The sequence below is a fragment of the Pseudoalteromonas luteoviolacea CPMOR-1 genome (assembly GCF_001625685.1).
Taxonomy (GTDB): domain Bacteria; phylum Pseudomonadota; class Gammaproteobacteria; order Enterobacterales; family Alteromonadaceae; genus Pseudoalteromonas; species Pseudoalteromonas luteoviolacea_K.
This window is the reverse complement of sequence record NZ_AUYC01000021.1, coordinates 57672-115342: the sequence shown is the minus strand read 5'-3', so window position 1 is coordinate 115342 and position 57671 is coordinate 57672. Positions and strand designations below refer to the sequence as shown.

Below are 57671 nucleotides of genomic sequence, written 5' to 3'. Positions count from 1 at the left end.
CAAGTGGGGCAGTTAGTGTTTGATCTAGCTCGAAGTGGGCTTTTAAATTTTTACGTTGACCACGTGGGATCGTAATAGGTGTATCTTGTGTAATACCTAAAGAAACCGTTTCTTTATTACCCATCCAGATACGCTGATCAGCGAAGCTGTCACCCGCTTTGTAAGGCGTGATTGTTTCGAAGAATCTAAAACCATAGTTTAATAGTTTTTTACTTTCGACTTTTCTCGCACGTTCGCTTTCAGTGCCCATCACAACCGCGATCAGTCTCATATCACCTTTTGTGGCAGACGTCACTAAGCTGTAGCCAGCTTCCGCAGTATGGCCTGTTTTAATACCGTCGACATCTAGGCTAGCATCCCATAACAGCGAGTTACGGTTGTACTGTTTGATGCCATTAAAGGTAAATGACTTTTGCTTGTACAGCGCGTACTCTTCTGGCACGTCGCGAATAAGCGCTGCACCTAAAGTTGCCATGTCTCTTGGAGTGGTGAATTGTTCAGGGGCATCTAAACCATGGCTATTGATAAAGAAGCTGTTGGTCATACCTAGCTTTTCAGCATGAGCATTCATTAAATCTGCGAATGCACTTTCGCTGCCAGCGATGTGTTCAGCCATGGCAACACATGCATCATTACCAGATTGAATGATAATACCGTGGTTTAAATCATCAACACTGACTTTTTTACCGACTTCGATGAACATTTTTGATGATTCAGGAAAGTTTTTTGCCCAAGCATTTTCACTAATAGTGACCATGTCAGTAGGTGCGATGTTACCTGCCAAAATTTCTGTACCAATAACGTAGCTGGTCATCATTTTTGTCAAACTCGCAGGCAAGAGCTTGGTATCTGGTTCACCTTCAGCAATGACTTTACCTGTTGTGAAGTCAACTAGGAAGTAGCCTTTTGCACTCATTTGTGGTGGAGAAGGAATGATTTGTGCGCTTGCCGAAAATAATGACAAAGAACACACGACACCAAGGATTTTTTTAACTACTTTTGGTTTAAATACTGTCATCATGCTCGCTTTTCAATTTAGTTTGGACGATGGCTTGTTTTTGCAGCGCCCAATTGGTTTTATTTTTGTCCAACATACCGAGCAGTATACTTACATGCTGGTGTTAAGTCGCGGAACAAAAATTACGTAATTCAGATTTTGAATATTTTAAAGTTCATATTCGCTATAAAGCAAGAAAGCTTTGTTAAATTCACCTTCTTGTAAGGTTTGTAGCACTTTTTGTGCTGTTTGGTCATCCAAAATCGGTCCAAGTCGCAATTTGTAGAGATTATCTTCAAACGCGATAGGAGTACCTAATTCAAACTTATTCGAAAGCTGTGTTGCCAGTGCTTGTACATTTTCCATGTTGCTGCCAGCCGCAACTTGGACATAAGTTAATCTTGGGCTTTTGCGATCAATGGTAATCGCTTCTATCTTAACCTCAGCTGTACCTTGTAAGTGATATCCGAGTTTATAGGCGGCGGCGTATGAGAGGTCGATTATTCTATCATCATGAAAAGGACCTCGGTCGTTAACTCGGACAATTGCACTCACATTATTTGCCAAGTTAGTCACTTTGACAAAACTCGGCAGTGGCAGTGTTTTGTGCGCTGCCGTCATATCAAACATGTTGAAGGTTTCACCATTTGAGGTGTAGTAGCCATGAAATTTTCGCCCATACCAAGATGCGGTGCCAGTTTGAGTAAAGCCTTTTTCATCAGACATAGGGGTATAGCTTTTCCCTAATACTGTGTAAGGGCGACCTGCACTGACACTTTTTGGTTCATTGGTCACTTTGGCATCTTGCATTTCAAGTTGCGTTGGCGCCCGCAAGGGGGCTTTATCTTGGCTTGTGTGATATCGACCACTACAGGCACTTAATAATAAAATGGCGCTTAACGGGAGCAGTAGAGTTTTGTTCATAAATTATTTTAGTAGCATTTTTTTATCTGTTGCTATTGCCATAATGATACCGAAACCGGCCATCAGTGTAACCATCGATGTACCGCCATAGCTAATCAAAGGCAATGGAACGCCAACGACAGGTAATAACCCTGAGACCATACCTATGTTGACAAAAATATAGACGAAAAATGTGAGTGTTAAGGCACCTGCAAGTAGTTTGCTAAATGCTTCTTGTGCCTTGACAGCGATGTAAAGGCCTCGGCCTATAATGAATAGATAAACACTCAATAGCATGACGACGCCAAGTAGGCCAAACTCTTCACTGAGGACAGAGAAAATGAAGTCAGTGTGGCGCTCAGGTAAAAACTCGAGTTGAGATTGGGTACCATGCAACCAGCCTTTGCCTTCTATGCCACCAGAGCCAATGGCAATTTTTGATTGGATAATATGGTATCCAGCGCCAAGCGGATCGCTTTCTGGATCCAATAAGGTTAACACCCGTTGCTTTTGGTACTCATGCATAACAAAATGCCACATGGCAAAAGCGCCTGGGATCGCAAGCAGCACACTGGTGCCAATTAACCGCCAGCTGAGACCTGACAAAAATAAGACAAATATCCCAGAGCTTGCAATGAGCAAAGAAGTACCTAGGTCCGGTTGTTTTTGAATTAAGATTGTTGGCACAAGTACAATTGCAAATCCAATAATGATATGCAGTATTTTTGGGGGTAATTGTTGGCGTCCTATATACCAAGCAACCATCATTGGTACGCCTAATTTCATGATTTCCGAGGGTTGGAATCGAGTGATCCCAATATCTAACCAGCGCTTAGCACCATTGATGGTGATGCCAAAAAAGAATACGCATATCAGCATGATTAGACCAACCGTATATAACGGGAAAACAAGTCTTTTTAGTGTGTTAGGCGAAATTTGAGCCATGACAACCAGTGCAATAACAGCACCTAACATACGTGTTGCATGGCGAGCCATCATATCCATATTTTGGCCGCTTGCGCTGTAAACTACAGCCAAACTGCCTGCCATCATGATCAACAAGGCGGCAAATAGAGGAAAGTCGATATGAATACGCTGCCAAAAAGAGCGACGCTGTCTTAATTGATTCATTTACCCTCCGTATGGCTTGGGTAAGTTTCGAAATAATAGTCCATCAGCTTTCGTGCAATTGGTGCGGCAATGGTTGATCCACCGCCTTGGTTTTCTACAATAACGGTCACCACGATGCGAGGGTCGTTGTAAGGTGCAAATCCGACATAAATACCGTTATCCCGATGCTTTTCTTTGAGGCTTTCAGCATCGTATTTCTCGCCTTGAGCAATACTCACAATTTGGGCTGTGCCTGTTTTTCCGGCAGGGTCGTAAGTGGCACCTAAAAATGCCTTATGTGCAGTACCTCGGGCTTTTTTTACCGTGTTATGCATGGCATCTAAAGCGATTTTCCAATGATGTGGGTTCTTTAACACCACAGGTGGTTTTTCTTCGGTGTACATTTGTTCTACATCATTGTCTTGCTTTGCGACTTGCACGAGGTGGGGAGGACGATGTATTCCTTTATTGACTAAAATAGAAACTGCATTAGTAATTTGCATTGGCGTCGCTGTCCAATAACCTTGGCCAATGCCTACAGAAATCGTGTCTCCAGGCCACCACGATTCTTTAAATCGCTGGCGCTTCCACTCGGTTGTCGGCATGATTGCTGGTGTTTCTTCATGGATATCAATGCCTGAAAGATCACCAAAGCCGAATTGGCTCATAAAGTTACTAATTTTTGTGATCCCGAGTTTGTAAGCGGTTTCGTAAAAATAGGTGTCACAAGATTGCTCAATTGCTTCATACACATCTACGTGTCCGTGTCCCCACCGGAGCCAGTCACGCCACCGGTGTTCGACATTTGGAATTTGAAAAAAACCGGGATCCCATATTTTAGTGTCTTCTTTAACAACCCCTTCTTCTAAAGCCAAAATTGCAAGGTGAGGCTTAACCGTTGATGCAGGTGCATATCGCCCCTGAGTTGCTCGGTTTATTAATGGCCTATCGGGGTTAAGTAATGCTCGATAATCTTTACTACTGATCCCATGTACAAACAAATTAGGGTCGTAGCTGGGGTTTGAATAAAGGGCTAATATCCCGCCGTCTTTCGGGTCCATAACGACAATAGCACCACGGACTCCTTCGAGTACTTCTTGTGCAATTTTTTGTAAGCCAATATCTAAAGTGAGTACCAGATCCTCACCAGGTTTAGGGTGCTCAATACTGAGTGAGCGAATGATCCGCCCGCGGTTGTTCACCTCTACACGTTGCGATCCCACTTGACCGTGTAAGCGTTGTTCATAGAATTTTTCAATCCCCAACTTGCCAAAGTCATGTGTAGCGCGATAGTTTTTAGCTTGTCCTTGAGATTCAAGTTCACTGAGTTCTTTTTTGTTAAGGCGAGAGACGTATCCTAAAGCGTGAGTGAGTGCATCGCCATAGGGGTAATGTCTAGCAAGCCTTGCTTCCACACTGAAACCAGGGAATCGGTGTTGGTTGACTGAGAAAATAGCAACCTCTTGCTCATTCAGCCGGGCTTTAAGCACTTGGCTTTTAAAGCGCCTTGAACGACGATTACTCTTTTTGACGGTATTTTTTTGTGCATCAGTAACGCTGATTATTTCACTTATTAATTCAAGCGACTTGTCGAGGTCATCCACCTGCTCGGGGATCACCTCAAGATTATAAACTGGCCTATTCTCGGCTAGTAGCACCCCGTTTCTGTCGTAAATTAGCCCCCGATTGGGCGCAATTGGAATAACTTTGATACGATTATCATTCGAACGAGTTTGATACGTTTCGTGTTTCTCAACCTGTAACGTGTAGATATTGTTGAGCAGTACACCAATGAGAATGACGACAAAAACAAAGCCAACAAACGCGCGGCGCGCAAACAAATTGGCTTCAGCGCTGTGGTCGCGGATCGTTGGCCGGTTTTTTATCATGGAATAATTATTCTCTGTGGTAAGGGTGGTTGTTGTTTAAGCTCCAGCCGCGATATAGGCTTTCAGCTACGACAATTCTGACCAGCGGGTGCGGCAAAGTGAGGTTTGACAATGACCACTTTTGCTCTGATGCGGCGATGCATTCTGGTGCAAGGCCCTCAGGTCCACCGATAAGTAAGCTGACATCACGGCCATCAAGTTGCCATTTTTCCATGTTACTTGCTAATTGGTGCGTATCCCAAGGCTTACCTGTTACTTCAAGCGTCACGATTCGGTTTCCCTTGGGAATTGCGGCGAGGGTTTTTTCACCCTCTTGTTGCAAGATCCGCTTGATATCAGCATTTTTACCGCGCTTACCCGCGGTAATTTCGATCAGCTCTAATGGCATATCTTTGGGGAAACGTCTTTGGTATTCTTTAAACCCAGTTTCTACCCAAGCTGGCATTTTTGTACCAACCGCAATTAACTGAATTTTCACGTTAGCCCCAAAGCTTTTCTAAATCGTAAAAGTCGCGAGTTTGATCTTGCATCACGTGTACAACCACATCTCCTAAATCGACCAGTACCCATTCACCAGCATCTTGACCTTCGTGTCCTAGAGGTGTTTCGCCTGCGTGGCGTGCTTCTTTTGCAACATGATCAGCAATAGATTGTACATGACGCTTAGAATTACCAGAGCAAATGACTAGATAGTCTGTGATTGATGATGTTTCACGTACATCCAATTTAACAATGTCACGCGCTTTCATATCGTCGACTTTATCTAACGCAAAGTCTAAAAGTTGTTTTGAATCCAAATCAGAATCTCTTTACTGTGTACACTTCAATTAGGGACGCAATTCTAACATGATTTTGTGCAGAATTCCCAAGCCGATTAGCGACAGCTAAAGTGCGTACAACTTATTGTTATTGATATAGGCTAAGACTGGTTTTGGCAGCCAAGGTTCAACGGTTTTACCAGATTTTATGGCTTGGCGAATTTGGCTTGACGCTGCACAAAAAGCTCTGCCTGTCAAAAAGTAACACTTGCCAGCGGGTGTCTGATGTAAATCGTCGGGTGAAGTGGTTTTTGAATGTGCTAAATAGGTTTCTAGTTGCGTGCAAGGGGCATATTTATCTCCAGGCCTTGCGTAAACTACCACATGGCATAGCTGTGTGATAGTTTGCCATTGGTACCAAGTACTAAGGCCATTAAAAGAGTCCATGCCCATTAAGAACGCGATGGGCTGTTCTGGGTATTCAGCTCGGAGTTCTTTGAGTGTGAGTACAGTAAATGAGGGCTCAGTGCGCTTGATTTCTCGGCTATCAATATGAAACTTTGGTTCATCTTGCGTGGCTAATTCTAACATTGCAATGCGATGTTCTGTAGAAATGCTAGGTCCCTTTTTATGAACTGGTGTTGCATTAGGCATAAAAGCCAATGAGCTCAAAGAGAGCTCATCTAAGCAATGAGTCGCCATATTGAGGTGTCCGAGGTGGATCGGGTCAAATGTACCGCCAAATAATGCAATCATCAGTAGACACCGCCAAGTTGATTATTGTCATCTGAATAAGGCATTGAGAAGGTGACGGGCTGGCAGAAGCTTAGCGCAATGTGTGCCAAGCCCTGAAACGGTGCGTTTAGGGCATTACTTTTATACGCTGAATCAAATTGCCCCAACAACATTATGATATTTTCTAACTGAGATATTGGCAGTCTATCCAAGGCTTGCTGTGTTGGTTGCTGTTGATTTTTCCAGACATTGAACTGCTTGAATAACTGGCCGATAGGTTGCCCTTGTACAAGCGCACGCTTCATATTTAAAAGTGTTTGAGCTTGATTTTGCAGGGTCCACGCAACACTCGTCGGTTCGATATTATCGGTCGCGAGCTTATTTAGTACTTTGATAATGTACTTGGGGTTCCCTTTTAGAAGGCCTTCATTCAAATCGAAAATATCAAATTTTGCTTGATTGAGTAGGCCGCCCATCACTTGTTGTTGATCTATGAGTGTGTCTTTATAGAGCAAAGAGAGCTTTTCTAGCTCTTGATAGGTGGCAAGTAGGTTGCCTTCTGTGGCTAATAATAAACTGCGTTTAGCATCACTTTTTAAATTAACTTTTAGACGTTTACACTCCTCATCAAGCCACTTTTCAAGGTGAAAGCCTGTCAAAGGGTAGCAGGGCACAAACAAGCCATTTTTATCTAGTGCTTTGAACCAGGCGGAACGCTGAATATCTTGACCTGCTTTCGCGCCTTTGATGATCAAAATGACATCGGGGTTTATATTGGCTGCAATTTCTTTAAGGATATTTACGCCTTGCGTTGGTGGCTTTTGCTGGTTTAAATCCAGCTCAATGACCGTTCGGGCGCTAAATAAAGACATGCTATTGTATTGGGCAATTATTTCCTGCCAATCAAAGCCAGGTAGCAAGGCGAACTTTATCGTCTCGTCAAAGCCCTGTTTTTTGGCTACTTGACGGATAGTGAGTACACAATTACCTTCTTGAAATGGCTCTTCACCAAAAACAAGGTAGAAAGGGTGCAGGCCTTTACTTAGCTGACCTGCTAATTGATTTGCATAACAGCGCATTAGAGTTGTGACAATTCGCGAATAATTCTTTTAGTGGCTAACTTGCGCATTTCCGTCAAAATAATTTCTAGTTCTTTAGACTTGGCAAGCGAGTTGGTTGGATCATCTTGATAGTTTCGATAGAGTTCAAAGCTTTGTTCAATGGGATCCTGATCTGGACGTGCAAGGCGATATGACACTTTATATGCAAGCTCATATTGTGCAACCTGACCATTTTGAAAGAGGCTTAGAGTTTGCCTGTTCAATTCATCTTGGTATAGATGAAGTTCGGCTGTGAACTTGGTATTTTGAGCATCAATTTGATCGTTGAGTGTCACTTTTGAACGTTGCAGCTCATACTTTAATTGCTCGTATAACGCAGACTTTTGATCATCTCCTGTTAAATGCAGTACTCTTAAATCTTCAGGAATATAGGAAGCTTGTTTGAGGTGAAAACCACAGCCTGTGACAGCAAAACAGACTAGCAAAATTGCCAGTCCGTTTTTAATGTCTGCAAGCGAGCGAACAGCGGAGCCAAATTGACCCGCTGTTGAAATGACTTGCTGAACAAAGCCAATCATTAGTTTGCAACCACATTAAGTAGCTTGCCAGGTACATAAATTACTTTACGGATGGTTTTTCCGTCAGTGAATTTAGTCACGTTTTCTTCGGCAAATGCAATCGCTTCAACTTGTTCCTGAGTTGCATCAGCAGCTACGGTTAGCTTGGCGCGGAGTTTACCGTTAACTTGAACAACGATAAGCTTTTCATCTTCAACCAACGCACTCTGGTCGACGACAGGCCAAGACGCATCTAATACATCTCCGTCATGTCCAAGCTGCTGCCATAACTCGTGACACATATGAGGCGTAATTGGCGCAAGCATAATAATCATTGCATTGAGTGCTTCGTTCGCAAGTGCAATATCTTGCTCGTTCTCAAGTGGCGCTTTAAGTAGCTTGTTTGATAATTCCATGATTGCAGCAATTGCAGTATTGAATGTTTGACGACGCTCAACATCGTCAGAAACTTTTGCAATGGCTTTATGAACCTCACGGCGAAGTGCTTTCTGGTTGCCAGATAGCTTGCTGAGATCTAAGTTTGCGTGACCCGCACTTTTCACGTCAACCGCATATTTCCATACACGACGAAGGAAACGCTGTGCACCTTCAACACCAGAGTCAGACCATTCAAGTGTTTGTTCAGGCGGCGCTGTAAACATCATAAATAAGCGAACAGTATCTGCACCGTACTGCTTAATTACAGTTTGTGGGTCAATACCATTGTTCTTAGACTTAGACATTTTCCCCATGCCCGCAGACATGACAGGTTCACCATCATCTTTGTGCCATGCTTTGATGATACGGCCTTTGTCGTCTTTCTCCGTTTCTACATCGAGGGGAGAAATCCAAATGTCACCGCCTTTTTCATCTTTGCGGTAATATGTATCAGCCAGCACCATGCCTTGGCATAGTAGACGCTCAAATGGCTCGTCAGAGTTTACTAATCCGAAATCTCTGAGTAGCTTGTGGAAGAAACGAGAGTAAAGCAGGTGCAATATTGCGTGCTCAATACCACCAATATATTGGTTAACAGGTAACCAGTAGTTTGCAGCCCCCGGCTCTAACATGCCTTCATCGTAACGTGGACTACAATAACGCGCATAGTACCAAGAAGATTCCATGAAAGTATCAAATGTATCTGTTTCATGGAATACTTGCTCACCATTCACCGTTGCTTTTGCCCACTCAGGATCGGCTTTGATCGGTGACGTTACACCATCCATAACAACATCTTCAGGTAAGCGAACTGGCAGCATATCCTCAGTGGCAGCAAGCTCAGAGCCATCTTCTTTATTTAGCATCGGGATTGGAGAACCCCAGTAACGCTGACGGCTCACTCCCCAGTCACGAAGACGGAAGTTCACTTTGCGCTGACCAGCGCCAATGCCCTCTAGTTTTTCAGCGATGGCATCGAACGCCGCTTGAAATTCTAGACCGTCAAATTCGCCAGAATTGATTAGCACGCCTTTCTCAGTGAATGCTTCTTTCGCTAAATCAGCTGATTGTTCAGCATCTGCAGCAGGGCTTATGACTTGCTTAATTTCAAGGCCGTAAGCAGTTGCAAATTCATAGTCGCGTTGATCATGACCAGGTACAGCCATAACTGCACCCGAACCGTAATCCATCAATACAAAGTTCGCAATCCAGATAGGGACTTCCTGACCTGTTAATGGATGAATAGCAGTAAAGCCCGTTGCAATACCTTTTTTATCCATAGTCGCTAAATCTGCTTCAGCCACTTTGGTGTTTTTACACTCATCAACAAATGCAGCAACAGCTTCGTTATTTTGCGCCGCTTCTAAAGCAATTGGATGACCAGCAGCAACAGCAACATACGTGACACCCATAAAGGTATCAGGACGTGTTGTATAAACAGTAAAGCTTTCGTTGTTATCAGCACGCTTAAAGTCGATCTCTAAACCTTCAGAGCGTCCGATCCAGTTGCGCTGCATGGTTTTAACTTGTTCTGGCCAATGATCAAGCTTATCTAGATCGTCAAGTAGTTCTTGTGCATAATCAGTAATTTTGATGAACCACTGAGGAATTTCTTTTTGTTCTACAAGTGCGCCTGAACGCCAACCGCGACCATCGATAACCTGCTCATTCGCAAGGACTGTTTGGTCAACTGGATCCCAGTTTACGGTAGACATTTTCTTGTATACTAGGCCTTTTTCATACAGCTTGGTGAAGAACCATTGTTCCCACTTGTAGTATTCAGGGTGACAAGTCGCGATTTCGCGGTCCCAGTCATATCCGAAGCCTAATTGCTTTAACTGGCCACGCATGTAGTCAATGTTTTCATACGTCCATTTTGCTGGTGCAGTATTGTTTTTGATAGCCGCGTTTTCAGCTGGTAGACCGAATGCATCCCATCCCATAGGCTGCATGACATTTTTGCCTTGCAAGCGCTGGAAGCGCGACACAACATCACCGATTGTATAGTTACGGACATGACCCATGTGGAGTTTACCACTTGGGTAAGGGAACATAGACAAGCAGTAGTATTTTTCTTTGCTTTCGTCTTCGACGACTTTAAATGTTTTGTTTTCTTCCCAATAGGATTGAACCTTGGGTTCGATTTCTTGTGGGTTGTATTGCTCTTGCATTGACGTTTCCAGACTTCTTGCAAACTGATTGTAAAATTGGTCAATAGCATACCCGAAAACTGAGCTTGATCACAGCGTCTGATAAGCATTTTCAGCTGATAAATGTGATTTTTGTTGATTTCGTTTGGTTCAATTATCAGCACTCTAAATAGTTAATTAACTAAGGCTCAATGGCCCTTTTTGAACGGTGCTCTATACTTGGCTTATACGGTAATAGTATCCAACACGTGTTGTGATGACTTCATAAATCAATCGTTTCAGCAGTTTGTCAGTATCTACTTCAGGTTTATATGAAGAGCATGCCAAAAACTTGCGCAGTGTAGTTGGGTAGGAGGCGACATGGCAGATTATCAACAATGGCTAAGTGACTTTTCTAAGTGGTGCAAAGACGTAAAAGAGCATGAGCTTAAAAAGTTGATGGATGATTTTTTGCAGGAAGAAGAAAAGTGGCGACAGTTTGGGAAAAATAAACTCAGTGACTATCGGCACTATTTTAAGCGTGATTTACAGCATATTTCAGAGTTTCAGGATCACTATGAGGGGGTTGCATGGGAAGAATTCAAAGAGTCTGTTTTATACGAGCTGGCTTATTTAGAAGATAGAACGCAGCTTGAGTGGCATGCACTGATGAGTGATTTTGCGCATGATGGTGTTTATAAAGAGGGTGAATGGATAGCTTTGGGGCAATTAGTGTGTAAGAATTGCGGCAATAAAATCGATGTTTATCACTCTATTAAAATAAAAGCTTGCAGCGAATGTGGACATGATACGTTTTCAAGAAAAGCGCTCACGCCTTAGCCACCGTGCTTTAATTTTTCTAAGGTGAACAATAAAGAAATCAGGAATGACTAAAACAATTAAGCCACTGAGTTCGGAGCAATTGGCTCCGACAGTCTCTTTGCAGCATATACATTCATGTATGCAAAACCCTTATCCAGAGTCTTTGCCTTTTATCGGTCAGCAACGCGCACAGAGTGCGCTTGATTTTGCACTTGGTATGGAACTCCCCGGTTATAATGTTTTTGTAATGGGTGAAGCGGCCACAGGGCGCTTTACTATGGTCAAAGATAAACTAGAAGCACATAGCAAGACGCGGCCAACACCCAAAGAGTGGCTTTACGTCAACAATTATGATGACCACCGAGAGCCAATAACGATGTTTATGCAACCCGGAGAAAGCCGTCAGCTTGCAGATGACATTGACGCTTTTTTGGACGAGGTTGTGGATACTTTCCCTGCAGCATTTGACAACCCTGGTTATCAGCGCAAGAAAAAGTCTATCGATAGAGAATTTGATAATAAATATAACACAGCGCTCACAGCGGTTGAGCAGTTGGCTATACAAAAAAGTGTGGTAATGCTGGAAGAAAATGGTGCGGTTAGTTTTGTACCTGTAGTGAATGGGAAGCAGCTGGATGATAATGAGTTTAATGCACTCGGCGAGCAAGCCCAGTCTCAATTCTACGACGCGATTGATGATTTAGAGGATGGCTTAATTGAAGCCTTGATAGAGTTGCCTCGCTGGAAAAGAGAATCTTCTGAAAAGCTTAGAAAATTAAAAAAAACCACCATAGAGTTGGCAACCAAGCCATTACTCAAAGCGCTTGAGCATAAGTATGCAAGTCATATCGGCGTTATTCGCTATTTGAAAGATTTACGCGTCGAAATCGTAGAAGCTGTTTTAGATTGGTTGGATGATGATTCTGCCAGTGCTGAAGATCAAAAAGATGATTTTGATGCCAAAGGCATGCTCACTGATTTTTTTGCGCCCAACATTTTAATTGAGTACAAAGAAGGCGCACCAGCGCCTGTTGTGTACGAACCAAACCCAACATTTGGCAATATTTTTGGCAAAATTGAATATGAAAGTGCTCAAGGGTCGTTAATTACCAGCTACCGCTCAATTCAAGCTGGAGCGCTTCATCGTGCCAATGGCGGCTACTTAATTATGGATGCAGATAAAGTATTATCATCGCCGCAAGTGTGGGATGGTTTAAAGTTGTCATTGAAAACGCATCAGATAAAAAACGACCTACCGTTTCAAGACAGCTCAGTAGGTAGCAGCTTTACGCTAAAGCCACAGTTGATCCCCATGGATGTGAAAATCATTTTACTGGGTTCGAGAGATCTCTATTACACTATCAGTGAATACGATGAAGAATTTGGTGAGCTGTTCCGAGTGTTAGCTGATTTTGATTATTACTTACCTTCCAGTGATAGATTGCAATATCAATTCGTCAGCAAAGTCCAAGAATATTGTGAACAAACACTCAACTGCGGATTAACAGCGGAGGGTTTAGTCAGGTTATTAAAGTTTAGTTATCGCCAAGCAGAACACAGAAGTAAGTTATCGGCGCGCTTTGCGGATGTGTTAGAGCTTGTTGCTGAAGCAAGTTATTATGCAAAGCAAGATAATGAAGAGACCATTGATGAGCATCACATCAACGAAGCCTTGTTAGGAAAGCAATATCGTACAGGTCAACTTAGCGAAAATATGCTCAGTGACATTGAAGAGGGGCATACGCTTATTGCGACTCAGGGAGAGGCTGTAGGCAAGGTTAATGGATTAACGGTTTTGCATATCGGTGATACCGCTTTTGGTACGCCTGCAAGAATAACGGCGACTGTATATGCAGGCTCCGACGGGGTGATTGATGTTGAACGAGAAGCTGAATTAGGAAAATCGATTCACTCAAAAGGGGTTATGTTGCTTACCGGCTATTTAGGCAATAAATACGCTCAGCAATTTAGTTTAACATTGAGCGCAAATATCGCTATTGAACAAAGTTATGGTTATATAGATGGTGATAGTGCGTCCTTGGCAGAACTATGCGGTTTAATCTCTGCTATCACGCAATTACCGATATCCCAGTCATTGGCCTTAACGGGGTCGATAAATCAACATGGTGAAGTACAAGCCGTAGGTGGAGTGAATGAAAAAGTAGAGGGCTTTTTTAAGCTTTGCAAAATGCGCGGTCTAACAGGCAAGCAGGGGGTAATTGTCCCACATTCAAATTTGATTAATTTGGTGCTAGCAGATGATGTAGTTCATGCGATTGAAAACAAAAAGTTTCATTTATACGCGGTCAAAAGTGTTGATGAAGCACTTGAGCTTCTGATGGATGTTGCTGCTGGTGAGGCAACGAATAATGGCGCGTATCCGGAAGGTACAATCAATCATTTAGCACTTAAACGACTTGAACAAATTGCACAAGTTGTGAACGGTGAAGAAAAAGAAGCATCAGAAGACACTGAACAGGAGTAGTTATGTCAGTCACAAGTATCGCGATAACCATAGTAGCCCTTGGTTTAGCTTGGTTTATCTATACTGGTAATCAGAAACAAAAGCAGAACGCACAAATAAATCGACATGATGCAGAGGTATTTTTAGCCTCAAATGCGCAGAAAGATGGCGTGATCACGACCGAAAGTGGTTTGCAATATGAGATATTAGAAAAGGGCGAAGGGACTACTTTTCCTTCGATGAGTGATAGTGTCCGTGTGCATTATCACGGCACTTTACTCAGTGGAGCTGTTTTTGACAGTTCTGTCGATCGTGGGCAAGCGATAAGCTTTACTCCCCAACAGGTAATAGAAGGGTGGAAAGAGGCATTACAGCTTATGGTTGTGGGTGACAAATTCAAACTTTATATTCATCCTGATCTAGGGTACGGAAATAGGTCGGCAGGCAAGATCAGTGCAGGTTCGTTATTAATTTTTGAAGTCGAGCTGCTCAGTATTCAGTAAAAATCGGTGACACATAGTGTTGAGTATTTGTTAATTTTAACTTGCAATTTCTTTTGTTTGTGATTTAAATGGGAACAGGTATCGTCATGGCAAGGAGGTGATACTTGACATATCTGTTCCTGATTATCAGTAGCTTTGGTGGAGCTTTATTATGCAGAAGATTGAGTAACAACAAATTAATGACAATAGAACGTTACTTGAATTCGACTTATCCAAGCTTTTACCAAAAATTGTTGCTAGATAGATTTGATATCGGTCAGCAAGCTTCATTTGCATACAATCTAGTTGATCGTTCTTCTGCGAGGGAGATAAACAGTTTAGATGATGCAAAGCTCAAAGAGCATATGTTCGAGTTATTTGTAGCTGATATTGGCACGGTATTTTTTTCAGTAGGCTGCGTACTGTTTTTATCTATCATGGTACTAGATGTTTAAAATAAACCCACTTTGGTTGGCAAAGTGGGTTTTTATTATTTAGCTCCAGCCATCATATCTTTTTCTGCGCGATAAAAATAAAGTCAAGATAACACCTAGGAGAAGCCCTGATAGCGCAATACCTCCCCCGTAGGCGAGCAATTTATGTTGTTCTTCTTTAACTTGATTTTGAGTTGACTCAGTTTGCTGTCGAAGTTGTGTGTTCAGATCTTGAATGGTTTTCTGTAATTCAATATTTTGAGACTCTAATAGTGCGTAATCGTTTTGTAGATTAGGGACTGACGCTTTTAGATCGCCAAGTTGACGTTCTGCTTCTGCAAGAGATTCATTTAACTGATTAACCTGTCGTTTTAATCCAGGTTCCGCAGTGACGAATTGAGACTCAACCCAACCGATTCTATTTTTGTTATCAACAATTCGTACAAAATTATTGTCTTGATCATTGGTTATTTCTATTGGGGTACCAGCTTCAATAGAGCCTAAAATGCGATAGTTTTTCCCAGGGCCTGAATGTATAAATAAGTAGAGGTTATCAACAATAAAACCGTTAGGTGTGTTTTGTTGTGCCGTTTGTTCTTGAGGGGCGTCCAGATTGTCCTCCTCTGCATGAAGCGCAATAGGAGCAAAAACAAATAAAAGTGGCAATGCGAGGCGTTTAATCATTCTCGAGCCCTTATTTTTTTAAGGTTTATATGAATTTATGAAAATAGTATGGCTTTAAAAAGCGCTTGGCAAGGGATTAACGTATGATCATGTTTTTTTATTTCTTTATATGCATCAAGGCATAGATAGTCTTGTTTCGAACATATGCACTTGGATGTACCTAAAGGATATAAATATCACCGTGCTGGTGGCCATCAGAGTCATGACCAAGTTTGATCTATTAAGTATACAAGTTGAGGTAATTTGTGTTCATTTTCCCTCTGATTATGGTAAAAAGATTGCAAAATTAGGTGTCTTTGTATATTTTGAACGTTCTCATATTATAAAGGTAACCTACCCCCTAATGGACACTGAAATAGAACTGAAGTTTTTGGTTTCAGATAACGAAGTTCCGCTTATTCCGGCATTGATCACACAGTTTGCAAAGCGGGTTAATAACAAGCCGGCAAAAAATTTAGAAAATGCATATTACGATACGCCAAGTAGAGAGTTAAGAGCTTTAGATATTGGGCTACGCACACGTTGCCAAGACGATGACTGTGAGCAAACAATCAAGCTCTCCGGGGAAGTGCTTGGGGGTCTTCATCAACGACCAGAATATAACCTACCTTTAAAAACAAGAAAGCCAGACATTTTTGCGTTTGATTCGAGCATTTGGCCAATGGGTATGCGACTTGAATCAATCGCTGAAAATTTATTCCCAATATTTAGTACGAACTTTATTAGAAGAACTTGGCTGATTGAGACTGAATCGGGCAGTTTAATTGAAGTGGTTCTGGATAAAGGCGAAGTATCGGCAAGCGGCAAGTCTGAAACGATTTCTGAACTAGAGATAGAGCTTGTCGAAGGAGATCGTGTTGATTTATTTTTGTTGGCAGAGCAACTTGTTGCACAAATTGGTGTAAGACTAGGGTTTTACTCAAAAGCGGCTAGAGGGTATCGCTTAGCTGATGATAAGCCGTTGAAATCGAATAAAGAAATTGGGTTTGTACCATTATCTAGCGAGATGAATCAAGAGCAAGCGTTTATAAAAACAATCAATTATGCGATTGCGCTGGTTCAAAAACATGAACAATGCTACGTCAATGAGCCAAGTTTAAAAACGCTAAAACGAATCATAGATGGAGTACGCTTAATTAAGCACGCTTTTTGGTTATTTGAAGAGTTTGTCGCAAGAGAAACCACAGATAGCTTGCGTAAAGAGCTAAAGTGGCTATTAGAGGAACTGGATTGGGTAGAGAGCGCCATCTATCTAAAGACTTACACGTCTAAACGTCACGCTTATTATAAACGTATTCACGGTGCACCTGAGCTATCTCAAGTGATTGATGACCTGAAAAGTGTCCAGCCAACTAAAACTGATTTAGAAGATTTGTTCCACTGTCCACGGTACAACAAGCTGTTGTTGTCATTAACGCGTTGGCTGATGGAAAAAAGCTGGCGACAGCAGTGGGATCAAAATGCGATAAAGTCTGCGCAGAGTAGTGTGCGTTCGATGGCTAAAAAAACGTTTGACTTAGAGTGGAAAAAGCTTAAATCCATGTTCCCACACAAAAGTTCAATGTCTCTCGAGCAGTATGTACACACCCGCTCAAGCATTGAAGAGATGTTGTTAAGTGGTAGTTGTTTAGGCGAACTATTTGATGAAGAGTTAAGGCTGAGTTTTAGAGCGCCTTGGATGGATATTCTCTCAGGCATTTATGAACTGGAAACATTGCATTACTTACAACAGCTATGTGATGGGCAAGAGGCACAACCGCTCTCTGATATTTTAGTCTGGTTGCAACAAAAATCTGACTTTTTGATCAGTGCGATGGATCAGAGCCGAGATGCGTCTATTAATTGTGAACCTTACTGGTAAAACCTAGGGTTCAATTTGCTTCGTTTAGGGCACACTCTAGTGCCCTGATACCTTTTTTGTCTAAAACGGACCATGGTAAAAGAGTTTATTAATGACAGACCAAGCCTGTTAGTTGATTGCTTTTCATCACGCACTTTAACTTACCTCATTATACTCAACACTGTCTTTGAGTGTATCCAAATTGATAACTATTAGAGATTATTAAATAGTCGCGACAGGTCAAAATTCATCTACTACACTAAAATCAAAGCCACCACGTGGGTGACCTATGATAGATATTGATGACAAAGTTTTAGCAGATTTAAGGTCAGGCTTTAGCCTACCTGCCAAGCCAGAAATCTTACAAAGCCTTCAAGATGAATTAAATAGAGATGAACCTGAATTAAACCGGGTGGCTGCCATTATTACAGAAGATGTAGCCACATCTGCTGCAGTATTGAAAGTTATCAATTCCCCTGCCTATGGTATGTCTAGAACGGTCACAGATATTAAACAGGCTGTGATGTTTTTGGGCATGAATTGTATTACTCAGGTTGTAACAGGGCATTTGCTAAAAAGTGCATTTGCACAAGACGACTGCTGTATTTCTTTGCAGCGTTTTTGGGATAGTGCGTCTGATATTTCACAGGTCGCGATGCTCATCGGAAAAAAAGTAAATCCAGCAATTCCAGTTGAAGACTTGCAATTACTTGGCCTATTTCATGATGCGGGTGTTCCTGCCATGGCGATGCGTTTTCAAGATTATAATGATGTGCTGATGCGTGCAGCGCAGCGGCCAGAGCACCCATTGATAGAATATGAAGCACAACAGTATCCAACAAATCACACGGTTGTAGGGTACTATTTGGCTAGCTCTTGGCATTTACCTAAAAGAGTATGCCAAATTATTTTACGACATCATGATCCGCTGTTTTTTCAAGACAATGATTCTGATGTTGAAAAAAGAATTATGGCGACTTTGAAACTGGCGGAAAATTTTTGCTTTGAAATTAAGAATTTTAGAAGCTGTGCAGATTGGCATGCTTTTAAAGACGATGTGATGCTTGCTCTAGACTTGAGTGACGATGACTACACCGATGTAAAAGAAGATGTTGAAGAGTTTTTGATAGGTTAAAAAAGGCGCATATAGCGCCTTTTCATAATACCGGATACTTATACGCCAGCTGCAGCTTTAAGTGCTTCAGCTTTATCAGTTTTTTCCCACGGGAATTCTTCACGACCGAAGTGGCCATATGCCGCTGTAGGTTGATAAATTGGACGCTCAAGATCAAGCATAGTGATCAAGCCATATGGGCGTAGGTCGAAGTGCTCACGAACAAGCTCGATTAAACGTGCTTCGTCAACTTTACCTGTACCAAATGTATCAATGCTGATAGACGTTGGCTCTGCAACACCGATTGCATAAGAAACTTGGATCTCACACTTATCAGCAAGACCAGCGGCTACAATGTTCTTAGCCACGTAACGACCTGCGTAAGCCGCTGAACGGTCAACTTTAGATGGATCTTTACCAGAGAAAGCACCACCACCGTGTCTCGCCATACCACCGTATGTATCAACGATGATTTTACGACCTGTAAGGCCACAGTCACCCATTGGGCCACCAATTACGAAACGACCAGTTGGGTTGATGAAAAACTTAGTGGCTTCAGTGATCAGCTCTTTTGGTAGAGTTGGCTTAATGATGGTTTCCATTACTGCTTCAACCAAATCATCTTGAGATACTGAATCACAATGTTGAGTAGAAAGAACTACTGCATCGATGCCAACTGGTTGTCCATTTTCATATGCAAAAGTTACCTGTGATTTTGCATCTGGACGAAGCCAAGGAAGTGTGCCGTCTTTACGAACTTCAGCTTGACGCTGAACTAAACGATGAGAATATGTAATTGGTGCAGGCATTAAAACATCAGTTTCATTACATGCATAACCGAACATCAGACCTTGGTCACCAGCGCCTTGCTCTTCAGGACGAGAACGGTCTACACCTTGGTTGATATCAGGAGACTGTTTACCAATTGTATTTAAGATTGCACAAGAGTCAGCATCAAAACCCATATCTGAATGCGTGTAACCAATTTCACGAACGGTTTTACGCGTAAGTTCTTCGATATCTACCCAAGCGCTTGTGGTTACTTCACCACCAACCATGACCATGCCTGTTTTTACATAGGTTTCGCACGCAACACGTGCTTTAGGGTCTTGCTCAAGAATTGCATCTAATACTGCGTCTGAAATTTGATCCGCAATTTTATCCGGATGGCCTTCAGACACTGACTCTGAAGTAAATAAGTGTTTCGCCATTATTATATACTCACAAAAAGTGCGCTTCGCGAACATGCGTAAAACAGCGCTGGAAAATTTAGAAGAGATATTCTAACTAAAACATGAATGTATGCATAGTTTTTTTACGCCTAGACGTCTATTTTTAATTACTTGCATTTTCTGCATTAAAAACAAGGTGAATTTATAACTTTTATTGTGATTTTAATTGCAGTGGTAATTTTATTAGGTAAGAATGGGCCTTTAAAACACCCGTGCAAACACTTAAAGGTAGGAGAATCCATGCCATCTCGCAAAGAACTTGCAAACGCAATTCGCGTTCTATCCATGGACGCTGTACAAAAGGCTAAATCAGGCCACCCAGGGGCACCCATGGGCATGGCAGACATCGCAGAGGTACTTTGGCGCGATTATTTAAAGCACAATCCGAACAATCCAGAGTGGGTAGATAGAGACAGATTTGTATTATCAAATGGTCACGGCTCAATGTTAATTTATTCTTTATTACATTTGAGTGGCTATGACTTATCGATTGATGATTTGAAAAATTTCCGTCAAATGCACTCAAAAACGCCAGGTCACCCTGAGTATGGTTATGCACCAGGTATTGAGACAACGACGGGTCCTTTAGGCCAAGGCATCACTAATGCTGTTGGTATGGCTATCGCTGAAAAGGCGTTAGCAGCTCAGTTTAACCGTGACGAATACGATATTGTTAATCACTACACCTATGCATTTTTAGGTGATGGTTGTTTGATGGAAGGTATTTCTCATGAGGCATGCTCTCTTGCAGGTACATTAGGCCTAGGTAAATTGATCGCGTTTTGGGATGACAATGGCATCTCAATTGATGGTGAAGTGGAAGGCTGGTTTAGTGACGATACACCAAAACGCTTTGAAGCGTATGGCTGGCACGTTATTCCTGCTGTTGATGGCCATGATAGCGAAGCAATTGCCGCAGCCATCGAAGCTGCGCGTGCAGAAACGGGTAAACCAACTCTGATTTGTTGTAAAACAGTGATTGGCTATGGTTCTCCGAACAAATCAGGTAGCCATGATTGTCACGGTGCGCCGTTAGGTGATGATGAAATTAAAGCTGCGCGTGAGTTCCTTGGTTGGAAGCACGATGCATTCGAAATCCCTGAAGATATTTATGCAAAATGGGATGGTGCGGCACACGGGCAGCAAATCCAAAGCGAGTGGTTAGTTAAGTTCACTGAATACCAGATGCATTACCCTGAGCTTGCGGCCGAGTTTGAGCGTCGCACAAAGGGTGAACTACCTGCGAATTGGACTGAGCAAACAGAAGCATACATTGCACAATTACAGGCGAATCCTGCTAATCCTGCAACACGTAAAGCGTCACAAAATGCGCTTAACGCTTTCGGTCCAATTTTACCTGAGTTTATGGGTGGTTCAGCGGACCTTGCTGGTTCAAACTTGACGCTTTGGGAAGGCTCAAAAGGGTTAACTGCAGATGATGCATCAGGTAACTACATCTTCTATGGTGTACGTGAATTTGGTATGTCTGCGATCATGAATGGTATTACGTTGCACAAAGGTTTTATCCCATACGGTGCGACCTTCCTAATGTTTATGGAATATGCTCGTAACGCGGTGCGTATGGCTGCGCTCATGAAGCAACCAAGTATTTTCGTTTACACCCATGATTCTATTGGCTTAGGTGAAGATGGCCCGACACACCAGCCTGTAGAGCAGCTTGCAAATATGCGTATGACACCTAACTTAGTTAGCTGGCGTCCATGTGACCAGGTCGAGTCAGCAGTGTCTTGGCAGCAAGCCGTGGAGCGCAAGGATGGCCCTACATCACTCGTATTTACTCGCCAAGGTTTGGCTCAGCAACCTCGTACTGAAGAGCAGGTTGCGGCCATTAAACGTGGTGGTTATATTTTAAGTTGTGATACAAATCCTGAGGTTATTCTTATTGCAACAGGTTCAGAAGTTCAGCTAGCTGTGGAAGCGGCAGAACAGCTGCGCCAAGAAGGTAAAAAGGTACGCGTAGTATCTATGCCATCTACAGATGTATTTGATGCACAATCGGCTGAATACAAAGAATCAGTATTGCCTTCGTCAGTGACACGTCGTGTTGCAATTGAAGCGGGTATTGAAGACTTCTGGTTTAAGTATGTTGGTTTAAATGGTGCGATTGTAGGTATGAGCACATTTGGTGAGTCTGCACCTGCAGGTGAGCTATTCAAGCATTTTGGCTTTACAGTAGAAAATATCGTCGCAAAATCGAAAGCATTATTTTAATAATGATATGACTTAAAAAACCGCCTTAATGGGCGGTTTTTTTTATTCTTTTATCACGTCGAAGATTAATTTGTTGCAACTATTTCAATTAAAAAGCCCAGAACTAAAGTGTTCTGGGCTTTTTCTATAAAAAAATTTTTAATTTATCACGTTTTAAGTTGGCTAAACTTTAAATTGTGAGACAGACTGTCTCAATTCTTCAGCTAATTTAGCAACTTCTGAACTGGATATCGTCGTTTGATTTGCTCCTTCCGCTGTTTGTTCTGCGATGGTGACAATTGACTCTAATCGTTCACTGATTTCTTGTGATACTTGTTGTTGCTCATTTGCTGCTGTCGCAATTTCCTCACTGACATCGTGTGCTCTTGATACGGCATCGGTAATAGAGTTAAGTGCTTCGTTAGCGATATCACTTTGCGCAACACACGATTCGGCTTGTTGTTGGCCTTTTGACATGGCTGTGACCGCTTCTTCTGCACCGGCTTGCAGTGACTCAATCATTGACTGAATTTCTTGTGTGGACTCTTGTGTTTTACTTGCCAAAGAGCGAACTTCATCGGCAACCACTGCAAATCCTCGGCCTTGTTCACCGGCACGAGCAGCTTCAATTGCAGCATTTAAAGCGAGTAGGTTAGTTTGTTCTGCAATGCCACGTATGACATCTAAAATCCCACCGATCGCAGAGCTGTCATGGTGCAGTTTGTTGATAACGGTAGAAACTTCTTCCACTTCATGCGCCAGTTGCTCAATCGTTCTTTTATTGTCGTGGGAAATCCCTTTAACACGTTCCGCTTCTTGGTCTGCGTTTTTAATTTCGTCAAGTGCTTGATGAGCACTATTACTTACACCATGAGCTGTGCTGCTCATTTCAGTGGTTGCAGTAGCAGCTTGTTCCACTTGTGACTGCTGACTTTTTATCGCCTGGCTCGACTCTGAGGTGATTGCAGAAGTCTGTTCTGAAGCTGCTGCTAATTGAGTAGAGCGTGAGACAATACCGGTTATCAACTCTTTTAAGCTGGTGATCAGGGTATTACAACTTTGTGCTAATTCTCCAAACTCATCTTTGGCTGAGGCATCAAGAGAGTGTGTCATATCACCTCTAGCCACAATATCAAGTACACGGTTAACTTCCGCAAGAGGCTTAGTAATACGGCTCACGGTGAAGTAGGCGATACCAATGGCCAGTAAAGTGGCAGCAATCATGCCGGTCCATGTTGCGATATTGGCTGATGATACATCTTCAGTCACTTCATTTTGAATTTCAAATGCCAGCTGTTTGGACTGCGCTACTAGCTCACCCAATTGTGCAAGTGCCTTTTCGGTTGCTTTCTCTGCGCTGTTCAGCTCATTCTGAGTATTTATACGTGCGGTGATCAAGCGTTGGCGGTTGTTTACAATACTGTCACTGCCTTGAAGTTGCTCTTTGAGTGCGCTGAAGTATGAGTCTAGATCATTGAGTAGATCTTCATCTAGCTGAGCTACAGTGTCGCGCATTAATTCAAGGTTGCGGTCGACATCTTCAAATATATAGCTTTGTTCTTTTTTGACAATATCTAACGTGCTTGCATCATTAATTGTCAGGATATCTGCACTGCTTGTTGCCAACGAGCCAAATGAGTTTTCTAGCTTATTTGCAGCTTGGTATGCGCGTGCATTTAATGATTCAAAGCCATCTAAATCTAAGATATCTAGCACCACGGTTGCGGCGTCCTCAGCGGCTATTTCAGCTTCCTCCAATTGTGAAACGAGCTGCTTATTTAGGCTCAACTCCAATGATTTATCAGCGAATAGTGATGTAACCGACTTAGAGAATGTATCAAAGCTCTCTGCGACGTCTTGGCTACTCCCGGATAGCGTTGGGTCATTTTGAACTGTTTGATTAAGTGCTGAATAGCTTTGCTCAAACGCTTTTTGTCGGGTGTTAAAAGCGGACTTGAGGCTGCTTAAATCACTGCTTGATTGAGTGTAAAAGCTAGCTTGAGCGAGTTTGCTCATTTGCGTAAACTCAATTTGCAAAGCTGCGCTTCTATCTAACGCAGGAAGAGACAAATTATTGACCAATTGGGTGGAACTATCGATATTTGCGATCCTGAGCAGTGAGTTCACACCGATAGATAATAAGAGTAGGGTAATTATTATAAAGCCACCCCAAATACGTTGGCTAACGGTTAAATTCATACAAACATACCATCAAGTTAAAGCAGTACAACCACTTATCGGATTTATTGCGCATTAGTTAAGTATTTTATAGCAGATGTGAATATAAAATTCAGTAAAAACGGATAGGTTTTGACTAATTGCTGGTTATTTGTTCGTTTGTAGACAAATTAAGCAAGGTCATTGGACCACCCCATACGCAACCTGTATCCAAAGCGACTACATGATTGAGACTTGTTTTCCCTTGTAGTGCTGCCCAATGCCCGAATATGAAACGTGTGCGACTTGTTTTAAAGCGTGGGTGCGTAAACCAAGGCTGTAGTAATTCACCTTTATTAACTTCCCCTTTATTGTCAAAATCTAATTGCCAGTGCTCTGTTAAAAAACGCATTCTGGTAAATACATTTACAATAGTATTGAATTTAAGTTGCGGGTCGGATGGGGGTAAATCGATAGCTGGGTTCTTACCATACATCTTTGAAAGGTAATCTGCAGCCATAGGGCCTTGATAGTAAGACTGAGCCCAGTTAGATAATTCGATCGCGTGTTCAATACTCCAGTAAGGGTGTATGCCTGCATGTGATATAAAACTATCGAATTCTGGAAGGTAAGTACACAGAGGCTGCGATTGTAAAAAATTGATATAATCGGGTAATGTTGCGCTTGAAAGCAGCGCGTCTAGCTTGTCTTTGGGGTTGGCCGGTTTATTGTTGAGTACTGTAGATAGCAAGTGTAAGTCATGATTACCGAGTGTAACTGTCACAGAACTTTGTAGTGAATAAACATATTCTAGACAAGCTAGAGAGTCTGGTCCTCTTGCTACCAGATCTCCCACTAAATACAAATGATCTCTACTCGGGCTAAAATCTACTTGTGCCAAAAGCTGTTTAAATGGCGTATAGCACCCTTGTAAGTCGCCAACTGCGTAATGAGCCATACCGTTGTCAGTGCAGTATGTCCGGACGATTGAGACGGAACACTCGGATTGGCGCTTTAAACTCAGAACCGAATTCATTACGCATCAAGTAGTAGCCTTCCATCGTGCCCACAGGGGTATCTAAAACTGCACCACTGGTATATTGGTAACTTTCACCGGGTCGAATAGTTGGTTGTTCACCTACTACGCCTTCGCCTTCGACTTCTGTTTCTTTGCCATTTGCGTCTGTGATTAACCAATAACGGCTCTCTAATTTTGCACTACAAAGGCTATGGTTTTTTATAGTAATGGTATAAGCAAACACGTACTTATCTTTTTCAGGCTGAGACTGCGCCTCCACATAAAAAGTCTCAACAGAGACTTTTATCGGGCTTCCTATTTCACTGTTTGTTGTCATAGATCCAGTTAGCAATTTCAATAAATTGAGACAGAGAGATATTTTCCGCACGGAGTGACGGGTCAATACCTAGTTGAGTTATTTCATCCACTGTAAGCAGGTTTGATAAGCTATTACGTAGCGTTTTACGTCGCTGATTAAATGCTTCCAAGCAAACCGTATTCAATACCTTAGTGCTTTTTGCACTGCGCTGTGTTGCGTCTTTTGGTATGAGTCGCACCACCGCTGAGTCTACTTTCGGCGCGGGTTTGAAGCACGTTGGGGGTACTTCAATGACAGGCATAGCATGGCAATAGTATTGTGTCATCACACTTAATCGACCATAAGCTTTGGAACCCGGACCTGCCACCATTCTATTAACCACCTCTTTTTGCAGCATGAAATGCATATGCTCTACGTGGTCTGCAAATTCAAATAGGTGGAACAGTAACGGCGTTGAAACGTTATAGGGTAAATTACCAAAAATTTTTAGCTTTGCTGTTTCACTGACTAGGCTCGCAAAGTCAAATTTCATGGCATCGCCTTGATGTACGTTAAGCTTGCTGCCCATAGTTGGATGTGCAATCAAACGTTCCGCGAGGTCTCTATCCAATTCAACAACCGTTAACTTACCACTAAGTTCAACGACCGGCTCAGTGATAGCACCTAAGCCCGGCCCGATTTCAACGAGGTTGTCATTCGGGGTTGGATCTATGGCCGTAACAATCTTGTCAATAATGTTGTCATCGTTTAAGAAGTTTTGGCCGAATCTTTTGCGGGCGCGGTGGCCCAAATGTACTTTATCTGTCATGAATTCTGTATTTTCTTGCTTGCAAGCTTGATTGCTTCGTGAATTGCTAGTTCAAAACTACCGACTTCCACATCTCCGGATGCAGCAAGATCTAGGGCTGTCCCATGATCAACGGAAGTTCTGATAAAAGGCAATCCCAAAGTTATATTAACTGAGTTACCAAATCCTTTATATTTTAACACAGGTAATCCTTGATCGTGATACATCGCAAGTACAGCGTCTGCATTGTCTAAATACTTTGCTTGGAAAAGCGTGTCAGCAGGGAGAGGTCCAATAAAGTTTTTCCCCTCATTGTTAAGCTTTTCTAGTACTGGTGAGATAGTATCTATTTCTTCGTTACCTAAATGCCCGCCTTCACCTGCATGAGGATTTAACCCACATACTAGAATACGAGGATCTTCCACACCAAATTTCGTTTGTAAATCATGGTATAGAATATTGGCGACTTTTATTAAGCGCTCTTGGGTGATTGCTTTTGATACGTATGCGAGCGGAATATGTGTGGTCGCTAATGCCACACGAAGTCCTGTTGTGGCAAGCATCATAACTACATCAGGTGTATTTGACTGGTGTGCAAAATACTCCGTGTGTCCGCTAAAAGAGATCCCTGCTCTGTTAATGATGCCTTTATGTACAGGGCCTGTAACAACAGCATCAAAAGTGCCGTCCATATTTTTTTCAGAGGCAATACGCAGCGTGTCTAACACATACTGACCATTTTGTTCGTCTAGCTGGCCCGGAACAACATCACACCCTTTATCTACTTGGAGATAATAGAGCTGTTTTGCTGCTGCTGGCTGAACATCTTGTTGCGGATCAAACGCGAGTAATTCTATCTCTAAGCCGAGTTCATTTGCTCTTTGTTCTAAGATGCTTTTGTCCACAACCGCAACAAGCTGAGCAGGCCAGCTCTGTTGCGCCAATTTAATGACTAAATCAGGGCCTATGCCAGCTGGCTCGCCAGGTGTAATCGCTATTCTCAAGCTCATATATGCTCTTCTTATTTACTTTCAAGAACTTCAACGTGAGCTTGCTCTCGCATTTCTCTCATCCATTTGAAGCTTTCTTCTTTGAATTTTCTTCTAAATAGCAGTTGGTGTGCACGGTTCATTTTGGCTTGCTCAGTTTTATCAGCCACGCGCTTATCTAAAAGCTCGACAATGTGCCAACCAAATGTGCTACGAAACGGCTCACTGATTTCATTTTGTTCAAGACCCATCAATGTTTCTCTAAACGCAGGAACATAGGTTGACGGATCAGTCCAATCATATTCTCCACCTTTCAATGCAGAGCCTGGATCTTCCGAGTATTCTTTTGCTAATTCAGCGAAATCAGCTTTGCCTGCTCTCAAGTCTTGTACAAACCCAGCTAGCATGTCACGTGCTTTTTCTTCACTTAAAATAATAGAAGGCTTTAATAAAATGTGTCTAGAGCGCACTTCTACCGTTTCAACAAGCTCACGGCCACGTACATCTTGAACCTTCACTATATGGAAGCCTGCACCGGAGCGCAATGGGCCAACAAGTTCGTCTTTTTTCTTGCCTTTAATGGCTTCGGCAAACAGGGTCGGCATTTCATTGATACCCATCCAGCCCAGCTGACCGCCATCTAATGCATTTGCTCCGCCTGAAGACGCGATAGCGATGCGTTTAAAGTCTTTACCTTCATTTAAAAACTTAATGACATTCTCTGCACGCTCTCTTGCTTCAGCAATTTCTTCAGGGTTTGCTTTACTCTCAATTTTGATCAGAATGTGACCGATGTTATATTCTTCACTTTGTCCGCTTTGCTGCGCTAAAATCTTATTGAGATTCTCGATCTCTTGCGGACTGATATAAATTCGTCTATCGACGGCGCTGCGTTTTACCTGTCCGATCGTAATTTCTTTACGGACTTCTTCTCTATACGCTTGAAAGCTATTACCTGACGCTTCAATTGAGCGTCGTAAATCACTGATTGTACCGCCTTGTTCTTTAGCAATATTCGCAAGCGTCTGATCTAGGTGCGCATCAGAAATTGCGAGACCCATTCTGCTCGCAAGTTGAAGAATAAGGGTCTCATCGATCAATTTATCAGTCGCTTGAATGCGTAGTACTTTATCCGATGGTAACTCAGTACCTTGCTGGTTGGCTTGGTCTTTAACCCGATTTACAATTTGGTCAACTTCACTTTGTAATACCACACCGTCATTTACAGTGGCGATTACTTTGTCAATTTGTATACGTTCAGCAAGTGCAGGCTGGCATAGCGCAGCACTTAAAACGGGAATGAGTAACAGCTTTTTGAAATTCATAAGAGTCTTTGTTGTTAATTATTTAAAAAATAGGGTCTACGATAGCCAAATATACCTTGTTTAAGTAATTGGCTTGCGTCGTATCTTGACTTACTTCCCAACCCTTTTAGCACAAAATTAAAATTTATGCTCGAGTCGAAGACCGGGTCTTGAAAATTCGTAGATTGATTCAAGTCAGTTTCTATCGTTCTGTTTCCGGTAATTTGTACAGCCCAGCAGCATGATTCATATTGCACACCTGCAAATACTTCGACGCTGCGTTTACTGGTCAAATCTCGGTGATAACTTGCGACAACTTGCCAATTGTCATCTATTGGCAAACTGGTGAAGATGCCAACCTGATCTATCTCATTACCTGAGACATCATTAACGTAGTGATGGTTCAACTGTACCAGTTTTTTATTATTACCTCGATAGTCAATTGTCATATGCGAGCGTATCAGGTCTTTTTCATCTGCATCATACTGGACACCGCCAGAAAAATACCATCTAGGATGCCAATGAATTTTCGTTTCTGCGGCAAACAGCGCGTTATAATTTTTTTCGCCAAAGCGGTTGTCGAGTGTATTTTCTGTTGGTTTAGCTGAATTACTAAGATAGATAATCTGACCGACACTTAAGCTAAAGCGCTCGGTATTTTTGTTATCAAGCAAACGCGTTGTTGCACCAAGTGTAAATTGATTGGCTTCAGATATGTAATCCACCCCTGAAAAACGGCGCTCTCTAAATAATCCAAAAAAGTCATCTTGCATTTTGACCGTATCATAAGTCCCAATTCTGCTCTGATCTTTTTCCGGCGCATATAGGTATTGGATCTGCGGTTCTAAAGTTTGAATACCATCAGTGAGGAATAAGTCGGTATTACGTTCAAGGTTTAATTGGCCGTATAGTCTAACCTGAGGCAATGTACGAGATATTGACTCTGCAAATTCGGTCTCATTGAAGCTACCATTTTGCTCATAGTGTGTATGCAGTAGTGAGAGCTTTGAGTCAAATGACCAAGCATAGTCATTAATATTGTATGTGACACTGGGTTCCAAGTGGATTCTGGTTGCATCTGTTATTTTAGCATCATCATTTTTAAAGTGGCTCAATTGACCTGTAAATTGCCAATCAACACCAAAGTACTTTTCTGCTGTTTGGTTTTTAACTGTGATTTCAGGGAATGCTGCATACGACTCTGCGTGATTACCCAGTACTTCAAAGTTTTGTAATTGAAGGTCGACTAACCAGTCGTCGCCAAGGTAACTTAGCTGAGCTTTTCTGGATAACTGGGTATCCGTTTGGTTTGCATAATTGGAGCCCAAATCCGTTAGGTAATTATCATCGCTAACGTTGGTCACGTCTATGTTAGCGCGCCAGTTGTCATTAAAATAACTTTTCTGTTGCCAATGAACTAAATATCGTTCATCTAAGTTTGGTTCAGACTTATCATCGCTAAGAAATTCGGTGGCTATTAGTCCGGTATGCTGTTCGGTTAAATAGCGAAACTCTCCTTGCAACTGCAACCCTTTATTGGACATGTATCTTGGCGTGAGCAGCGCATCATAATTTTTTGCCAAATTAAGATAGTATGGGGTAACTATTTCTACACCATAGCGATTAGAGCTTGATAGGGTGGGAGTTAATAGCCCTGACTTTCTCTTATCATCAATGGGAAACGTAAAATAAGGCACATAAATGACAGGCGTATCAAGTATTTTTAGTACGGTATTATATGTTTCGCCCCATCCCTTTTCTTTGTCTAAAGAAATTGTGCTGGCTTCAATGGCCCAAAATGGTGTGCTACTTGGACAAGTAGTAAAGCTTGAATTAAACAAGTCGACTTGAGTCGATGTGGCGCGTAGTTTCTCAGCTTTACCTCTACCAAGTTGCTCAGTTAACTCATATTGAGCCCCCAGCAAGCTAAACTCACTTTGGCTGAGATCAGCATACATTCCACTGCTGTTCACCTTGGTGTAATTATCTTGGAATAACAATGGGCCTGATGCGTTGAGTAACCCTTTACGTTTGTCAATGAGTGCACTTTTAGCGGTAACGGTCATCGTGCTGGTGTTGACAGCAACATCACCTGAAAATTCGGCACTATCCGTGCCTTGTAGCTCGACTTTATTCGCTTGAATATCGATGGTGCCAGGAATTATGCCTGGTATTGGTTGCCAACCTTTAGGTTGAAGATAGTCTTTACAGAGTCCGCTAACAGTGTTCGAATTAGCGATAACTTGTGTACTAATCAGGGGTAGGACTAAAATGCCCCAGTTTTTGCTCATTTATCGACCTTGTCTACCTAGCACCACGTTTGAGCCAGACATGATAAATGAAAATAGTGCTAAATACAGTAATTAAGATCAGTAATTGGTGAAAATATGGCGAGTTTAACTCCTGAAATTGAATTACAAAGAGCGCAAATCAGAGTGCGATTTATAGAGGCGCAAATTGAGCGACTTACAAGTGATTTTTGCGATATTAGCATTGACGCGATTACTGGAGATGCTAGCTTTAGGTCCTATTTTCGTGTCCAAACTAAATTGAGCAAGTATATTTTAATGGATGTGCCACCTGAAAAGGGGTCTGTTGAAGCATTTATTAAACTAAATCATGTGTTTGCTGAAGGCGGTTTAGCTGTGCCGGAAGTATTTGCGTTTGATGTTGATAACGGCTTTGTGTTGCTTGAAGATCTTGGCTCAGTGCATTTGGCTGATATAGTCGCTCAACAAGGGGGTGATCAACATTATCAAGCCTTGCTCACGTGGTTACCTAAAATTGCAATGCTCCGCTCATCTAGGTGGATGAATGCATATGATGCAGCTTTTATTACTCAAGAAATGGAAATATTTAAAGTTTGGCTGCTAGGGCAGTGGCTCGGTTATTCAAGTGCAAGTGATTTTGAGTCGCAATGGCAAAAGCTGACGACTTCGTTAACGGAGTCTATGCTAGCACAACCTCAAGTTGTAATGCATCGTGATTTTCATAGTCGTAATGTAATGTATTGTGCATCAGCTGGGAGATTAATTGATTATCAAGATGCAGTGGTTGGGCCAGTATGCTACGACGCGGTATCTCTATTAAAAGATTGTTATATCAAATTACCCTCGGCACAATTTCAGCGTTTAAGAAAAGAGAGCTATCGTCAGTTATCTGATGCTGGTTTATTACGTGAAATGAATTATGAACAGTATATTGAGTACTTTAATTTTACGGGCATGCAGCGGCATTTGAAAGCGGCGGGCATTTTTGCTCGATTGTATTTGAGAGATGGCAAACCTGGATATCTTCCTAACATATTGCCAACCTTAGAGTATGTTATTGAGGCCGCGCAGATGTACCCTCAGTTTCAATGGCTTGCAACTTGGCTGCATTCCGAGATAATACCTATGATAGAAGCAAAATTAGCAGAGTCGTTATGAAAGCAATGATCTTAGCTGCCGGTCGTGGTCAGCGTATGATGCCATTGACAGCGCATATGCCTAAACCAATGCTTGAAGTTGCAGGTAAACCTTTAATCGCTTATCACCTCGAGCGACTGAAATTGGCAGGTGTGAAACAAGTTGTGATTAATCTGGCGTGGCAAGGCGAGAAAATCGAACAATATTTTGGTGATGGTCGTCAGTGGGAGATGCAGATTGAGTATAGCTACGAGTGTGCTGGGGGCCTTGAAACCGCCGGCGGTATTGCTCAGGCGCTGCCCAGTTTATGCGAAGACCAAGACGTATTTATGGTGATAAATGGAGATATTTTTACTGATTATGACGTACATGCCTTGATGCAACTCCAACTTATGCCTGGGGAAGCCCATATTGTGCTTGTGGAGAATCCGCTTCATCACCCTGAAGGTGACTTTTGTTTAACACATCAACCGCTTAATGAACAAACTTACACGTTTTCTGGCATTGGTCTGTACCATAAAGATTTTTTTAAAGATGTCGCAGTGTCTAAAGTACCTTTAGGTCCAATGTTGAGAAATGCGATAAGTGAACAGATGCTCTCAAGTGAGCTTTATTTAGGTCAATGGCATGATATTGGGACACCTGAACGACTCAAAGCGATAAATGCTGCTATGGAGGCGAGTCATGTGGGGTAAAATACTCGGGGCTGGCTTCGGTTTTTTATTTGGTAAGTGGCTAGGTGCAATATTGGGAGGCTACCTAGGCCATTTATTTGATAAAAGCTTAAAGCAGGATTTTGATAAAGCGGGTGGTTTTCAAGGTTTTTTTAACGGGGATGACTTGAATGAACGGCAAGCTTTATTTTTCTCTAGTTGCTTTGCTGTCATGGGTCATATTGCAAAATCCAATGGCAGAGTGAGTGAGGTGCACATTCAAGCAGCGTCTGCATTTATGGATGACATGGCACTGCATGGCGATGACAGGAGAGAGGCGCAAAGTGCGTTTAATTCGGGTAAGCATAGCGACTTTTCTATCAAAGAGTGTGTTGGTGATTTTAAAGAGGCCTTTGCAAGGCGATATGACCTATTGCAGCTCTTTTTAGAGATTCAAATCCAAATGGCATTTTCAGATGGCCATTTATCTTCAAAAGAGTTAGAGCTTTTAAAGTTAGTAAGTAAATACTTGGGGATTGGTGCTAAACATTTTAATTTTGTTTTAAAACGTTATCAGGCTGAGTTTAAATTTCGTCAACAGCGTGCTCAATGGCAGTCTCAACAACGCACTCACCAGTCTAATCAAAGTGGGCATCATGACTATCAGCAATCTAGCCGCAATTACTCAGCCCCTGAACCAGAGATTTCTCGGCATCAAGCTTTGGCTGTATTGGGTCTAGAGCATGGGGCAAGTGAAAAAGAAATCAAACGCGCTTATCGCAAGTTAATGGCACAACATCACCCAGACAAATTGGTTTCGCAAGGCTTACCTGAACATATGATGGAAGTTGCTAAAGCGAAGTCGCAGAGTATTCAAGCTGCCTATGAAGTACTTAAAAAATAGAGTTTTATAACTGTCTTAAAAACCCGGATAGTTCTTTTTGTAATCGGTATTGCTGATGCATTTGAGAGTTTTGGCCAAATAACTCTCTTTGGCGATAATCATATTTACTGTTTCTTTTTGCCCAGCGGCGTCTGTCTTTTATGGTATGGAGCACGGCTGGGTTGTCATATGAATAAAACACATCAAGTAGCGCCGGGCTGACAAGTGACAAACTTGCGGCGAGGTGCTTGTTTCTGTTTGGATTAGCCAGTTGAGCACTGACCGTTATCAAAGCGTCAATCCGTATTTTAGGCAATGTTGCTAGGTGCTCTGCAAATAAGCCTGCGCTGTTACCAAACGCGATAATGGCAATGTGCTCATGTTCACGCAATGCGAGCGTTTTGTAAAGCGCATCGAAGCGGGCAACTAACTCAAGCTTGTACTCATTGAGTGCAGATTCACTGATAGGTGAAATAGCCATTTTTTGTTTTGATTTTGGTTGACTCTCAACGATACCGTCTTGGATCAGGCTTGCGTTGAGATCGAAGTGAGGTGAAGGTATCACATAGGTATCATAGCCGTCGTCATTCAGGGCCTCTCTTAGAAAGCTTAATCCATTTCCTTGTAGTGGCGATTGATCTATACCTGGTAGCATCACAATAATGCCACGTTTACTGCCGCTCATATATTCGGAGAATAATACTGGGATCTCTCGCTCATCGTCTTTGATGGTGACAAAGGAATCACTGGATAGGTAATAACCAAGATCAGACTCAATAAGCTTGGTTTTGGGTATCGGAGCAATATGTTCAGCGGCCATACTCGGACTTTGAGGAGCAATTAGAGTACAAATGCCAAGTAGCAAAGTTAAAAAAGTCTGTTTTCTCATAACATCGAAAGATTTGCAGGCCGATAATTGTCTTTAGTATCGGCTAAAAAGCAATGAGCTTTAGTATTTTAATTTTGTAATTTGATACACTAAGCCGATAAAAAGAAATGGAGATTAGCTGGTGTCTAATAGAGCGGACAGTAAACGTGATTACATTTGGTTGTTTTTTAAAGGTGCAGGAATGGGCGCTGCGGATTTGGTGCCTGGGGTATCTGGCGGTACGGTAGCTTTTATTACAGGTATCTATGCTCGACTATTAGCTGCGATAAAAAGTGTTGATGTTGCTGTTTTAAAAATGGTTTTAAAGGGTCAAATTAAGGACGCTTGGTCACATATTGATGGTAACTTTTTACTTGCAGTGTTCGGCGGGTTATTTACAAGTGCGCTTTCTTTATCCAAGATCATTGCTTATTTACTGGAAAATCATCAGACCTTTGTTTGGTCATTTTTCTTTGGCTTGATCATTGCGTCATTTGTGTATATCGCTAAGCAAGTAGAGCGGTGGCAGGTGCAACATATTGTGAGTTGTTTAGTTGGAGTGGCCGTTGCTGTGATGATTACCTCCTTGAGCCCTGCTGAAGCGCAAGCACAACCATGGTTTTATTTCATTGCTGGCAGCATCGCAATTTGCGCAATGATACTGCCGGGTATTTCTGGTAGTTTTATCCTGTTGCTGTTAGGCATGTATGGGCATGTACTGACTGCGCTCAATGATCGTGAAGTTTTCTTGATTGGACTATTCCTGTTAGGGTGTATATGTGGGCTAATGGTATTTTCACGATTCTTGTCATGGCTGTTAGCACGCTATGAGCAAGTCACATTTGCATTGTTAGCCGGTTTTTTAGTCGGTTCACTGAATATGCTGTGGCCATGGAAAAAAGTGGTCTCTACTTATGTAAATTCAAGCGGAATAGAAAAGCCACTGATGCAAAAAAATATTTCTCCCATGGAGTTCACCCAACTCACAGGTCAAGACGCTCAGTTAGCCATTTGTATTGCGCTTGCAGTATTTGGGCTAGTGTTAATTCTTGCATTGGATAAACTTAGCCATCAAAAATAAAAAAGAGTGCACGCTACTGAGCCGTTGATTAGTGGTGTGCATGCTTACCTCATTTAAGCCTGTCTGTGTTGTATGAATTTTGAATCCCGCAATAAAGGTTGAGTAACAAAATAATCATATTTGCTGTCTATCATAAAGTTCATGACAAAACGTCATGCTTTAACCTGTGATTTCGTAAATTAGCTGTAAAATTAGACTAGAGTACAATGTCGAAAGTGTAAAAAGTGTGTTACTTTCTGGCGAAGATGTACTCACTAGACAAGGAAACACCTTGAAATGAAACTTGTAGGGAACAGTTGCCTGCTGTTGTTCTGTTTGCTGGGGATGAGCTTTCCAGCGTTTGCTTCCACCACTCAACTTGATTTGACCACTAATACACTGGGATTTGTTTGTATTGCTATTTTTGTAGTCGCATACACACTCGTCATGCTCGAAGAAAAATTACATATGAGAAAGTCTAAGCCTGTTTTGGTTGCAGCAGGCTTGATATGGATTTTAATTGGCGCGTTTTATATTGAGCAGGGCATGCCAGATGCGACGGAGCATGCGTTTCGTCACAATTTGCTTGAATTTGCAGAATTGATGCTATTTTTGCTGGTGGCGATGACTTATATCAATGCACTTGAAGAGCGTAGATTGTTTGATGCGCTGCGCGCTTGGATGGTGAGAAAAGAGTTTAATTATAAGACCCTCTTTTGGTTGACTGGGTTTTTATCGTTTTTTATTTCTCCGATTGCTGACAATCTGACGACCGCCTTACTAATGTGTGCCGTTGTTATGAAAGTTGCGGAAGGAGATAAAAAGTTTATTAATTTGAGCTGTATTAATATTGTCGTTGCTGCAAATGCTGGAGGCGCTTTTAGTCCTTTCGGGGATATTACGACGTTGATGGTTTGGCAGGCTGGAATGGTGAAGTTTAATGAGTTTTTTGTATTATTAATTCCAGCTATTGCTAACTATGTGGTACCTGCGGCCATTATGAGCTTTTTTGTGGCCAATAAAAAGCCTGCGGCAAGTTGTGAAAGCGTTGAGTTAAAGCGTGGTGCGCTGCGTATTTTAACGCTGTTTTTACTGACTGTTGCAACAGCCGTTATGTGTCATAGTTTACTACACTTGCCACCAGTACTGGGCATGATGATGGGATTGGGGTATTTACAATTTTTTGGCTATTTCTTAAGAGTGACATTGCCTGGTTCATTGGCTCGGAAAATGGCAATGGCAGAGCGAGAAGGGGATAAAGAACGCTTACAAAAGCTTGGTAGTGTCATACCATTTGATGTTTTTAGTAAGGTTTCAAGAGCAGAGTGGGACACGCTATTATTCTTTTATGGCATTGTGATGTGTGTTGGCGGCCTCGGGTTTTTGGGTTATCTGAATTTGATGTCTCACGTGTTGTACGGCGGTTGGTCCACCACGAGTGCAAATGTATTCTTAGGGGTGATTTCAGCTGTGATTGATAATATCCCCGTGATGTTTGCGGTGTTATCGATGCAACCAGAAATGTCTCATGGCCAGTGGCTATTGATCACGTTGACAGCTGGGGTAGGCGGCAGTTTACTCTCAATCGGCTCAGCGGCTGGGGTGGCTTTGATGGGGCAAGCAAGAGGGAACTATACATTTTTCGGGCACCTTAAATGGACACCTGTTATAGCGCTTGGGTATGCAGCAAGCATTGCAGTTCACTTGTGGATAAACGCAGACTTATTTACTATTTATGGCTAATCAGCTTTAAGCGCCCAAACAAATTTGCTGGTAGGCCGAGTGTAATGCTTGGTCTACTGGTTTATTTTGTTCCGTGGCTCTGATAATACAGTGTCGAGTGACTTGCCCTGCTATTTTTCCAATCATGACGCCTGTACTATCTTTGGCCGCTTTCACCGCTTCAATGCCTAACTCAGTCGCTAAAATACGATCCTCAGGGCAGGGGCTACCACCTCGCTGTATATAGCCTAACACACATACCGCACTTTCAATATTATCTGTATCTTGTAAGTCTTTCTGTAACCCTAACGGACCGTTTGGCCAGAGGTTTTCAGCAAGAACAATGACAAACCCATTTTGATGAGCCTGTTTTTGTGATTGGATCTGAGTGACTAAGTCATTTTTAACCAGATCTAAACTCTCTATATTACAATTTTCAAATGATAGGATTGCCTCCGCCCCTGTGGCAAGCCCGACATTAAAAGCAATGTGGCCACTGTGTCTTCCCATGACCTCGACGATAAAAACGCGTTCAAAGGCATTAGCGGTATCTCGAATTTTGTCTATGGCTTGTGTTGCCGTATGAATGGCGCTGGCAAAGCCGATGGTTTTGTCAGTGCAGGCAAGATCATTGTCTATGGTGGCTGGGATCCCAATAAGATTGCCTGACCAATATGTTTGTAATGCCATCATTCCACGAAATGACCCATCTCCGCCTATAACAATTAGGGCATCGATTTTGTGTTTTGTTAATGTATTCGCAACCTGCTTAAGACCTGCATCTTGATGCATTTCTTTGCAGCGTGCGCTTTTTAAAATTGTGCCACCACGCTGGATGATAGGTGCCACCAAATCGACCGATAGGTAACTAAACTCATCATTTAATAAACCATTGTAACCATGGTAAAAGCCAATACATTGGATATTTTCATCATGGCATGACAATACAATTGAACGTATTGCCGCATTCATTCCAGGTGCATCGCCGCCGCTGGTGATAATTGCTATGCGTTTCATGTATTCCCTCAATTGTTAAGAATCATGCAAGCTTTATCGTAGACAGCGATGCTCAAATGTCAAAGGTGTTTATTTATTCGATAACGACCAAATTGACACGCTGCCAGAAATTTCATTACCTACAACTAACAAAGCTTCTCCTGTGGGGCTTTGCGCTTGATCAATAAACACCATACCTTCTGGGGCAAGGTCGCCACTGATCTGCGCACCGGCTTCTAGACCCCGATTTATCATGTATGTGTTCATGGTAACGTTGAACGGGTTAGTGACATCATAGACCAGTATGCCTCCCATTCTCTCTAAACCAATGAACGCATAGGTACGATTATTGATTTGACCAATGGTAAGTGCTTCCGGTTCGGCGCCTTTTGCGTCTGAACGAGTATCTCCTTTATTTTCGTCTTCGTCATTATTAAACGCTGAACCATGGATAGCGGCTGTGATTTTCCCAACGTCGTCACCAGAGTCATATACTCTGTGGCCATGATGATCCCAGATTGAGAAAGAGCGTGCTCCATAGGTGTAGAGTGCCTCATATTGATTGTCTTTGTCTGCATCGCCCAATACGGTGCTCACCTTTAATCGACCAATGTCTTGATCGTCATTGTTTAAATAATCGAAGTTATTGCTGAGCGTTAAATCTTCGGCTCTGATTTCATCGGTGTATGCAAGGCAACCATCATCGCTATCAAATTCTAGTCCGCCATCAGCTAAGCAAGTCGCCTCGTCCGGAGAGTCAAAGAAGTATTCGCGCCCATCTCCCTCATTTGCCGAAATGATGAAGTTGGCGCCTTGCCATTGATAGGCTGAAATAGTATCTGGTTGATACATCCCATACAGCCCAGGGTATGATGCAAAATTAATGGCATCATCTTTGTCTGAAGCGTCAAGTGTCCAATTTCCCCAGTCTTTAAAACCAAGGCCATGTATTGATAAGCTATTGTCTGACAGGTCAACTTTTGCAATGGCATTATTTTCTTGTAAAGAAACATAAGCATAACGACTATCTTTGCTAATTGTGACGTATTCAGGCTCTAAATCCATAGAGACGCTGGTGTTAATGCTGTTGCCTTTAATTGTACGCCCTGTTGGATTCGCAAAAACAACGCCTTGTGCTTGAAGTGCTGCAGATTGGTTGTCAAACTGGTTGAAGTTTATTATGGTCGCGGTATCGTCTACTTGGTTGTTGTTAATATCTATTATGGCAATACTGCCCTCTGGATCGATACTGTAATCGCCTTTAGGCTCACCTTCGTTTGCAACTACAACTTTTTTGCCATCGGGGCTAAATGCCACCATATCTGGTAGGTCGCCGACAGTCACTGATTTAATAAACTTTGGGTCAGCAGAAATATCAAAAAAAGCGATTTTGCCAGATTGACCTGTTTCTTTAGCAATTGCCACAGCAAGTAAATTATTATGGATAGCGAGGCTGTTTGCATCACCACTTTCAAATTCGCTCAGATTAATACTTGAGTTACTTTGAAGGTTGGTATTTGTCACCACTCCCTCAGTATTGTGCGTTAATGTTTGTGGGTCCATCTGTGCAATATTAATAATTTCTATGGTTGCAGGAGACGAAGAACTGTTTAGCGCAAAGATACGTTGGTTTTGTGCGTGGTAGGCGACAATTTCTGCAGCCCCTTCTGGGCTTTGTGCATTGAGTACAGCTCGACCAACAAGGGAAGGAGAGAGTTGTTGGAAAGTGTCCATACCATGGGTGCCATCTATTCCGTTATTACCTGCTTCTCCTTTGTCCCCTTTTTCTCCAGGGGGGCCTGCTTCTCCGACTTGGCCATTACTTCCATCCTTGCCATTGATCCCATTGGTGCCATCTTCACCATCAAAAGTACACCCAGCTAGTAAAGTGGAAATGAGTAAAGGAAGTATGAGTTGTTTCATTGTTATTGTCCCAAAGTGTCATTGTTTTGGGGCATAATTAAACACAAGAAATTTACAGTTAGGTGACAAGCGGCCAGAGGGGTGAAAATAGCTTGTCTTTTGGCTGGTTTGTTGAGTACGCAGGTTTAAATGGCCCTCGCACAAGGTGCGAGGGAGGCCAAATTAATTACCACCAGAAGTGATACGATTTAACTCTTCACGTTGAGCTGTAGGGAGGTTGTCTACAACAATATTGTATGAGTCATCAATTAACTTTTTTACCTCGTCTTCAGGAATGCTGCCATCTAATACAATGGTATTCCAAAGACGCTTATTCATATGGTACCCAGGTACAATCGATGAATATTTGTCACGCAGTAACAATGCCTCATCGGGATCGCACTTTAGGTTAAGCCACCACACTGGCTCGCCATTGTCATTTGTTTGACCTTCTTTACCTTCATAAAGTGTCGCAAACATTTTATGTTGCACTTTATACACATCAACTTCTTGTGCAAATGGCTTGGTTATAAAGGTCCCAGGCTTTGCCTGTAAATAATTATGTACACTCTTCTGATCCATAGCCCGTGTCCTTGAAAAACTATATTAATTAAAACAACATGGGGCTAATTTTAGCAGCTATTGAGAGAATTCTGTAATGAGTAAGTCTTCTTATGTAAAATGTCATGAAATAACAAACATAGTTGACATATTCACGTTAATCATTATTCACCTAATTACATAAATCAAAATCACAATCCATTGAAATTTATTAAATTAGATGAGATAAGTTCGAAAAATATGTCTAATTAAACATTCTCACCCTGAAACTGTCTCAAGTAGGCTTAATAAGCACCACTCTTTTGTAGCTGCTAACTACACCATGACCAATTGATCTAACAAGTACTACCTGAACTACTTAATACTTAATGTAGCTTAGTATTCGTAAATTCACTATTACGTTTTACTAAACTAGAAATTTCGCCATGTAAAAAAGTGATTTTGATATTCTAATAACATCAATTTGCAGTTTAAAACATAACGAAATTTACATTTTGGCGCATAAAAGTACGTGTTATTGAGCTTTATCCAGTAAAGTTTTGTTTATTAAGGATTTTTTAACACTTAATAACGATGTACTCTTTTTTTCTATTAAATAGTTGGCAATCACATGTTTCTTCAAGGCTGGTATTAAATTAAATAATGCAATATTTTGCAACAATTTTGTGTTTTTGATTGGATTTTATTCGTAAAAAGACTGTTTTGCTGGCTTTTTACGCTGTTTTGTGGCGATAAAGCTGCGGGTTTTTAATATCTATTGTTGAGTGTGATTAAGCTGAGGCTGCAAAAATTTAGTTTGTCAGAGCGATGGATAGGCTAGTTGACTAACTGCAAGCTGGGCTTACTCTCTAGTTCAGACTGCAAGAATCGCTCAAACTCTTCACTAGAAAGCGGTTTTGAATAATAATACCCTTGAATTGTTTGGCACTCTAGTTGTTTCAAAAGTGCCAGTTGCTCTTCCTCTTCTACGCCTTCCGCCACAACATGAAGGTCTAAGTTATGAGCAATGGTTACAATAGAGTCGACCATATTGCGTCCTCTTTCACTGCCCATGTCATCAATGAAGGCCTTATCAACTTTTAACGTGTTTAATGGGAACTGTTTTAAATAGGCTAATGAAGAATAACCCGTACCAAAATCATCCATAGCGAGATGAATGCCACGTGAGTTTAACGAACGCATAATTGAAATTGCTTCTTGCGGATCATCCATAACAGTTCCTTCAGTGATCTCAAGTTCAAGAAAATAGGAAGGAAGTTGATTTTTTTGCAAGATAATATCTATCCGAGCTGTGAGATCTGGCAAACTAAACTGCTTGGCTGACAGGTTGACGGCGACTCGGCCATTGAATAGCCCCTTATCTACCCAACGTTTGACATCTTTACAGGCTTTATCGAGGACTACTTCACCAATCTCAATAATTTGGCCTGTTTCTTCTGCAATGGGTATGAATACACCAGGGCTGATAATGCCTTTTTTAGGGGTAATGAATCGAACTAGCGCCTCCATACCGACTAACTTACCGGTTCTAATGTCCATTTTGGGTTGATAATAGACTACAAAGTGGTCTTCTTTTAAGCCAAATCGCATTAGATTCTCGATTTGTAAGCGCTTTACCGCTTGCTCATTCATTGAATCATTAAAAAATAGGTAATGGTTGCCTTTTTGTTTTGCATGGTACATCGCGGTATCAGCATTTTTTAGAAGAATCTCAGGTGTCTTACCATCTTCTGGAAATAAAACGATACCCACTGAAGAGGTGATAACTAGTTCATGGTTTGCCATTTTGAAGGGAGTAGCAATTGCGGCCAAAAACAGTTTGGCTACTTTCGTGATGGTATGTATATCGTTAGTACCTGACATCACCAGAGCAAACTCATCACCTCCGAGTCGATAAAAAGTATCCTGTTGACGGCATAACTTGTTTAATCGCATAGCGAGCTTAGATAACAAGCTATCTCCTAGCTGGTGGCCTAGTGAATCATTGATCTTTTTAAAGTTGTCTAAATCAAAGACAAGCAGCGCGTGATGGGTGCCTTGTTGAGACAGCTTTTTTAAGTTAGTAAAGAATAAGTTCCTGTTTGGTAATCCAGTAATTCGATCTCGATTTGATAGATTATGTAGTTGTGACTCTGCTTTTTTACGCTCAGTTAGGTCTGAAAATACAACGACATAATTTGTGACATGACCATGGCTGTTCTTAATTTCATCAATGCTCACTTCAATGGGTAGCATACTTCCTTTTTGGTCATAGATTTTGAGTTCTTCTTGCCAGTGCTCAGTTTCTTTCAACGCAGATTTTATTTGCCTGATGAATCGGCTGTCATAGCCGGGTAATTGGAAGTCTGAATCGATATATTGTGTTCTTTTTCCACCGAAAACTCTAAGATAACTTGGGTTTAAATCTACTAACTTAAAGTTATGGTCGTAGATTGCGATGGCATCGGTTAGGGATTCGACACATTTGGCAAATAAGTTAAGGCGCTCTTCAGTACTTTTTAGGTGATTAATATCTCGCACAGTCCCCGTCATTCTGAGTGGGTTGAGGTTATCGTCTTTACTGATGACTTTTCCTTTGTCTAATACCCAGTGATATTGATTTAAGTTATCTCTTAAACGATAGGAAGCTTCAAAAAAAGCGGTTTTCTCTGCAAAATGCAGTTTTAATTGTTTTTCAACCAGAGGAATATCTTGAGGATGTATGCGTTTAGCGTTAGGTATAAAATGATTGCTTTTTTCTTCGTTTAACGCGTACTTATCATTAATACGAATAATATCACCGGATTGGATATTCCAATCCCACAGGGTGTCACCACTTCCTTCTACAGTGCTTTTTAACCATTTTTCAGACATGCGCAAGTGTTCAAGCTTTTGTATTGCTCGACGATTGAAAAACAACATGACAAAAAACAGGGTCAAACAAGCCGCAACAACAAATAAGAGAATAAGGGTGTTGTTGGTTAAGGGCTCTAAAACGGTGTGTGCCTGCACAGGGGTACTCAAAGCGAAAAGATAAATAAGAGCCAATAAATTACTTATATTTTTTTTATATACCATAGTGTACAAGATTAATACATTCATCGTTAATCTAATCGAAACAACTGGTCTGAGTCAAAGCCTAATTGATGAAATGTAGAAAGAGTCGGGTAGAATTAAGGTGTTTGTACCTTTTTTGACTTAATGTTAAAGGATGAGGGGGGGAGGCTAAGAGCGATAGCAAAAATAAATATCGTCTCAGCCTCTAGTTAATTGTTAATTGATACGCAATGTAATGCTGGGAAAGCTTTGCTCGGTAACGTCAGCGATAAACGCTTTGAGCTCAGTAAATGTGAGTTTGTCCAAAGCCTCCAATAATTGAGTTTGCATTGAAAATGTATGATCTTCATTACCGATGGCTATCCAAAAACGTTGAGATCGTAGACGCAGGTTTTTATCTTTTTCTGCGATTTGTGACTGAAGACTGGATTTGACATCTCGCCAATGAATGCCATCCATAGAGTCGATATTGTCAACAAAATCAGCTAGGAACAGTTGGTGCTGTTGAAGTAGCTCTTTACTATTAAATTTGGGTGACTGAATATAGAAAGCAATGCCTGCCCGAGTATTGAATGGCGCATAACCCGCGCCGACCAAATAGCCAAGTTGGCGTTCTGTCCTAAGTTTTTCAAAATAGAGCTGACTGACCAATTGATTAAACGCCATGATTTTGATTTTATCTTGCACACTCTGACTCGGCGCTTGAATATAGTGTACAAACGCATGTTCATTCTGTTCATTGATAAATGACGCCTCGTAGAACTCATTAATTGTATTTAATGGCTTTTTTAAATCCTCTAAGATTTCACTTTTGGCAAAGTTACATAGGAGTTGCTGTTTAATACCAAGGGCATGCTGCTGTTGCCAATTACCATGCAAAAATGCTTTTGCATGGATGGAGGTAAAAAATGAATCTCGAAATGAATTAAATTCATTAAAGCAGACGTTTTGTAGTGCTTTTGCGAGATCATTAGGTGTCGGGTTCCATGGCATGAGCTTGGCCCCTAAAAGACTGAATAGTTCACTGACGGGTTTATTTTTATTGTGGTTTTGCCAGTGGCGTATCAGTTGCTTTTTATATTCTGCAAATCGAGCGGCACTGATCGGCTGTTTTTGTAGCGCTTCGACAAGTTGAGATGCCAATTTGAGTTGGCAAGATGATAGCCCTGCTGTATGCAGTGTTAAGCCGCCTTGATGGGATGTTAAGTGATAACTAAGTCCCGCTAATTCTGCTGAATAAAATTGCTCTGCAACGCTGTCCATAAATAAATCAGCAAATAGCCGTGTAAGTGCCATGGCTTTGTGACTCTCGATAGAGGCTTCAGAATCGAGCTCGAGATAGAAATGCCCTTTCGTTACTCTAAATGTTGCATCTTGCTTAAACCAAAAAGCGAATCCCGGTCTGTCTTGCAATTGGGTGGGAATATGAGTGGTGGACTCGATATCATGTAGAGTATTGTCGTCACTGAGATACGGATTGACATTGGGGAGGCGCATTTCTGGCAATGGCTCGTGAACGCGTGACAGAGCTTCAAGCCACTCTCTATCTATTTGCGCGACTTGGTAAGGTGTGTTGTACCATTTCGCGACTTTATTGACAGCGCCTTCTTCATCGATTGCTGTGGGGTGTATTAAAACCAGCCGCATATTATTAGGGCACAGGTAACCTATTAACTCATCGTGAAGAGCTTGGTTAAAGCACTCCATACAGTAATCGCCGTAAAGTGTGTACTCCTCACTGTAATGATGCATATTCACACTCACATTACTAACCCAATCAATGAGCTTATTCACTTCTTGGTTATCGAAAGCTAATTCCATCAGTTGTTTTTTGTCCGCATATAATGCAGGAAGTACATGCTGTTGTGCTTTTATCAAGCTAATGTATTCAAATAAGAGTTCGACGATGTCTTCATAAAACTCTATCCCCAAGTCTGTTAAAGCAAAGCTAATATTAAAATCTTTAAAGTTACTACCGTTGACGCCGCCACCTGCAGACAACGCATTTATCCAGCCATTTTTCTTAAGTATTGCATAGAGCGACCCTTCGCCTTCATACCCCAGTAAATGTGCTAAAAAGCTTAGACTTTTATAGCGATAAAGTTCGTCAATGTTAGGCATGGCAAAGCTAACGATGAGTTTTTGTAAATGTTTTCTTGGTTTAATATGTAATTTAATCCCAAGGTCTTCTGCACGATAGAAAGGCGAAGATATTTTCGGCTTGAGATGTTTGATATTGCCTTGGATAGCGGAAAAATAGGTAGAAGCAAGGTTTTCCAGCTCGTCGCTAGGTTGGGGGCCAGCAATGACCAATGTCATCCATTGCGCTTGATAATGCTGTTGAAAAAAGCGGATGATTTCTTGTCTAATATCGCCATGGCTATCACCTAAAGTATCATGATTGCCGACTGAAAATTTGGTAAAAGGGTGCGCTGGATTTGCTGTCTCTTTGTGGGCTTGAATAATTCTACGATTATCATCTTTGACTTTTAGATTAAACTCAGCATCAATGGCATTGCGCTCATCATTCAAAGCACTTTGCTCAAACAAGGGGGCTATGAAAAAATCAGAAAAACGCGACAGTAGGTGGTCTAGCTTGGGACTGAGACAGTCAAAAAAGTAGCAAGTGTGCTCTGTGCCCGTCCAAGCGTTACTGTTTCCTCCACTTTGGCTAACAATTTGTGAGAATTCTCCCTTAATTGGGTATTGCTCTGTACCTAAAAACAGCATATGCTCAATGAAGTGGGCCATGCCTTGACGACCAACAGGATCGTCGAAGTGACCTACATTAATTGTCAAAGAGGCTGCGGACTTCTCACTACTAGGGTCGGTTATGAGTAAAACCCTAAGACCATTGTCCAGTGTTACATGCTTATATTGTTTATTATCATTGTTGCTTAATTTCAAGTTTACGCCGCCGATATAATAAGTGAGACAGTCTTAAAAGTAGTAAACCACTTACCAGTTCTAAGTATTTTGTTTTAATATAGCGGACATGCAACTAGGTTTACTACTGAATAGAGATAAAAAACCAATACTTTTCGGAGAGCTATGAAAACAATATTGATAATGCGTCATGGTGAAGCCGGTCCAATGCAGGCAGATGATGCAGCTCGTTTGTTGACTGAGCGAGGAAAAACGCAAGCGATCGAAATGGGTAAATGGTTATTTCAGTCTTATCAGCCAAGTGCCATACTTGTTAGCCCTTATGCTCGGGCACAACAAACAGCTGAAGCGGTTAAGCAAAGTAACAACTTTGTATTTGCAGAAACCTGTAACGATGTGATCCCCAGTGGCAGCGCATCTTTTGCTGTTGATTATCTCGAAACGCTGATCAGTATGCATGATGAAATAGATAATTGGCTAATTGTGGCTCATATGCCGATTGTGAGTTATATGGTTGATCAGCTTGTGCCAGGTGAAATGCCAATTTTTCCAACGGCAGGCGTTGCGGTTATCGAATACTGTCCGAAAACACATAAGTCTAGTTACAAAGGGCTTCATTCGCCCATTAGCTGATATCAATTCGTCTGCAATGGAAAAAAGCACCTTGTGAGGTGCATTCGGCTTTGTATTTAAGCAGACAGCGTCACCCCACGTTTTATTTTCATAATTCAAAAAAATTAATCTTCATCGTCTTTGAACTTTTGGTCGTACGTGTGTTCTTACTGTGTACTTATCGTAATGTAAGAGCAGAGGTCTAATGTCCTCTCATCTCAATTCACAGTTCGATAAGATAACAAAGCTTTCATGACACCGGTTACCATTTTGGGCGATGGTAACTTGTGTAAACTTATTTTATTTCAGTTTTATTAAGCAGAGACTAAATCGTCTCTTTTTTGCTTTATCAATGAAATATTGATCTTTTGTATACTAATTGGGTAAAAAATATTTTCTGAAACACAGTATTGAACAGTTTATAAGGACAAATGTCCGCTTTTTGTAGCTAAAAGTTGTTAAATTTGACCTAACGTCGTCGAACGTTGTAAAAATGTGTGTAATTTATGTGTTTATTTGAAGCATTTTAAAAATATGCTGCTATAATTACGCCCGTCGCGTTCAGCCTCGTTTCGTCGTTTTGCACTCTCGAGATCGAGGTCCGCGTTGTTTGTCATCAACGCGCAAAATTGAACGCCATAGCCAATGTGATACGGCGCCCAAATATACCGTTGAACTCAAAGAGTGCATTAATAAGGTCAAAAACCAACATGAAAGCAATGAAAAGATCTACGTTAGCAACTTTAATCAATGCAACGTTGTTCTCTGCTGTGGCAGGTACTTCATTCACTACGCTAGCTGAAGAAGAGCAAGCAAAAAGCAATCAACTGGAAGTGATTCAAATCACCGCACGTAAACGTGTTGAAAACGCACAAGAAGTGCCGGTTTCAGTGTCTGCCTTACAAGGTGATAATTTAGACGCCTATAGTTCTGCTGGTATGGATATCCGCTTTATGAACGCTAAGATCCCGAGCTTATCGGTTGAATCTTCGTTTGGACGTACATTCCCGCGCTTTTATGTCCGCGGTCTTGGTAACACCGATTTCGATCTGAATGCATCTCAGCCAGTATCACTTGTGGTTGACGAAGTTGTTCAAGAAAACCCTATCTTAAAAGGTTTCCCTGTTTTTGATATTGAGCGTATCGAAGTATTACGTGGCCCTCAGGGCACTTTATTTGGTCGTAACACGCCAGCAGGTCTTGTTAAATTTGATTCTGTAAAACCAAGCCAAGAATTTGATGGCTACGCGTCAGTATCATATGGTAGCCGTGAGTCTGTTGACTTCGAAGGCGCTGTAAGTACAGGTTTAACTGACAAAATTTCTACACGTGTATCTGTCTTATGGCAAGAGCAGCCAGATTATATCGATGTGCGCTCTCCAGAAGGGGTGACAAATGAGTTTGCTAAAGACGACTCATTAGGCGGTTACAGCGAAAAGGCAGCGCGTATTCAATTTTTATACGAAGGTGATGATTTTACAGGTTTGTTAAACTACCACGTTCGTGACCTTGATGGTCGTCCAATTCCTTTCCGTGCGAACTTAATCGAGCAAGGTTCAAATAACATCAACCCTGTTTATGATAATGATGTTGTTTACCATGATGCTTCATCTCGCGCAACACAGCAAGTTGAAACGCAAGGCCTGAGTTTAAAATTAGAGTGGGATCTTGCTGAGCACACTGTGACGTCAATCACAGCATGGGAAAGCGCTGAGATATACTCTCGTGCAGATGTAGATGGTGGTTATGGTGCTGCCTTCCTTCCAGTGCAGGGACCTGGTGTGATTTTCTTCCCATCTGAAACTGCTGATGCATTACCTGAACACGATCAATACACACAAGAACTGCGTTTATCAAGCAACTATTCTGGTGATTTTAATTACCAAGTTGGTGTGTTCTTATTTGATGAAGAAATGACCATTGAAAGTTATAGCTTTGATACATTAGCATTCGACGCAGCAGCTGGAAACTTCGGCTTGCAAAACGGTTATGCAGTTCAAAACCAAGAGACATCTGCGTGGGCTGTGTTTGGTTCTTTTGATTACACGGTGTCTGATAAATTAGATGTCACTTTAGGTCTTCGCTACTCTGATGACGAGAAAGAGTTCCGTGCGGAACGAACGAAGAGCCCTGTAGGTGCTGCTGATTCTATCGTAGGCACTGCTAATCCAAGTGATAGTCATGTAAGCTGGGACTTAAGTGCAACGTATAAGTTAACTGACGACGTTAACTTATTCGGTCGTTTGGCTAATGGTTTCCGTGCGCCAAGTGTTCAGGGTCGTATCCTATTTGGTGATGACGTAACAGTCGCTGAGTCAGAAACAACTAACTCGATTGAGTTTGGTGTTAAATCAGATGTGCTAGACGGTCAGGGACGTGTAAATGGTACCGTGTTCTACTACCAAATGAATGACCAACAATTGACAGCTGTAGGTGGTGGTGCAAACTTCAACCGTCTAGTTAACGCTGATAAAACAACTGGTTATGGTTTTGAATTAGACACTGAATGGGTGCTAACTGATGAACTAAATGCAACCTTTAACTTGAGCTATAATAAAACAGAGATCGATGATCCAAATCTAGCTATTCAAGGTTGTGCACAGTGTACTATCACAAATACAAAGAATGCAGCCGGTTTGTATCAGTTAGATGGTAATAGCCTGCCACATGCACCAGAGTGGATTGCAAATGCAACGCTTCGTTACACTAAAGAGCTAGAAGGCGGCGACTTCTTCGTATACGCAGATACTTCTTACCGTAGCAAAATCAACTTCTTCTTATATGAATCAGTTGAATTTGAAGGCAAAGCCTTATTTGAAACAGGCGTAAGAGCGGGTTATGCATGGGCGTCTGGTGACAACGAATACGAAACTTCTGTATTTGTACGCAACTTGTTTGATGAGCAAGTTGTTATCGGTGGTGTAGATTTCAATAACAACACTGGTATGTTAAATGAAGAGCGCTTCATTGGTGCTGAGTTCAAGGTTCGCTTCTTTTAATTATTAGTTGAAGTGAATAGATAACTTTTTAAACCCGTGTTATTGGATAAATAACACGGGTTTTTTATTTCTTTAATGCAACTGTCTGAATTAGCTGATACAGTCGCATCGTAGTTTAAGTAAGAGGAGTCAAACATGTCTGGATTTTGGAACTATCGCGTGATTTTTTGTGAAGGTAAAGATAGTGAGTCACCGCTATACCAAATTCATGAAGTTGAATACAATATCAATGGTAAGGTGACTAATTGGTCAGAGACAGGTGCCGCTCCTTTTGGTCATACAATTGAAGAATTGCAAGCGGATGCTGATAGGTTAAAGTCTGCTTTTGAAAAGCCAGTATTAAAAGTTGTTCGCAAACAACGTGGTTATGAATTAGTAGAATTAGATACAGGCGAAGAAGCGTATGCAGAACCACCAACTGCATTAAAAGGTTAATTAAAAATAAGGAGTGTTTATGGGTTTACAGGCAATATTATTCGATTTTGATGGTACGTTGGTAGACTCAGAGACGCTCCATTACGCCAGTTGGTGTAAGGTGTTGGCACCCTATGATATCTTGATTAGCGAAGCTGAATTTTGTGATGAATTCTCAGGTGTGCCAACTGTCAAAACTGGTCATATTTTGCAGCAGCGCTATAATCTTTCTCAGTCAGGGACTGAACTCGCGAAGCTAAAAAACCTTCAATTTATTGAGACCGCGGCCAGTCATAAGCCTAAGCTGATGCCACATGCTATCGATGTCCTTTCTCTTTGTTCTCAGCATTACAAATTGGCATTGGTCACTGGCAGCACACGAGATGAAGCTCTGCCCGTGCTAACATATTATGGTTTATTAGAGTTTTTTGAGTGCATTGTCTGTAAAGATGATGTGACTGATCCTAAACCGCATCCTGAACCCTATTGTTTGGCAATGGCTAAACTTAATATTAGTGCACAAGATGCCATTGCAGTTGAAGATTCACAAACAGGACTCACATCTGCCGCCTCAGCAGGGCTAAAAACAGTGGTGATCTCACATTTACACTCAGTAGGGCAAGACTTTTCAAAAGCAGCGTGGCAATGTGAAAGCTTGGCGGCAATGTGGCAGGACATAGTAAAACCAAGCTAAACTGTACAAGTTCATTAAAGATGCTACTTTAAATAAGAGCCATTAAAACACGAATAAGAGGTTTTAATCGTGATGGCTTTTATTGTTTGTTTTTATCTGCAAAGGAAAGTAGCATGAAACACGTCTTTTTTTGGCTGTTTACAGTCATTGTTTTTTTCGCCAGCCTGTCTTCTTTTTCAAATTCTGCACCAGATGTTCAACTTGCCAAAGTATATGATCAACAAAAGCCAGTGAGCGCATACTTGGTCAGTGAAAAGTACGATGGCGTGCGTGCAATCTGGGATGGGAAGCAGCTTAAAACCCGCACTGGACGTATTATTCATGCCCCGAAATGGTTTATTGCTGTACTACCTAATCGTTGGTTAGATGGAGAGTTATGGGCAGGGTATAACAATTTTGCGTTTGTCAGTAGTTTAGTGCGCAGGAAAGTGCCAGATCATAACAATTGGCAACAGGTCCATTACCTTATTTTTGATGCCCCAGATCCGATGCTGACATTTGAGCAACGTTTTCAAAAATACCAAGGTATTGTCAACGGTTTACACAGCATTCATATTAAGCCTATCCCACAGCATCATTTTAAAACCAAAGCGCAATTAGACGACTTTTATAATCAGGTTCTACTAAGAGGTGGGGAAGGGGTGATGTTACATGAAAAACAAGCAACCCATCAGGCTGGCAGAACAGCACAGATACTGAAATATAAGCCGAAGTTTGATGCGGAAGCTATCGTGATGGCGCATTTACCTGGAAAAGGTAAGTATCAAGGTATGATGGGCGCGATTACGGTAAAAACGATGGAAGGAGTAACGTTTAATATTGGCACCGGTTTTACAGATGAACTGCGTAAGTCTCCTCCACCCATTGGCAGTACAATTACGTTTCAGTATCAAGGCCTTACTCGATATGGAAAACCGAGATTTGCTAGTTTCTTAAGGATCCGTAGGTCGTTATAAGGGCGATTTTCTTTCAAATCTTAATGAGCTATGGTAAATTTCGTCCTTTTTTGTAGTGAATGTGAGGTAAGAATGGTCGTTGGATTTGATTATGGTAGCTCAAATTGTGCGATGGGTGTGATGCGTTCAGGGGTTGTGCAGCTGGTGCCTTTGGAAAACTCAAAACATTACCTTCCTTCAACGCTATATGCGCTTCATAATTCATTGATCTCTGATTATGTTGCAAAAGGCATTCAACAGAGTGCGCAATCAGAATACAGAGCGCAGAGAAATGGCATCTTGAAAAGTGCACAATTTGCTCGTAGCGACCTGGATTTGATGCCTCAAGAAAGTGGTGTATTTGTTGGCCAAGAAGCGATTGAAGAATACATTTCTATGCCAGAAGAGGGGTATTTCGTTAAATCTCCAAAATCTTTTTTTGGTGCGATTGGACTTAAGCCTGAACAAATCGCGTTTTTTGAAGATATTGCAACGACCATGATTATGGAGCTTAAAGCACGCGCTGAACGTCACTTGGGGGTATCGCTCACCCATACCGTGATCGGTCGACCGGTCAACTTCCAGGCTGTAGGTGGAGAGCAGAGTAATCAACAGGCGCTGTCTATTTTGACCACAGCGGCAAAACGAGCTGGCTTTACGGATGTCGAGTTTTTATATGAGCCATTGGCTGCAGGTATCGACTTTGAGTCAGATCTACAACAGGACCAAAAAGTGCTTGTTGTAGATATTGGTGGCGGAACAAGCGATTGCTCATTTGTGCAAATGGGGCCAAGTTATAGAGAATGTGCTGATCGTAGTACACACTTTTTGGCGCACACGGGTAAGCGTATTGGTGGAAATGATTTAGATATTGCACTGGCTTTTCATAAATTAATGCCAGTATGTGGTCTAGGTGGACAGTTTAAATCGGGGCTTCCGCTGCCTAAGCAGGCGTTTTGGCAAGCATGTAAAATCAATGACATCCAATTACAGAGTGAGTTTTATAGTGCTGGATTTAGCCGAGAGTTGAAGGCGATGCTGCGTGATGTCTGCGAACCAGATAAGCTAAAGCGCTTACAAGTGATCCAAGAAAACAAGATGACTCATCAGTTTGTTAGGCAAGCGGAACTTGCGAAAATAGCACTGAGTGAAGTCAGCTCTCACCAAGTCGATTTATCATTTATCGAGCAGGCCCTGCAGCAAGATATCGATCTTATGCAGTTAACAGACTCCATTGATACGAGTTTGCAGCAAGTGGTTTCACTTGCTGAGCAAGCGATTTTGGATGCGGGTACTCGGCCAGATATCATTTATCTTACAGGGGGGAGTGCGCAATCACCTTTGCTGAAAAATGCATTACAAGCGGCATTGGGAGATATTCCTATGTTGAATGGTGACAACTTTGGTAGCGTCACCGCAGGGCTTACTAAGTGGGCTGAGCGCATTTATCGCTAGCGACTTCTGGTAGCAATATAATCTGAGTAGTCAGGCTGAGCTCTTGGCAATTCTTCATTCATAAAAGTTGAAGTCAGCAGCATATCTGCGCTGGCTTCATTGCATGCCACTGGGATATTCCATACGGCGGCCAGCCGTAATAACGCTTTTACATCAGGGTCGTGAGGCTGAGATGAAAGGGGATCCCAAAAGAATATCAGCATGTCAATTTGCTGCTCAGCGATTTTTGCGCCAATTTGTTGATCTCCACCCATAGGTCCACTGAGGAGTGGTGACACTGTCAATCCTGTTTTAGATTTAATAAGTGCACCGGTTGTTCCTGTGGCACTTAATATATGCTGTTGTAGTGTCGTTGTGTGTGCTTGACACCACGTTACCATTGCTGCTTTTTTACCGTCATGAGCAACTAGCGCGATGTGTTTTTTAGCAGGTATGTTTACCTTTGTAAATTTCATATCTTTCCTTACAGTAGGAGGTTCACAGCTAATGCGATAAAGATGGCTGCTGACATTCTATCTATCCAAATAGGCGCATTGGGGTGCGTGCGAAAATACCCAGCAATCTTATCTCCACCATACACATACACACAGTCTACAGGGAAAGCCAATATCGGGTAGAGCAGACCAAATAATGCCAACTGAACGGTTGTAGAAGTATCTAAACTAGTATCGACAAATTGCGGAATAAAGGCGATAAAAAAGAGTGCGACCTTCGGGTTGAGTACTTCGGTCATCATGGCTTGAAAAGTTACATTCTTATTTGATTTACTTGCTGTGCTATCTTCACTTTCAGTTTGATCTTCATTTGTTTTGGACATGGTGGCTTTGAATGTCATGACCCCTAGGTAGGCCAAATATGCAGCACCGAGATACTGGACTGCAGTGTATGCTGTTTCGGACGCTTTTAAAATAGCAGATAGACCTATTACGGCAAAAATAGTGTGTACCACTCCACCGAGTGCAAAGCCAAGTGCGCTTTGCATACCAGCCGTTTTACCATGAGTAAAGGTTTGCGCCATCAAGAATGCATTTGAAGGCCCTGGAGCCACGGCTATGATGAAGCTTGCAAATAGGAATGAAATTAAAAATTCAGGATTTAGCATAGTAGATTAAATGTAATACAGTTAGAGGCTAGTTTAATCACTCGGAAAAAGATTGAAACTGTTTTATTGCAATTTTTAAAAACTATGCGGGTTATCAAACCCGCATAACAAGGTTGGGGGATATTGATTCGATATAAATAAATGCTAAAAAGAAGTACTATGCCTTCCAAACAACAGCCTGTGTAGCTATTAGAAACAGTTTACCTTTCTCATATGACAGATTTACGACGGAATAGAAAAAAATGTCATGTTAATTGACACTGTGTAAAGCCTGTCTATATTTCGAAAATAGCAGTAGTAAGAAAGGCAACCCTAAACATAGGTGTAACGTTAATTGTAAGGGGGCAATGAGCCCAAGTGGCTGTGTTAAGACGGCGAGCAGTCCAGCGCCACTCATCTGCATAAGACCTATCAATGCTGAAGCTGTACCTGCCTGTTTTGGAAACTCAGCCAGTGCGTTTCCAGCTGCGGCACCAATGGTAAACGCAAATCCGATAGAGGCGATATACATTGGTAACATATAATTGGCGGCGCCCGTATGTGGTAGGGCGGCTGTGATGATGCCCGCACCACAAAATAATGTTAAGCCAAATTGTAATGCACGGCGGCTGTTGCGTTTAATAAATTGAGGTGCAACAAAACTGGACACGATACTAATGAATGCATTGAGTGCAAACCAGAAAGTAAAATCCGCCATAGGTAGATTTAAGTGAGACATTATCCAGCCTGGGGCACCAACCACAAAGACGAGCATGGCAGACATACACACCATAGTGATAGACGCATTAAACATGAACTTCGGATTACTTATCATAGGCCCAAACCGGCGTAAATCTAAGATGTGCCCTTGGTAAATGGAGTCTTCTGGTTTTGTCTCTTTAAAGAAAAAAAACAGTAGGATAAGCCCAACTACTCCAAAAACAAACAAAAATGCGAAGTTACTACGCCAGCCGAGCTCGGTAGTGAGCCACGCACCTAAAATAGGTGCTAGTGCTGGGATAAAACAGACAATACCATTTAGATAAGTGATCATTTGCCCACTGCCTTTGTTACCAAAGCTATCACGTACAATGGCAAAAGCACTGACAAAAGTAGCGCATGCGCCAAGTCCTTGCAGTACTCGAGCAAACATTACTGACTCCCATGACTCTGCAATGGTTGCCAGTGCGGCACCGATCATAAACAGGCTTACCCCTGAAAGTGCGATTGGCTTTCGCCCATATTTATCTGCGAGTGGTCCTGCGATTAATTGTCCAAGACCTACGGCAAGCATATAAATACTGACAGTCTGCTGGATTTTGGCTTCGCTCACTGCTAAGGCGTTTTGCATATCGACAAAGGCGGGTAAGTACAAATCAATGCCGAGCGGGCAAAATATTACCAAAAGGGCTAGGATGAAAATAAGTGATTTACTGGTGTGCTGTTGCATGCTGTCTCCTTTTCGACGCTATTGTATTGTGCGGTGGGAAAAAAGACAGGACAAATCGCCGTAATACGATAATATTTTATTAATCGAAAGAGTTTTGTAAGAATTATGCATGATCATTACTCTTTTAAGTTAAGTATTTGCCTGTTTAGGTTGAGGCTTGTTTTGCGTGCTCGCTTAACATGAAACAACCGTGTTCAATCTCGTCGTTGTGTTAATTAATAACGCTAGTGTTAACTGGTCTGATGTGTTAGGTTTGATAAAAAAACAGGATAACTTATGGCAAGTTCACTTTTAAAAACCTATAAAAAATTTAGCTGGTTACCTTTTGGTAATTGGCTATTCAGCAAAGCTGTATGTAAAAGAGCGCCTTACTTTTCGACCATTAAACCTAAAATTACCCATTTAAGTAGTGGCCGAATTTGTGCCCATATGCCAAATCGCAAAGCGGTTCATAACCATATAGGGACCGTGCACGCAATTGCACAATGTAACTTAGCTGAGTTATGCGCTGGGGTAGTTACTGACGCGACAGTCCCTGTGCAAACACATCGATGGATCCCGAAAGGGATGACAGTGCAATACCTTAAAAAGGCAGACAGTGATTTGCGAGCTGAAGCGGTGATCTCATTACCGCATCAATGGCAAGATAAAGAGGATTTGATAGTGCCAGTTGAACTGTTTAATGCTGAGGGCGTGAAAGTGTTTCACGCCGATGTGACAATGTATATAACAGCAAGAAACTAAGCCTGTTCTTGTTTTTCAATAGGGGTGACATTTGAAAGGTCTGTTTTGTGTGTGAGCTGACCTTCAATATGCGCCCCAGCTTCGATGCTTAAGGTATCGTGAATGATATCGCCATGTACTTTAGCTGAAGGCTCTAAACGGACCTGTTGTGCAGTGATACAGCCGTTGACAGTGCCTTTCACATGAACTTGTGTGGCTTTAATATTACCCTCAATGGTCCCTTGCTCACCAATTACTAAGTGTTCGACGTCGAGGTTACCAGAAACAATGCCATCAATTTGAATTTCACCTTCGCAGTGAATGTCACCAGTGACTTTGGTGTTCGGAGAGATCATAGCGACGTAGAGCGCTGAGGATTTATTATTTTTTAATTTATTGAACACGTTCGAGTACTCTTGCAAGTTTAACAGGGTTAATATGCTTTTTATCCTGTAATACTTCGTAGTGCAAGTGTGTACTGGTGCTTCTTCCTGTGCTGCCCATCAATGCAATTACGTCAGATTGCTTAACTTGTTGGCCTTTTTTTACCTTAATAGTATGCAAATGCCCGTAACGTGTCGTGATCCCGTTGGCATGTTGAATTTCAATAAATTTGCCATAACCACCATATTTTCCGGCTCTGATAACCGTACCATCTGCAGGTGCGATGATTTCTGTTTTGTGCCACCCAGCTAAATCGACGCCTTTGTGGTAGGCGCGGCGACCGTTAATTGGATCTTTTCGATAGCCAAATGCACTAGAAATATAATATTTGTTTTCTTTCACCGGCATACTTGCTGGTAGTTTTTGTACTAAGCGCTCTAGTTGGTTTAATTGCACAGAACTGTCAATTGCGTTGAGGTACGTTTGAGGCAGTTTATCACTTTGAACCTGGTGATA

49 protein-coding genes (2 of these 49 cut by a window edge) are annotated in these 57671 nt (G+C 41.8%); 19 read left to right on the top strand and 30 right to left on the bottom strand.

Translation table 11 applies throughout. The annotated features are described in order from the left end of the window. From N473_RS08735 to leuS, 10 genes are all read right to left on the bottom strand, one after another. A protein-coding gene (locus N473_RS08735; protein WP_046356657.1) for a serine hydrolase crosses the window boundary here: on the bottom strand, positions 1 to 1018 show its 5' portion. The gene continues 146 nt to the left of window position 1, outside the view; the window shows 1018 of its 1164 coding nt (coding positions 1-1018); it begins with the start codon at positions 1016 to 1018; its stop codon lies off the left edge, out of view. A gap of 147 nt (positions 1019 to 1165) precedes the next feature. Beyond that, a complete protein-coding gene (locus tag N473_RS08730; RefSeq protein ID WP_039611600.1) occupies positions 1166 to 1921 on the bottom strand; it encodes a septal ring lytic transglycosylase RlpA family protein in 756 nt (251 codons plus the stop codon). 3 nt (positions 1922 to 1924) lie between these two features. After that, positions 1925 to 3031, bottom strand: a complete 1107-nt coding sequence (gene rodA / locus N473_RS08725) for a rod shape-determining protein RodA (protein WP_063367578.1) — start codon at positions 3029 to 3031, stop codon at positions 1925 to 1927. Further along, positions 3028 to 4899: a penicillin-binding protein 2 gene (mrdA, locus tag N473_RS08720; protein WP_063367577.1), complete on the bottom strand. Its 1872-nt coding sequence runs from the start codon at positions 4897 to 4899 to the stop codon at positions 3028 to 3030. Before mrdA ends, rodA begins: the two co-directional genes overlap by 4 nt. 7 nt (positions 4900 to 4906) lie before the next feature. After that, positions 4907 to 5377 carry a 23S rRNA (pseudouridine(1915)-N(3))-methyltransferase RlmH gene (rlmH, locus tag N473_RS08715; RefSeq protein ID WP_063367576.1) on the bottom strand — a complete coding sequence of 157 codons (471 nt, stop codon included), beginning with the start codon at positions 5375 to 5377 and terminating at the stop codon, positions 4907 to 4909. A gap of 1 nt (position 5378) precedes the next feature. Then, on the bottom strand, positions 5379 to 5696 hold the full coding sequence (gene rsfS / locus N473_RS08710) for a ribosome silencing factor (protein WP_063367575.1): 318 nt from the start codon (positions 5694 to 5696) through the stop codon (positions 5379 to 5381). Positions 5697 to 5783: 87 nt separating this feature from the next. Continuing rightward, on the bottom strand, positions 5784 to 6413 hold the full coding sequence (nadD, locus tag N473_RS08705; RefSeq protein ID WP_063367574.1) for a nicotinate-nucleotide adenylyltransferase: 630 nt from the start codon (positions 6411 to 6413) through the stop codon (positions 5784 to 5786). Beyond that, entirely contained in the window at positions 6413 to 7471 is a 1059-nt protein-coding gene (holA, locus tag N473_RS08700) for a DNA polymerase III subunit delta (RefSeq protein ID WP_063367573.1), read from the bottom strand. Before holA ends, nadD begins: the two co-directional genes overlap by 1 nt. Next, positions 7471 to 8031, bottom strand: a complete 561-nt coding sequence (gene lptE, locus N473_RS08695) for an LPS assembly lipoprotein LptE (protein WP_063367572.1) — start codon at positions 8029 to 8031, stop codon at positions 7471 to 7473. The genes holA and lptE overlap by 1 nt, the downstream gene beginning before the upstream one ends. Next, positions 8031 to 10619, bottom strand: coding sequence for a leucine--tRNA ligase (gene leuS / locus N473_RS08690; protein WP_063367571.1), 2589 nt, complete (start codon positions 10617 to 10619; stop codon positions 8031 to 8033). The genes lptE and leuS overlap by 1 nt, the downstream gene beginning before the upstream one ends. A 339-nt stretch (positions 10620 to 10958) precedes the next feature. Here leuS and N473_RS08685 point away from each other — a divergent pair, with 339 nt between their 5' ends. From N473_RS08685 to N473_RS08670, 4 genes are all read left to right on the top strand, one after another. Then, positions 10959 to 11417, top strand: coding sequence for a zinc ribbon-containing protein (locus tag N473_RS08685; protein ID WP_063367570.1), 459 nt, complete (start codon positions 10959 to 10961; stop codon positions 11415 to 11417). 46 nt (positions 11418 to 11463) lie between these two features. After that, positions 11464 to 13884, top strand: coding sequence for a Lon protease family protein (locus N473_RS08680; protein WP_063367569.1), 2421 nt, complete (start codon positions 11464 to 11466; stop codon positions 13882 to 13884). Between the two features lie 2 nt (positions 13885 to 13886). After that, the gene (locus tag N473_RS08675) at positions 13887 to 14366 is read left to right on the top strand and encodes an FKBP-type peptidyl-prolyl cis-trans isomerase (RefSeq protein WP_063367568.1); all 480 of its coding nucleotides are present in this window, start codon (positions 13887 to 13889) and stop codon (positions 14364 to 14366) included. 104 nt (positions 14367 to 14470) lie between these two features. Next, a complete protein-coding gene (locus N473_RS08670; protein WP_063367567.1) occupies positions 14471 to 14800 on the top strand; it encodes a hypothetical protein in 330 nt (109 codons plus the stop codon). Positions 14801 to 14839: 39 nt separating this feature from the next. On the opposite strand, the gene N473_RS08665 is transcribed toward N473_RS08670, so the two are convergent. Further along, positions 14840 to 15463 carry a TIGR04211 family SH3 domain-containing protein gene (locus N473_RS08665; RefSeq protein WP_063367566.1) on the bottom strand — a complete coding sequence of 208 codons (624 nt, stop codon included), beginning with the start codon at positions 15461 to 15463 and terminating at the stop codon, positions 14840 to 14842. Positions 15464 to 15806: 343 nt separating this feature from the next. Here N473_RS08665 and N473_RS08660 point away from each other — a divergent pair, with 343 nt between their 5' ends. Together N473_RS08660 and N473_RS08655 are read left to right on the top strand one after the other, a co-directional pair. After that, positions 15807 to 17324 (top strand): CYTH and CHAD domain-containing protein, encoded by a 1518-nt coding sequence (locus N473_RS08660; protein ID WP_063367614.1) that lies wholly within the window; start codon positions 15807 to 15809, stop codon positions 17322 to 17324. A gap of 268 nt (positions 17325 to 17592) precedes the next feature. After that, positions 17593 to 18438 carry an HDOD domain-containing protein gene (locus N473_RS08655; protein ID WP_063367565.1) on the top strand — a complete coding sequence of 282 codons (846 nt, stop codon included), beginning with the start codon at positions 17593 to 17595 and terminating at the stop codon, positions 18436 to 18438. A 38-nt stretch (positions 18439 to 18476) separates the two neighbouring features. Here N473_RS08655 and metK read toward each other — a convergent pair whose 3' ends face one another. Next, on the bottom strand, positions 18477 to 19628 hold the full coding sequence (metK, locus tag N473_RS08650; protein ID WP_063367564.1) for a methionine adenosyltransferase: 1152 nt from the start codon (positions 19626 to 19628) through the stop codon (positions 18477 to 18479). Between the two features lie 261 nt (positions 19629 to 19889). Here metK and tkt point away from each other — a divergent pair, with 261 nt between their 5' ends. Further along, complete coding sequence (tkt, locus tag N473_RS08645) at positions 19890 to 21881, top strand: transketolase (RefSeq protein ID WP_063367563.1); 1992 nt, start codon at positions 19890 to 19892, stop codon at positions 21879 to 21881. Positions 21882 to 22043: 162 nt separating this feature from the next. Here the strand turns inward: tkt and N473_RS08640 are convergent, their stop codons facing one another. The 7 genes from N473_RS08640 to lptD all read right to left on the bottom strand — a co-directional run bounded on the left by N473_RS08640 (position 22044) and on the right by lptD (position 30725). Beyond that, positions 22044 to 24059: a methyl-accepting chemotaxis protein gene (locus N473_RS08640; RefSeq protein WP_063367562.1), complete on the bottom strand. Its 2016-nt coding sequence runs from the start codon at positions 24057 to 24059 to the stop codon at positions 22044 to 22046. Between the two features lie 115 nt (positions 24060 to 24174). Further along, entirely contained in the window at positions 24175 to 24975 is an 801-nt protein-coding gene (locus tag N473_RS08635; RefSeq protein ID WP_063367561.1) for a symmetrical bis(5'-nucleosyl)-tetraphosphatase, read from the bottom strand. A 7-nt stretch (positions 24976 to 24982) separates the two neighbouring features. After that, on the bottom strand, positions 24983 to 25372 hold the full coding sequence (apaG, locus tag N473_RS08630) for a Co2+/Mg2+ efflux protein ApaG (protein ID WP_063367560.1): 390 nt from the start codon (positions 25370 to 25372) through the stop codon (positions 24983 to 24985). Beyond that, on the bottom strand, positions 25356 to 26162 hold the full coding sequence (gene rsmA, locus N473_RS08625) for a 16S rRNA (adenine(1518)-N(6)/adenine(1519)-N(6))-dimethyltransferase RsmA (RefSeq protein ID WP_039611581.1): 807 nt from the start codon (positions 26160 to 26162) through the stop codon (positions 25356 to 25358). The genes apaG and rsmA overlap by 17 nt, the downstream gene beginning before the upstream one ends. Further along, positions 26159 to 27151 (bottom strand): 4-hydroxythreonine-4-phosphate dehydrogenase PdxA, encoded by a 993-nt coding sequence (gene pdxA, locus N473_RS08620; protein ID WP_063367559.1) that lies wholly within the window; start codon positions 27149 to 27151, stop codon positions 26159 to 26161. The genes rsmA and pdxA overlap by 4 nt, the downstream gene beginning before the upstream one ends. A gap of 11 nt (positions 27152 to 27162) precedes the next feature. Continuing rightward, positions 27163 to 28455, bottom strand: a complete 1293-nt coding sequence (gene surA / locus N473_RS08615) for a peptidylprolyl isomerase SurA (protein WP_063367558.1) — start codon at positions 28453 to 28455, stop codon at positions 27163 to 27165. 14 nt (positions 28456 to 28469) lie between these two features. Further along, complete coding sequence (gene lptD / locus N473_RS08610) at positions 28470 to 30725, bottom strand: LPS assembly protein LptD (protein ID WP_063367557.1); 2256 nt, start codon at positions 30723 to 30725, stop codon at positions 28470 to 28472. Positions 30726 to 30821: 96 nt separating this feature from the next. On the opposite strand from lptD, the gene N473_RS08605 reads away from it, so the two are divergent. Genes N473_RS08605 through djlA form a run of 3 tightly spaced genes read left to right on the top strand, consistent with a single transcriptional unit; the run spans position 30822 to position 33398 of the window. After that, positions 30822 to 31862 carry an aminoglycoside phosphotransferase family protein gene (locus N473_RS08605; protein WP_063367556.1) on the top strand — a complete coding sequence of 347 codons (1041 nt, stop codon included), beginning with the start codon at positions 30822 to 30824 and terminating at the stop codon, positions 31860 to 31862. Beyond that, positions 31859 to 32536, top strand: a complete 678-nt coding sequence (gene murU / locus N473_RS08600; protein ID WP_063367555.1) for an N-acetylmuramate alpha-1-phosphate uridylyltransferase MurU — start codon at positions 31859 to 31861, stop codon at positions 32534 to 32536. The genes N473_RS08605 and murU overlap by 4 nt, the downstream gene beginning before the upstream one ends. After that, entirely contained in the window at positions 32526 to 33398 is an 873-nt protein-coding gene (djlA, locus tag N473_RS08595; protein ID WP_063367554.1) for a co-chaperone DjlA, read from the top strand. Before murU ends, djlA begins: the two co-directional genes overlap by 11 nt. A 4-nt stretch (positions 33399 to 33402) precedes the next feature. Here djlA and N473_RS08590 read toward each other — a convergent pair whose 3' ends face one another. Then, positions 33403 to 34197, bottom strand: a complete 795-nt coding sequence (locus N473_RS08590) for a DUF3530 family protein (protein WP_196766381.1) — start codon at positions 34195 to 34197, stop codon at positions 33403 to 33405. Positions 34198 to 34387: 190 nt separating this feature from the next. Here N473_RS08590 and N473_RS08585 point away from each other — a divergent pair, with 190 nt between their 5' ends. Together N473_RS08585 and nhaD are read left to right on the top strand one after the other, a co-directional pair. Next, positions 34388 to 35326: a DUF368 domain-containing protein gene (locus N473_RS08585; RefSeq protein WP_231099543.1), complete on the top strand. Its 939-nt coding sequence runs from the start codon at positions 34388 to 34390 to the stop codon at positions 35324 to 35326. 324 nt (positions 35327 to 35650) lie between these two features. Then, complete coding sequence (gene nhaD, locus N473_RS08580; RefSeq protein ID WP_231099549.1) at positions 35651 to 37048, top strand: sodium:proton antiporter NhaD; 1398 nt, start codon at positions 35651 to 35653, stop codon at positions 37046 to 37048. A 6-nt stretch (positions 37049 to 37054) separates the two neighbouring features. Here nhaD and N473_RS08575 read toward each other — a convergent pair whose 3' ends face one another. From N473_RS08575 to N473_RS08555, 5 genes are all read right to left on the bottom strand, one after another. Then, positions 37055 to 38044: an ATP-dependent 6-phosphofructokinase gene (locus tag N473_RS08575; RefSeq protein ID WP_063367551.1), complete on the bottom strand. Its 990-nt coding sequence runs from the start codon at positions 38042 to 38044 to the stop codon at positions 37055 to 37057. A 69-nt stretch (positions 38045 to 38113) separates the two neighbouring features. Further along, a complete protein-coding gene (locus N473_RS08570; protein WP_063367550.1) occupies positions 38114 to 39946 on the bottom strand; it encodes a choice-of-anchor I family protein in 1833 nt (610 codons plus the stop codon). A gap of 162 nt (positions 39947 to 40108) precedes the next feature. Then, the gene (locus N473_RS08565) at positions 40109 to 40507 is read right to left on the bottom strand and encodes an MmcQ/YjbR family DNA-binding protein (protein WP_039611571.1); all 399 of its coding nucleotides are present in this window, start codon (positions 40505 to 40507) and stop codon (positions 40109 to 40111) included. A gap of 795 nt (positions 40508 to 41302) precedes the next feature. After that, positions 41303 to 43543 carry an EAL domain-containing protein gene (locus N473_RS08560; RefSeq protein WP_081221039.1) on the bottom strand — a complete coding sequence of 747 codons (2241 nt, stop codon included), beginning with the start codon at positions 43541 to 43543 and terminating at the stop codon, positions 41303 to 41305. 195 nt (positions 43544 to 43738) lie between these two features. Beyond that, positions 43739 to 46429 carry an insulinase family protein gene (locus N473_RS08555; protein WP_063367549.1) on the bottom strand — a complete coding sequence of 897 codons (2691 nt, stop codon included), beginning with the start codon at positions 46427 to 46429 and terminating at the stop codon, positions 43739 to 43741. A 144-nt stretch (positions 46430 to 46573) separates the two neighbouring features. On the opposite strand from N473_RS08555, the gene sixA reads away from it, so the two are divergent. The 6 genes from sixA to yegD all read left to right on the top strand — a co-directional run bounded on the left by sixA (position 46574) and on the right by yegD (position 53517). Beyond that, positions 46574 to 47041, top strand: coding sequence for a phosphohistidine phosphatase SixA (gene sixA / locus N473_RS08550; protein WP_063367548.1), 468 nt, complete (start codon positions 46574 to 46576; stop codon positions 47039 to 47041). Positions 47042 to 47730: 689 nt separating this feature from the next. Further along, the gene (locus N473_RS08545; RefSeq protein WP_063367547.1) at positions 47731 to 50019 is read left to right on the top strand and encodes a TonB-dependent receptor; all 2289 of its coding nucleotides are present in this window, start codon (positions 47731 to 47733) and stop codon (positions 50017 to 50019) included. A 135-nt stretch (positions 50020 to 50154) separates the two neighbouring features. Next, positions 50155 to 50454: a hypothetical protein gene (locus tag N473_RS08540; protein WP_039611567.1), complete on the top strand. Its 300-nt coding sequence runs from the start codon at positions 50155 to 50157 to the stop codon at positions 50452 to 50454. 19 nt (positions 50455 to 50473) lie between these two features. Then, entirely contained in the window at positions 50474 to 51127 is a 654-nt protein-coding gene (locus N473_RS08535) for an HAD family hydrolase (protein ID WP_063367546.1), read from the top strand. 113 nt (positions 51128 to 51240) lie between these two features. Then, positions 51241 to 52083, top strand: coding sequence for a DNA ligase (locus N473_RS08530; RefSeq protein ID WP_063367545.1), 843 nt, complete (start codon positions 51241 to 51243; stop codon positions 52081 to 52083). Between the two features lie 72 nt (positions 52084 to 52155). Then, the gene (gene yegD, locus N473_RS08525) at positions 52156 to 53517 is read left to right on the top strand and encodes a molecular chaperone (RefSeq protein WP_063367544.1); all 1362 of its coding nucleotides are present in this window, start codon (positions 52156 to 52158) and stop codon (positions 53515 to 53517) included. Here the strand turns inward: yegD and N473_RS08520 are convergent. From N473_RS08520 to N473_RS08510, 3 genes are all read right to left on the bottom strand, one after another. Then, positions 53514 to 53972 (bottom strand): methylglyoxal synthase, encoded by a 459-nt coding sequence (locus tag N473_RS08520; RefSeq protein WP_063367543.1) that lies wholly within the window; start codon positions 53970 to 53972, stop codon positions 53514 to 53516. The genes yegD and N473_RS08520 overlap by 4 nt on opposite strands. Before the next feature lie 8 nt (positions 53973 to 53980). Further along, positions 53981 to 54619 (bottom strand): LysE family translocator, encoded by a 639-nt coding sequence (locus tag N473_RS08515; protein WP_063367542.1) that lies wholly within the window; start codon positions 54617 to 54619, stop codon positions 53981 to 53983. Positions 54620 to 54869: 250 nt separating this feature from the next. Beyond that, positions 54870 to 56048, bottom strand: coding sequence for a multidrug effflux MFS transporter (locus tag N473_RS08510; RefSeq protein WP_063367541.1), 1179 nt, complete (start codon positions 56046 to 56048; stop codon positions 54870 to 54872). 276 nt (positions 56049 to 56324) lie between these two features. Here N473_RS08510 and N473_RS08505 point away from each other — a divergent pair, with 276 nt between their 5' ends. Beyond that, on the top strand, positions 56325 to 56792 hold the full coding sequence (locus N473_RS08505) for a hotdog fold domain-containing protein (protein WP_063367540.1): 468 nt from the start codon (positions 56325 to 56327) through the stop codon (positions 56790 to 56792). Here the strand turns inward: N473_RS08505 and N473_RS08500 are convergent. Continuing rightward, positions 56789 to 57175 (bottom strand): bactofilin family protein, encoded by a 387-nt coding sequence (locus N473_RS08500; protein WP_063367539.1) that lies wholly within the window; start codon positions 57173 to 57175, stop codon positions 56789 to 56791. The genes N473_RS08505 and N473_RS08500 overlap by 4 nt on opposite strands. Beyond that, on the bottom strand, positions 57165 to 57671 hold the 3' end of the coding sequence (locus N473_RS08495) for a M23 family metallopeptidase (RefSeq protein ID WP_063367538.1). The gene runs 609 nt beyond the window's last position; only the last 507 of its 1116 coding nucleotides appear in the window; its start codon lies beyond the right edge, outside the window — the gene reads right to left on this strand; it ends in the stop codon at positions 57165 to 57167. The genes N473_RS08500 and N473_RS08495 overlap by 11 nt, the downstream gene beginning before the upstream one ends.

Bases quoted from the DNA above. Each gene is read 5' to 3' on its own strand.
- djlA (WP_063367554.1), top strand. From the start codon at position 32,526: ATGTGGGGTAAAATACTCGGGGCTGGCTTCGGTTTTTTATTTGGTAAG.
- nhaD (WP_231099549.1), top strand. From the start codon at position 35,651: ATGAGCTTTCCAGCGTTTGCTTCCACCACTCAACTTGATTTGACCACT.
- N473_RS08560 (WP_081221039.1), bottom strand. From the start codon at position 43,543: ATGGTATATAAAAAAAATATAAGTAATTTATTGGCTCTTATTTATCTT.
- N473_RS08590 (WP_196766381.1), bottom strand. From the start codon at position 34,197: ATGGCCGCTGAACATATTGCTCCGATACCCAAAACCAAGCTTATTGAG.
- N473_RS08660 (WP_063367614.1), top strand. From the start codon at position 15,807: ATGGACACTGAAATAGAACTGAAGTTTTTGGTTTCAGATAACGAAGTT.
- yegD (WP_063367544.1), top strand. From the start codon at position 52,156: ATGGTCGTTGGATTTGATTATGGTAGCTCAAATTGTGCGATGGGTGTG.
- N473_RS08570 (WP_063367550.1), bottom strand. From the start codon at position 39,946: ATGAAACAACTCATACTTCCTTTACTCATTTCCACTTTACTAGCTGGG.
- N473_RS08680 (WP_063367569.1), top strand. From the start codon at position 11,464: ATGACTAAAACAATTAAGCCACTGAGTTCGGAGCAATTGGCTCCGACA.
- apaG (WP_063367560.1), bottom strand. From the start codon at position 25,372: ATGACAACAAACAGTGAAATAGGAAGCCCGATAAAAGTCTCTGTTGAG.
- N473_RS08520 (WP_063367543.1), bottom strand. From the start codon at position 53,972: ATGAAATTTACAAAGGTAAACATACCTGCTAAAAAACACATCGCGCTA.
- holA (WP_063367573.1), bottom strand. From the start codon at position 7,471: ATGCGCTGTTATGCAAATCAATTAGCAGGTCAGCTAAGTAAAGGCCTG.
- N473_RS08605 (WP_063367556.1), top strand. From the start codon at position 30,822: ATGGCGAGTTTAACTCCTGAAATTGAATTACAAAGAGCGCAAATCAGA.
- N473_RS08665 (WP_063367566.1), bottom strand. From the start codon at position 15,463: ATGATTAAACGCCTCGCATTGCCACTTTTATTTGTTTTTGCTCCTATT.
- N473_RS08505 (WP_063367540.1), top strand. From the start codon at position 56,325: ATGGCAAGTTCACTTTTAAAAACCTATAAAAAATTTAGCTGGTTACCT.
- metK (WP_063367564.1), bottom strand. From the start codon at position 19,628: ATGGCGAAACACTTATTTACTTCAGAGTCAGTGTCTGAAGGCCATCCG.
- N473_RS08730 (WP_039611600.1), bottom strand. From the start codon at position 1,921: ATGAACAAAACTCTACTGCTCCCGTTAAGCGCCATTTTATTATTAAGT.
- nadD (WP_063367574.1), bottom strand. From the start codon at position 6,413: ATGATTGCATTATTTGGCGGTACATTTGACCCGATCCACCTCGGACAC.
- N473_RS08535 (WP_063367546.1), top strand. From the start codon at position 50,474: ATGGGTTTACAGGCAATATTATTCGATTTTGATGGTACGTTGGTAGAC.
- N473_RS08575 (WP_063367551.1), bottom strand. From the start codon at position 38,044: ATGAAACGCATAGCAATTATCACCAGCGGCGGCGATGCACCTGGAATG.
- N473_RS08640 (WP_063367562.1), bottom strand. From the start codon at position 24,059: ATGAATTTAACCGTTAGCCAACGTATTTGGGGTGGCTTTATAATAATT.
- tkt (WP_063367563.1), top strand. From the start codon at position 19,890: ATGCCATCTCGCAAAGAACTTGCAAACGCAATTCGCGTTCTATCCATG.
- sixA (WP_063367548.1), top strand. From the start codon at position 46,574: ATGAAAACAATATTGATAATGCGTCATGGTGAAGCCGGTCCAATGCAG.
- N473_RS08515 (WP_063367542.1), bottom strand. From the start codon at position 54,619: ATGCTAAATCCTGAATTTTTAATTTCATTCCTATTTGCAAGCTTCATC.
- lptD (WP_063367557.1), bottom strand. From the start codon at position 30,725: ATGAGCAAAAACTGGGGCATTTTAGTCCTACCCCTGATTAGTACACAA.
- rodA (WP_063367578.1), bottom strand. From the start codon at position 3,031: ATGAATCAATTAAGACAGCGTCGCTCTTTTTGGCAGCGTATTCATATC.
- N473_RS08655 (WP_063367565.1), top strand. From the start codon at position 17,593: ATGATAGATATTGATGACAAAGTTTTAGCAGATTTAAGGTCAGGCTTT.
- pdxA (WP_063367559.1), bottom strand. From the start codon at position 27,151: ATGAGCTTGAGAATAGCGATTACACCTGGCGAGCCAGCTGGCATAGGC.
- N473_RS08565 (WP_039611571.1), bottom strand. From the start codon at position 40,507: ATGGATCAGAAGAGTGTACATAATTATTTACAGGCAAAGCCTGGGACC.
- murU (WP_063367555.1), top strand. From the start codon at position 31,859: ATGAAAGCAATGATCTTAGCTGCCGGTCGTGGTCAGCGTATGATGCCA.
- leuS (WP_063367571.1), bottom strand. From the start codon at position 10,619: ATGCAAGAGCAATACAACCCACAAGAAATCGAACCCAAGGTTCAATCC.
- N473_RS08510 (WP_063367541.1), bottom strand. From the start codon at position 56,048: ATGCAACAGCACACCAGTAAATCACTTATTTTCATCCTAGCCCTTTTG.
- lptE (WP_063367572.1), bottom strand. From the start codon at position 8,031: ATGATTGGCTTTGTTCAGCAAGTCATTTCAACAGCGGGTCAATTTGGC.
- N473_RS08675 (WP_063367568.1), top strand. From the start codon at position 13,887: ATGTCAGTCACAAGTATCGCGATAACCATAGTAGCCCTTGGTTTAGCT.
- N473_RS08685 (WP_063367570.1), top strand. From the start codon at position 10,959: ATGGCAGATTATCAACAATGGCTAAGTGACTTTTCTAAGTGGTGCAAA.
- N473_RS08635 (WP_063367561.1), bottom strand. From the start codon at position 24,975: ATGGCTCATTACGCAGTTGGCGACTTACAAGGGTGCTATACGCCATTT.
- mrdA (WP_063367577.1), bottom strand. From the start codon at position 4,899: ATGATAAAAAACCGGCCAACGATCCGCGACCACAGCGCTGAAGCCAAT.
- N473_RS08540 (WP_039611567.1), top strand. From the start codon at position 50,155: ATGTCTGGATTTTGGAACTATCGCGTGATTTTTTGTGAAGGTAAAGAT.
- rsmA (WP_039611581.1), bottom strand. From the start codon at position 26,162: ATGACAGATAAAGTACATTTGGGCCACCGCGCCCGCAAAAGATTCGGC.
- N473_RS08545 (WP_063367547.1), top strand. From the start codon at position 47,731: ATGAAAGCAATGAAAAGATCTACGTTAGCAACTTTAATCAATGCAACG.
- surA (WP_063367558.1), bottom strand. From the start codon at position 28,455: ATGAATTTCAAAAAGCTGTTACTCATTCCCGTTTTAAGTGCTGCGCTA.
- N473_RS08530 (WP_063367545.1), top strand. From the start codon at position 51,241: ATGAAACACGTCTTTTTTTGGCTGTTTACAGTCATTGTTTTTTTCGCC.